The organism is Paenibacillus sp. 05T425, assembly GCF_056396205.1.
In genome coordinates, this window is record NZ_JBFTLA010000002.1 from 115,343 (window position 1) to 173,013 (window position 57,671).

General features: G+C 50.5%; 47 protein-coding genes (2 of these 47 running past the window's edge). 29 read left to right on the forward strand and 18 right to left on the reverse strand.

The features are described 5' to 3' along the window. From AC1DF0_RS04375 to AC1DF0_RS04400, 6 genes are all read right to left on the reverse strand, one after another. On the reverse strand, window positions 1–2,257 hold the 5' portion of the coding sequence (locus AC1DF0_RS04375; RefSeq protein WP_477573173.1) for a family 16 glycosylhydrolase. Its footprint begins 371 nt before the window's first position; the window shows 2,257 of its 2,628 coding nt (coding positions 1–2,257); it begins with the start codon at window positions 2,255–2,257; the stop codon falls past the left edge of the window. Window positions 2,258–2,907: 650 nt separating this feature from the next. Further along, window positions 2,908–4,479, reverse strand: coding sequence for a response regulator transcription factor (locus AC1DF0_RS04380; protein ID WP_477573174.1), 1,572 nt, complete (start codon window positions 4,477–4,479; stop codon window positions 2,908–2,910). Window positions 4,480–4,481: 2 nt separating this feature from the next. Beyond that, window positions 4,482–6,320 (reverse strand): sensor histidine kinase, encoded by a 1,839-nt coding sequence (locus AC1DF0_RS04385; protein ID WP_477573175.1) that lies wholly within the window; start codon window positions 6,318–6,320, stop codon window positions 4,482–4,484. A 113-nt stretch (window positions 6,321–6,433) separates the two neighbouring features. Continuing rightward, the gene (locus AC1DF0_RS04390) at window positions 6,434–8,095 is read right to left on the reverse strand and encodes an extracellular solute-binding protein (RefSeq protein WP_477573176.1); all 1,662 of its coding nucleotides are present in this window, start codon (window positions 8,093–8,095) and stop codon (window positions 6,434–6,436) included. Between the two features lie 37 nt (window positions 8,096–8,132). Continuing rightward, window positions 8,133–9,017, reverse strand: a complete 885-nt coding sequence (locus tag AC1DF0_RS04395) for a carbohydrate ABC transporter permease (protein WP_442048551.1) — start codon at window positions 9,015–9,017, stop codon at window positions 8,133–8,135. 18 nt (window positions 9,018–9,035) lie between these two features. Further along, complete coding sequence (locus AC1DF0_RS04400; RefSeq protein WP_442048552.1) at window positions 9,036–9,932, reverse strand: ABC transporter permease; 897 nt, start codon at window positions 9,930–9,932, stop codon at window positions 9,036–9,038. Between the two features lie 150 nt (window positions 9,933–10,082). Between AC1DF0_RS04400 and AC1DF0_RS04405 the strand changes: the two genes are divergently transcribed. From AC1DF0_RS04405 to AC1DF0_RS04470, 14 genes are all read left to right on the forward strand, one after another. Then, window positions 10,083–10,829, forward strand: coding sequence for a glycoside hydrolase family 16 protein (locus tag AC1DF0_RS04405; protein ID WP_477573177.1), 747 nt, complete (start codon window positions 10,083–10,085; stop codon window positions 10,827–10,829). 136 nt (window positions 10,830–10,965) lie between these two features. Next, window positions 10,966–12,522: a response regulator transcription factor gene (locus AC1DF0_RS04410; protein ID WP_477573178.1), complete on the forward strand. Its 1,557-nt coding sequence runs from the start codon at window positions 10,966–10,968 to the stop codon at window positions 12,520–12,522. Between the two features lie 7 nt (window positions 12,523–12,529). Then, window positions 12,530–14,272 carry a sensor histidine kinase gene (locus tag AC1DF0_RS04415; RefSeq protein WP_477573179.1) on the forward strand — a complete coding sequence of 581 codons (1,743 nt, stop codon included), beginning with the start codon at window positions 12,530–12,532 and terminating at the stop codon, window positions 14,270–14,272. A 113-nt stretch (window positions 14,273–14,385) separates the two neighbouring features. Next, window positions 14,386–15,732 (forward strand): ABC transporter substrate-binding protein, encoded by a 1,347-nt coding sequence (locus tag AC1DF0_RS04420; protein ID WP_477573180.1) that lies wholly within the window; start codon window positions 14,386–14,388, stop codon window positions 15,730–15,732. Window positions 15,733–15,756: 24 nt separating this feature from the next. Continuing rightward, window positions 15,757–16,707, forward strand: coding sequence for a carbohydrate ABC transporter permease (locus AC1DF0_RS04425; protein ID WP_442048557.1), 951 nt, complete (start codon window positions 15,757–15,759; stop codon window positions 16,705–16,707). Next, a complete protein-coding gene (locus AC1DF0_RS04430; protein WP_442048558.1) occupies window positions 16,704–17,507 on the forward strand; it encodes a carbohydrate ABC transporter permease in 804 nt (267 codons plus the stop codon). The genes AC1DF0_RS04425 and AC1DF0_RS04430 overlap by 4 nt, the downstream gene beginning before the upstream one ends. Window positions 17,508–17,684: 177 nt before the next feature. Further along, on the forward strand, window positions 17,685–18,866 hold the full coding sequence (locus AC1DF0_RS04435; protein ID WP_477573181.1) for a serine hydrolase domain-containing protein: 1,182 nt from the start codon (window positions 17,685–17,687) through the stop codon (window positions 18,864–18,866). 32 nt (window positions 18,867–18,898) lie between these two features. Then, the gene (locus AC1DF0_RS04440) at window positions 18,899–19,438 is read left to right on the forward strand and encodes a LytTR family DNA-binding domain-containing protein (RefSeq protein WP_442048560.1); all 540 of its coding nucleotides are present in this window, start codon (window positions 18,899–18,901) and stop codon (window positions 19,436–19,438) included. Window positions 19,439–19,448: 10 nt separating this feature from the next. Continuing rightward, window positions 19,449–19,880 (forward strand): hypothetical protein, encoded by a 432-nt coding sequence (locus tag AC1DF0_RS04445; RefSeq protein WP_442048561.1) that lies wholly within the window; start codon window positions 19,449–19,451, stop codon window positions 19,878–19,880. Window positions 19,881–20,009: 129 nt separating this feature from the next. Beyond that, on the forward strand, window positions 20,010–20,507 hold the full coding sequence (locus tag AC1DF0_RS04450) for a DinB family protein (protein ID WP_477573182.1): 498 nt from the start codon (window positions 20,010–20,012) through the stop codon (window positions 20,505–20,507). A gap of 77 nt (window positions 20,508–20,584) precedes the next feature. Further along, the gene (locus AC1DF0_RS04455; protein WP_477573183.1) at window positions 20,585–21,580 is read left to right on the forward strand and encodes a helix-turn-helix transcriptional regulator; all 996 of its coding nucleotides are present in this window, start codon (window positions 20,585–20,587) and stop codon (window positions 21,578–21,580) included. 9 nt (window positions 21,581–21,589) lie between these two features. Next, window positions 21,590–21,898 (forward strand): putative quinol monooxygenase, encoded by a 309-nt coding sequence (locus AC1DF0_RS04460; protein WP_442048564.1) that lies wholly within the window; start codon window positions 21,590–21,592, stop codon window positions 21,896–21,898. A 116-nt stretch (window positions 21,899–22,014) separates the two neighbouring features. Next, window positions 22,015–23,946, forward strand: a complete 1,932-nt coding sequence (locus tag AC1DF0_RS04465) for an AraC family transcriptional regulator (RefSeq protein ID WP_477573184.1) — start codon at window positions 22,015–22,017, stop codon at window positions 23,944–23,946. A 107-nt stretch (window positions 23,947–24,053) separates the two neighbouring features. Continuing rightward, window positions 24,054–25,184, forward strand: a complete 1,131-nt coding sequence (locus AC1DF0_RS04470; protein WP_477573185.1) for an SGNH/GDSL hydrolase family protein — start codon at window positions 24,054–24,056, stop codon at window positions 25,182–25,184. Window positions 25,185–25,191: 7 nt separating this feature from the next. Here AC1DF0_RS04470 and AC1DF0_RS04475 read toward each other — a convergent pair whose 3' ends face one another. After that, window positions 25,192–26,052, reverse strand: a complete 861-nt coding sequence (locus AC1DF0_RS04475) for a helix-turn-helix domain-containing protein (RefSeq protein WP_477573186.1) — start codon at window positions 26,050–26,052, stop codon at window positions 25,192–25,194. 117 nt (window positions 26,053–26,169) lie between these two features. On the opposite strand from AC1DF0_RS04475, the gene AC1DF0_RS04480 reads away from it, so the two are divergent. From AC1DF0_RS04480 to AC1DF0_RS04515, 8 genes are all read left to right on the forward strand, one after another. After that, window positions 26,170–27,486, forward strand: a complete 1,317-nt coding sequence (locus AC1DF0_RS04480) for an alpha-L-fucosidase (protein WP_477573187.1) — start codon at window positions 26,170–26,172, stop codon at window positions 27,484–27,486. Window positions 27,487–27,806: 320 nt separating this feature from the next. Next, the gene (locus tag AC1DF0_RS04485; protein ID WP_477573188.1) at window positions 27,807–29,003 is read left to right on the forward strand and encodes an Alp7A family actin-like protein; all 1,197 of its coding nucleotides are present in this window, start codon (window positions 27,807–27,809) and stop codon (window positions 29,001–29,003) included. Continuing rightward, window positions 29,000–29,374, forward strand: a complete 375-nt coding sequence (locus AC1DF0_RS04490; RefSeq protein WP_442048570.1) for a hypothetical protein — start codon at window positions 29,000–29,002, stop codon at window positions 29,372–29,374. The genes AC1DF0_RS04485 and AC1DF0_RS04490 overlap by 4 nt, the downstream gene beginning before the upstream one ends. A 155-nt stretch (window positions 29,375–29,529) precedes the next feature. Then, complete coding sequence (locus tag AC1DF0_RS04495; RefSeq protein ID WP_477573189.1) at window positions 29,530–30,309, forward strand: GNAT family N-acetyltransferase; 780 nt, start codon at window positions 29,530–29,532, stop codon at window positions 30,307–30,309. A gap of 113 nt (window positions 30,310–30,422) precedes the next feature. Continuing rightward, window positions 30,423–32,159, forward strand: a complete 1,737-nt coding sequence (locus AC1DF0_RS04500; RefSeq protein WP_477573190.1) for a sensor histidine kinase — start codon at window positions 30,423–30,425, stop codon at window positions 32,157–32,159. A gap of 153 nt (window positions 32,160–32,312) precedes the next feature. Then, window positions 32,313–33,233, forward strand: coding sequence for an ABC transporter permease (locus AC1DF0_RS04505; protein WP_477573191.1), 921 nt, complete (start codon window positions 32,313–32,315; stop codon window positions 33,231–33,233). Window positions 33,234–33,254: 21 nt separating this feature from the next. Beyond that, window positions 33,255–34,142: a carbohydrate ABC transporter permease gene (locus AC1DF0_RS04510; RefSeq protein ID WP_477573192.1), complete on the forward strand. Its 888-nt coding sequence runs from the start codon at window positions 33,255–33,257 to the stop codon at window positions 34,140–34,142. Between the two features lie 53 nt (window positions 34,143–34,195). Then, on the forward strand, window positions 34,196–35,779 hold the full coding sequence (locus AC1DF0_RS04515; protein ID WP_477573193.1) for an ABC transporter substrate-binding protein: 1,584 nt from the start codon (window positions 34,196–34,198) through the stop codon (window positions 35,777–35,779). Window positions 35,780–35,875: 96 nt separating this feature from the next. Here AC1DF0_RS04515 and AC1DF0_RS04520 read toward each other — a convergent pair whose 3' ends face one another. From AC1DF0_RS04520 to iolD, 8 genes are all read right to left on the reverse strand, one after another. Beyond that, window positions 35,876–36,406, reverse strand: coding sequence for an HAD family hydrolase (locus AC1DF0_RS04520; RefSeq protein ID WP_337100581.1), 531 nt, complete (start codon window positions 36,404–36,406; stop codon window positions 35,876–35,878). Between the two features lie 26 nt (window positions 36,407–36,432). Beyond that, entirely contained in the window at window positions 36,433–37,446 is a 1,014-nt protein-coding gene (locus AC1DF0_RS04525; protein ID WP_477573194.1) for a LacI family DNA-binding transcriptional regulator, read from the reverse strand. Window positions 37,447–37,525: 79 nt separating this feature from the next. Beyond that, window positions 37,526–38,338, reverse strand: a complete 813-nt coding sequence (iolB, locus tag AC1DF0_RS04530) for a 5-deoxy-glucuronate isomerase (RefSeq protein ID WP_477573195.1) — start codon at window positions 38,336–38,338, stop codon at window positions 37,526–37,528. Window positions 38,339–38,347: 9 nt separating this feature from the next. Continuing rightward, window positions 38,348–39,379, reverse strand: a complete 1,032-nt coding sequence (iolG, locus tag AC1DF0_RS04535) for an inositol 2-dehydrogenase (RefSeq protein WP_477573196.1) — start codon at window positions 39,377–39,379, stop codon at window positions 38,348–38,350. 39 nt (window positions 39,380–39,418) lie between these two features. After that, window positions 39,419–40,864, reverse strand: coding sequence for a CoA-acylating methylmalonate-semialdehyde dehydrogenase (locus tag AC1DF0_RS04540; RefSeq protein ID WP_442048580.1), 1,446 nt, complete (start codon window positions 40,862–40,864; stop codon window positions 39,419–39,421). A gap of 30 nt (window positions 40,865–40,894) precedes the next feature. Continuing rightward, window positions 40,895–41,905: a 5-dehydro-2-deoxygluconokinase gene (gene iolC, locus AC1DF0_RS04545; protein WP_442048581.1), complete on the reverse strand. Its 1,011-nt coding sequence runs from the start codon at window positions 41,903–41,905 to the stop codon at window positions 40,895–40,897. A gap of 1 nt (window position 41,906) precedes the next feature. Continuing rightward, window positions 41,907–42,818, reverse strand: a complete 912-nt coding sequence (iolE, locus tag AC1DF0_RS04550) for a myo-inosose-2 dehydratase (protein WP_477573197.1) — start codon at window positions 42,816–42,818, stop codon at window positions 41,907–41,909. A gap of 28 nt (window positions 42,819–42,846) precedes the next feature. Then, a complete protein-coding gene (iolD, locus tag AC1DF0_RS04555) occupies window positions 42,847–44,709 on the reverse strand; it encodes a 3D-(3,5/4)-trihydroxycyclohexane-1,2-dione acylhydrolase (decyclizing) (RefSeq protein ID WP_477573198.1) in 1,863 nt (620 codons plus the stop codon). 239 nt (window positions 44,710–44,948) lie between these two features. Here iolD and AC1DF0_RS04560 point away from each other — a divergent pair, with 239 nt between their 5' ends. Further along, on the forward strand, window positions 44,949–47,165 hold the full coding sequence (locus AC1DF0_RS04560; RefSeq protein ID WP_442048584.1) for a glycoside hydrolase family 88/105 protein: 2,217 nt from the start codon (window positions 44,949–44,951) through the stop codon (window positions 47,163–47,165). After that, window positions 47,165–48,841 (forward strand): hypothetical protein, encoded by a 1,677-nt coding sequence (locus AC1DF0_RS04565; RefSeq protein ID WP_477573199.1) that lies wholly within the window; start codon window positions 47,165–47,167, stop codon window positions 48,839–48,841. Before AC1DF0_RS04560 ends, AC1DF0_RS04565 begins: the two co-directional genes overlap by 1 nt. A 145-nt stretch (window positions 48,842–48,986) precedes the next feature. Here AC1DF0_RS04565 and AC1DF0_RS04570 read toward each other — a convergent pair whose 3' ends face one another. Genes AC1DF0_RS04570 through AC1DF0_RS04580 form a run of 3 tightly spaced genes read right to left on the reverse strand, consistent with a single transcriptional unit; the run spans window position 48,987 to window position 52,137 of the window. Then, window positions 48,987–49,973: a helix-turn-helix domain-containing protein gene (locus AC1DF0_RS04570; protein WP_477573200.1), complete on the reverse strand. Its 987-nt coding sequence runs from the start codon at window positions 49,971–49,973 to the stop codon at window positions 48,987–48,989. A gap of 41 nt (window positions 49,974–50,014) precedes the next feature. Further along, complete coding sequence (locus tag AC1DF0_RS04575; protein ID WP_477573201.1) at window positions 50,015–51,031, reverse strand: Gfo/Idh/MocA family protein; 1,017 nt, start codon at window positions 51,029–51,031, stop codon at window positions 50,015–50,017. A gap of 23 nt (window positions 51,032–51,054) precedes the next feature. After that, window positions 51,055–52,137: a Gfo/Idh/MocA family protein gene (locus AC1DF0_RS04580; protein WP_477573465.1), complete on the reverse strand. Its 1,083-nt coding sequence runs from the start codon at window positions 52,135–52,137 to the stop codon at window positions 51,055–51,057. A gap of 170 nt (window positions 52,138–52,307) precedes the next feature. Here AC1DF0_RS04580 and AC1DF0_RS04585 point away from each other — a divergent pair, with 170 nt between their 5' ends. The 5 genes from AC1DF0_RS04585 to AC1DF0_RS04605 form a co-directional block, all read left to right on the forward strand. After that, a complete protein-coding gene (locus AC1DF0_RS04585) occupies window positions 52,308–54,140 on the forward strand; it encodes a sensor histidine kinase (RefSeq protein ID WP_477573202.1) in 1,833 nt (610 codons plus the stop codon). 36 nt (window positions 54,141–54,176) lie between these two features. Continuing rightward, window positions 54,177–54,938, forward strand: coding sequence for a response regulator transcription factor (locus AC1DF0_RS04590; protein ID WP_477573203.1), 762 nt, complete (start codon window positions 54,177–54,179; stop codon window positions 54,936–54,938). Window positions 54,939–55,067: 129 nt separating this feature from the next. Continuing rightward, complete coding sequence (locus AC1DF0_RS04595) at window positions 55,068–55,982, forward strand: ABC transporter permease (protein WP_477573204.1); 915 nt, start codon at window positions 55,068–55,070, stop codon at window positions 55,980–55,982. Between the two features lie 12 nt (window positions 55,983–55,994). Continuing rightward, the gene (locus AC1DF0_RS04600; protein WP_477573205.1) at window positions 55,995–56,867 is read left to right on the forward strand and encodes a carbohydrate ABC transporter permease; all 873 of its coding nucleotides are present in this window, start codon (window positions 55,995–55,997) and stop codon (window positions 56,865–56,867) included. Between the two features lie 35 nt (window positions 56,868–56,902). Further along, on the forward strand, window positions 56,903–57,671 hold the 5' portion of the coding sequence (locus tag AC1DF0_RS04605; RefSeq protein WP_477573206.1) for a type 2 periplasmic-binding domain-containing protein. 923 nt of this gene lie beyond the right edge of the window; only the first 769 of its 1,692 coding nucleotides appear in the window; the start codon lies at window positions 56,903–56,905; its stop codon lies beyond the right edge, outside the window.

Below are 57,671 nucleotides of genomic sequence, written 5' to 3' on the forward strand. Positions count from 1 at the left end.
CCGGAGCGAGTCCAGTCACTAAGCCGCTCTGATTCACGGAAGCGACGCTGCTGTTAGAAGAGGACCAAGTAACCTGCGTATTTGTTGCGTTAGACGGTGCCACGCTGGCGCTTAGCTGGACGCTCTGTCCGACTTCCACCTGTGCAGCAGTCTGATTCAACGTTACGCCGGTAACCGATACGTTGCCAGGATTTTCGCCGCTGCCTTCTTTATAGACACGTACATAATCGACGAGCATCGTTGCAGGGATATCGGCTGGGTCCGGGGACAGGCCGCCGTCAAAGTGCCCGCCGATCGCTAGATTCATAATGAGGTAGAAAGGCTGATCGAACGGTGCGTTCGGATTGTTCGGCGCAGCTACGGAATACCATTGCTCCTTGCTTACTTTAAAGAAGAACTTGCCATCCACGTACCACTTCACATCATCCTCTTCCCAGATCATCGAATACACATGATAATCATTGGCGAAGGTTTGGCCTTGCGGGAAGTGATATTCGCCGGCGATATACCGATTCACTGGCCATTGTCCTCCAAAATGTACGGCGCCGCTCGTCGTGCCGGGCAAACGTCCTTTGGCTTCCATAATATCAATCTCGCCGGATGCTGCCCATGCACCGTACACGGAATCTTCCGGAAGCATCCACAGCGCAGGCCAGACGCCATTGCCTGTTGGCAGCTTGGCACGAATGTCCACTCTTCCGTACTGGAACGATAAATGATCCTTGGTGTTAATCTTGCCGGAGGAGTACTGTGCATACCGGCTTGGGTCCTGCGGGAATGATTTTGGATCGTTCAAAGCTTTAATATTCAGCTTGCCGTCCTGTACGAATACATTTTGCGTGCTGTTCGTATAGTGCTGCAGCTCCGCGTTGCCCCAACCCCAGCTATTGGGATCGTTACCGATGTAATAGCCTTGTTCATAATTCCATTTGTTCGTGTCGAGCGCTGTTCCGCTAAATTCATCCTGCCAAATGAGATTCATGCCGCTGACGGCAGGATCGCTTGGCGTTCCGATTGTAATATCCTCTTGATCGGTTACATCCGGACGCGGAGCATCGGGATTGCCGATAAAGGTATAGGTGACGTAGTTGTTGCCGACGCTTCCGCCTGCCTGCCCGTTCAACGGATAGCCGATCCGGATTTGGATATCCTCTTGGATGGGTTGGAACCAGAGCCCGTAGATGTAATCGGCCCAATATCCCCACTGATTGGCATCGGACATGTTGTTGTAGCCATTACCGGCGTAGACAAATCCGCTTTGACTGGAATTGTTCATCGCTACCCATTGGCCGGCCACGTTAATCTGGTAGACGAAGTTTCCAAGCTCGGTGCCTATTGGTGCGCCCCCATCGATCTTAGGCAGCGGTATGCCGATCACGCCGCTTGCGTCTGCTGTATAGGTCGTTCCATCATAAGGAGTAATGACATAGGAGTTTCTGACAGGTTGATTGAAGGTGATCGTATATACGACGTTAGCTGAGGAGGTTTTCGATTCTAACTTGACGTTGATGGACTCTGTTACGGTAAACCAGTAGCCGCCGCCGCCTTCGGTGAATTGGCCGAAGTTGCTGTCATAGATCCAGCCGCTGGCTGCATTGTTGTTAATATCAATCCATGTGCTGCTGTTGACCGGTTTGACGGACACCTTCAGATCAGCAGCCACGGCCGCATAAGGTATTGCCGGATTGTTATTAAAGGTCGGATAAGTAAAGCCTGCGCCGCCCGTAAAACCAGCTGTAAGCTGAGGCCCTTGCGTAGGCGTCATGGCTGTAATGGTTGTCGTGTTTATGTTCTGAAAGACAAGCGTGTAATTCAGCGTAACCCCGTTCGCCTTGGAATATAGCTGGATCTCGGTCGTTGCGGAGAGAGTAAACCAATAACCGTTCGCGCCGCCGTCGCTCCAGTGTCCCCAGTTTTGGTTGTAGACATAGCCGCTGACACTGTCGATATCGACCCAGCTGCCGCTTACCTTGACCTTGACGCCTACGTCACCCGACACGTCGTTCCAAGTAGCAGCGCCCCCGTTGAAGATCGGCATGACAAACCCGTAGCTGGCTTGCCCAACCCCTGATTTGGAAATGACAGGACCGTCTGCCGATGAGAAATAAGCCATGGAGGTAACGGTTGTTCCTGCTGCCTCGACCCTTTGGATCGTGGAAGTTGGCAATAGCCCGACACTAGCCATCATGGCCACCGCTAAGAACAAACTGAGTACCTTCTGCTTTAACCTCTTCTCCGTATGGTAAATTCGCTTCATAATTGTCCTCCTTTAATAGAATAATGGATTCTCCAAGTATTTCGGTCCAGTGTGCGCACAAAGGTAACCGCTTACATAGGAGAACACCTTTATTCTATCGAATTGAACAATCCTATGAATAGGTACATTTGTTTTTGTTATGACCCAATTTTTTGGCTTTTGCCTATGATCATGATACCGGCATGTGCCGAGACTGATCGCTTGCTCAATTTTGTAATATTCGCGCTTTAAAATTCGGTAAATAATGTAACTGCTATTTAGCTATTAGGCTGGGACTGAAGTAATCTGCGAAGGAACTTTGGCAGGGTTGAAGGGCGGACCATGGATGCAGGAGACGGCGAAGATAGGATAATGGATACGCATGCTTCTCGTGGTTCCGGATAACTTCAGCTTGTCTCAATGTAGGACTAAATACAGGAAACATTTTCTTTATCATTTTAACTATGGTTATTGTTGGTTGAAAAATAAACGAAGCATGACGAAGCGAAATGGTGGACAAAAGGAGAAAATCCGGGCAAAGCGGGAGTGTGGACGCTAATCGCATAATACAAGCAAAGCAAACTCCATCCCTAGTCGGGATGGAGTTTGCTAATCTTAGAAACCCAGCGTTCTTAACGCATGGGTTTCTTCTTATTTTCGGATTAAACGATTTAACGCGCCCAGTCCTGATAGCTTCTTTCTCTTTCCGCCTTCTGGCGCATCAGCTGCCGGTACTCCGTTGGCTGCATGTTCATCACTTCGCGAAATGCGCGCGTAAAGCTTTTGTAGTTCTCATACCCGACCATAGTAGCTACCTCGACGATTTTATGCTCGGTTTCGGCGAGGAGCCGTCGCGCTTTATCCAGGCGCACATCGCGCAGGTATTCGGCAAAGCCTTTACCGATATTTTTTTTGAACAGGTTCGAGAAATAAGCGTAATTCAGCGATACGTGGTTGGATACCATCGCGAGGTCCAACGGCTTATGATAACTTTCGTGTATATAGCGGATCGCTTCGTTTAAGTCCTGGGAGTTGCGGTAGCTGCACTTATATTCGTAATAAAACTGGTTCAATCGAAGCAGTTGCTGCTGCAGCGCCTGAATATAATCGCGAATGCCCGGGTAGTCGAACGGATTACGCAGGCATTCCATATCCAGCGCCTCCTCACCCATGTAGGGGCGAATTACCCGCTCGTATTCCTCCAGCATCTGAACGACGGCGCGACATAGCTGCTGCGTGTAGCGGATATGATAGCGTTGCAGCACATCTTTGTGAAAGAGCATGGAAACGCCTTGGGTGATCATGCCGCTATTTTTGTCGCCGATTAATTGGAACAGCGCATAAAGTTCTTCATAGGGAAGCTGCCACTGCTGCTCCAACCGTGCAATGTGAACTTTTTGAATGCAACGTTTGTCAGGAAACAGGTAACTGTGGCGATGTAGCTCCAGCACTTGCGTATAGCTGCCGGGAAGCTCCTTCAATCCATGCTGTGGTTCGGTAATAGCTGCGACGGCATCAATCTGTCCTGCCTTAAGCGCGGGAGACAAAGCTCCCGTATCTACGGCTGCATCAACCGCGAGGATGAGGTACGGGCGATGCTGCAGGCATATACATCCTAAGCCGCCATACACGCGATAGGCAATGGATTCCATGCTATGGGCACTGCTGGCCCCCGGTTGGTTAATCCACTTCTCCTCGCGAAGCAGGCATAGACGGTAGTTGTTCCAAAGCTCTCGATTTTGCTGTTCGGTTTGAAGCACCCATGCTTCATCGCTGGCCGCGCCTTGCATAAACATGACGAGCTCTTTGCGGTCCGTTTCCTGAGCGCGGCGGGAGATATGCTCCATATTCAACGAGAGCGTCTGCCGTGTTAGTATCTCCTGCCATACATGCTCGATCGAGGCTTGCAGATCCTCTCGTTTCACAGGCTTAAGCAGATAACCCTTGGCTCCGAGTCCAATAGCTTTCTGGGCATAGGCAAAATCGCTGTAACCGCTAATGATCAGGAAATCCGCCTTGATGTGTTCTTGTTTGGTCTGCGCCATGAGCGCCAGTCCATCCATATCCGGCATCATAATATCAGTAATGACCAGCTGAATGCTGTGTTGACGCAATAGTTCCAGCGCCTCGATTCCGTTCGCGGCACAGTAAAGGTTGTCAAGCGGCAGAGGAAATTGGCTTATCATGGCTTGCAGGCCGTCTCGTATATGCTTTTGATCATCCACAATCAAAATATTAATCATGCCTACCACCCTCCAAGATTCACATTTTCCCAAGGCAAACGTATCGTTACGCACGTATAGGCACCTTGTACGCTGTCAATCCAAAGACCGCAGCCCTTGCCATAATGAAGCTGCAGCCGCTTATGGACGTTTTCCAAGCCGAGTCCATTCTTGCTGGCAACGATCGGCGTATCCGAGTCGTCTTGCAGCGCAGCTTGCAGGCTGGCTAGAATGTCTGGCTCGACACCTGCGCCGTCATCTCGGATCTCGATCAGCAGCACGCTGTCGTCCTCCACCGAAACGGTAATTTGGATATTAAAAGAGCTTCCCGGAGGCGCGGCGTGACGAACGGCATTTTCGACGATTGGCTGCATGCACATTTTCGGAATGGCGTATCGAAGCACCTCCGGAGGCAGATCCGCCGTCAAAACAATGCTGCCGCCCTCCATAAAGTTGATAAATCCAATATAGCTTTGGATGTTGGCCAGCTCCTCGCTAAGTGCGACGGTATCGCTGCGCCACTGCATGCTGTAGCGCAATTGCGCCCCTAACGATACGAGTGCGTCGGCGATGGCGGGCTGCCGCTGAACCTCCGCGTGCATACGGATGGATTCCAGCGCGTTATACAAGAAGTGCGAATTAATTTGCGAATGCAGCGAGTGCAGCTGCGCGTTTTTGGCAATTAACTGCTTATCTACGACCTGCGTCATGAGCGTCTTGATCTCATCCAGCATGTTGTTATAGCTGACGGCTACTTCGTCGATCTCGTCGCCCGTTTCATTATCATCCAGACCAGTATGAATCTTCGCATCGAGTTGACCCTTGCGCACTTGGCGCATAGAGGTAATTACGCTGTCCAATCGGCGTAACATGCGCCTTGTCGTATGCGATACGAGCAGCATAATGAGCAGCAGCACGCACAAGGTAATCGCAACAACAAGCGCATACCAGCTGCGCGGGCCTTTCATTAGCTCCTCATGGGAGGCGATATCCACCACGTAAGCGTTGAGCGGTGCAATGTACCGGTACAGCGCGTAGTAGGTATGGTCCCCGAAAGTAACTTTGACGGGAATTTCCTGCTGCAGCACATCGAGCTGCCGATGGATATGGTCAATGATTTGGCCTAAGTCCTCGCCGGCGTTAAGAGCAAATTCATGCTCGGGATTGTATACGTACTTGGAAGGGTTGGTTCCGTCAACGACGACGGAAAAGAAGTCTCCTCCGCTCTCGTCCAGCATATCCCCAAAAACCTCGTTATGCTGAGCGCGAACTTCCATAATGGTCGGAAATTGCTGCTGTTGACCTTGAAGGCGCACCAGCCGATAGTAGGACAACGTATGATCGCCATCCTTAAAAGCAAATAAGCGGTATGCCGCTCCGCCTTCTTCCCGGAGGGTCACCCAGTAGTCCTGAGGCCAAAACTTGTCATAATGATAAATTTCGGGCCATATTTCATGCACGTTCGGATTATCGACATAAAAGCTGAGCTCGCTGATCATCTCATAGCTTTGGATAATGTTATGCATCTGTTCGTATTCATTTTGCCTGAACTTCACAAGACGAAGGCCATCCCCGCGCATATTGGAGTGAATAAAATCGACGAATGCTTTTTGCGTCAGCGCAGTCGAGGAAGCGTTTTCAAGCATCTCCATTCTGCTGCGCAACTGATCGTTTAACCGTGAAACATGGCTGCTTCCGGCGGTCATTGCGTCTTTGTACAGCTGGATTTCCTGCGTTCGTATAAATAAAAAAGATACCAAAATGGCAGGGATGGCAAACATCACGCTAAAGGCTAAAAACAGCTTTTGAGAGATGCGGGAATTGCGGTAAAGCTTTCTCATCTTGTTCAGCAGATCCTTCATTGAAAATGCCCTCCCCACCACTGTAATATACCATATATTACAAGGCGGCTGGTAGAAAACCAGGAATACCAGCCACCATGGGGGTGGCTGGCATAATCCAGAAACGAGTATTATTATTCGGCCATTTTGGCTTTGCGAGCATCCAGCTCGGTCTGACGGTGTTCCACTACTTGGTCAAAACCGTAGCTTGTGCGGCGCTCAAGGAAGCTGTTGAAGACTTTGTCGAAGGCTGCTTCGTCTTTGGCGGTAATGAGCTCAGGCAGCGTTTCCTCCCAATTCTGAGAGATGCGCGCCCAAGCTACCGCGACATCGGAATCGCCCAGCGGATCCAAGCCTTTGTAGATGCCGCTGTCGATATCGGCCTGCGCGTTGGCGAAGTCCTCCATTTGCTTGATGACGGGAGCTTTCTCCGGTCTCCATTGGTTGACGATAACAGGGTTACGCATCATCCAGTACGTATCCAGAATGCCATAATCCTTCTCCATCTTCGCAATGTCGGTTTCAAGCAATTGCACCATTTCCGGCTTCAGCTTCGGATTGCCGCTTGCCGAGTCCCATGTCTCGCCTTCTTTGCCGAGGAATAGATCCTTTTGGCCTTCTTCGCTAGCTAGATAGCTCAAGAAACGGATGGCGCGTTCAGGGTTTTTCGTCGATTTGCTGATCATCGTAACCATCCAGCCGTCCATGTTGCCCGGGAACAGCTTGGCGCTGTCGCCATTGGCGTTCTGCGGTCCATCCACTGCGATGTAATAAGAATCCGGGTTTGCGCTCGCCGCCAGCATAGGGTTGACGGCCGTCATGCCGGTCCACTCGCGAACCATCATGAAATAACGTGCGTTGTTCGTTTTTTCCTCCACCTGCGTATCGGAATCGACTAGGAAATCGACATTAATGAGTCCGCGCTCGTAAGCGGTACGGAACGTTTTCAACCAAGCGATATAATCGGGATCGGTTAAGCGGTCGTATACTTTGCCGTCTTTCTCATGCGGAACGGCGAGCAGGTTTTGCAAATACTCGGTCATGCCATAAGGGACATTCCCCTGCGCGAAGAAGGGACTAATCGGCTGGCCTTTATACTCAGAATACTTATCCTTTATGAGTTGCAGTGCATTCAGGAAGCCATCCGGCGTGCTCAAGTCTGGCTTACCCATTTCCTCGTACAGATCTTTCCGTACCAAAAAGGTTTGGTTGGCAGCCGTCATACCGGTTTCGTGCATCAGATTAGGACTGTAAGAATCGTTCGGCACGCCATACGTATTTCCGTTTGGTTGACGATACCACTTCAGCGTGCCGTCGCCCGCTACCTTGAAGAAGTAAGGATCGTACTGCTCGGCCAATTCATTCAAGGCGTATACGTGATCGCCTTCCCATAGCTTCTTGACAGCGCTTTCCCATGAGCCCATCGAGATCAGGTCCGGCAACTGACCGGAGGTCATCATCAGTGTAATTTGCTCGTTCGCTTCGCCGGAAGGCACTTCGATTTTCACGTTCACGCCTGTTTTCTCCGTTACATACTTGGAGGTCAAGCTTTCTCCCCAAGTGTGGCCATACCAGTTGGCGCCTACGAACCAAGTCAAATCGACAGGGCTGGTATCCAGCTGCCATGCGGGTACATTGGGATCCAGCGCGGCTTCGTCGGTCGCCGGTTGATTGGTGCTCGTGTTGTCCGCAGGCTGCGATGTCGGCGTATTTTCGTTATTCCCCCCGGAATTGGTACATGCGGCCATGATCAATGCCAAAATGATTGCCAGTGTTACGACCATCCCTTTTTTCATACGTAATCAACCCTTTCTTTTCGATAGCTGTATTTTTTCATCCTTTAATCGCGCCGATCATTACGCCTTTGACGAGATAGCGCTGAATAAAGGGGTAGAACACTAGAATAGGGAGCGTCGCCACCATCATGGATGCGAACTTGATGGAGTTGCCGGGCAGCCTTGCGCCGAATTGGGCCATCGCTTGCTGCTGCATGAAAGACATGGAGTTTTCTGCAACAATCTTGTACAGAAGCGTTTGCAACGGCAACTGGTCCTGCGAGCGGATATAAATGACCCCTTGGTAATAATCGTTCCAATGATAGACGGCTGAGAAAAGCGCTATGGTCGCAATAACGGCCATGCTGTTAGGCAATACGATACGGAACAGAACGCCGTAATCCGAAGCGCCGTCCACCTTCGCGGATTCCTCCAGGCTGTCGGGAATGGTGCGGAAGAAGCTCATAAATATAACCATATTGAAAAAAGAATACATGGCAGGAATGATGAATACCCAAAAGCTATCATATAGGCCCAGCTTCGTCATGAGAAGAAACGTGGGAATCAGACCGCCGGAGAAGAGCATTGTAATTAAGGCAATCTTCATATACACCTTGCGGCCGATCAGATTGGACTTGCTCAATCCATAAGCCACTATAGCGGTAAACAATACATGAACCGCTGTTCCAATGACTGTGCGCAGCGTCGTAATGTAGAAACCGTTCATCATGCTTTTATCATTAAACACGACACTGTAACTGGCCAGCGACATTTCCTTAGGGAACCAATTGACCGTGCCGAGCGTGGCCTGCTCCGGCGCATTAAGCGAGTTGATGAATACAAACCACATCGGATACAGCGTCGTAAAGCAAATCGCCAGCATCAGCAACGTATTGATGACCTCGAACAGTCCGATTTGTCGCAACCTTCTTCGTCTATCCATGTATTTGTCCCCCTCCCTTTAGAAAATGCTGTCGCCGGTTAGTTTTTTGGATGTGTAATTGGCTAGCAACAATAGCCCCAGCGCAACGATAGAGCGGACAAACAGGACGGCTGTCGAGAAGGAATGACGTCCGGATACTAAACCCATGTTATAAATGTACAAGTCCAGGCTCTCTGCCATCTTCATGTTCATGTTGTTCTTAAGCATAAAGATTTGCTCGAAGTTGCTGCCGAGTATGCCGCTGACAGCGAGAATGAACAATATGGCGATGGTAGGGCGTATGCTCTGTACGGTAATATGCCACATCCGCTGCCAGCGGTTTGCGCCGTCCAGCTCCGCCGCTTCGTACAGTCCCGGGTCAATGCCGGCTATGGCAGCAATGTAGATGATAGCACTCCAGCCGGTTTCCTTCAGCGTGTCGGAGAAATAGGTAATCCACCAGAAGTACTTCGGATCGCTATTGAACAGGATTTCGCGATCCTGCAATCCCAGTGCCAGCATAAGCTGGTTGATAACGCCGCCCTCGCCCAGCCAATTGAGCATGATGCCGCCAAATATCGTCCAGGCAATAAAGTGCGGCAGGTACGATATGGTTTGTACGGTACGCTTAAACCGAATATTGCGTATCTCATTAAGCATTAGAGCAAATAGAATCGGGATGGGAAAGCCGAGCAGCAGCTTGATGGCGCTCATCCCGAGCGTATTGCGGATCGAGCGCCAAAAACGATCGTCCGTCATGAAATCCTCAAAATGCTTCAGCCCGACAAAGGGTGATTGAAGCATAGGCTTCGCGATGCTGAAGTCCATAAAGGCGATAATGAGCCAAAACATCGGGATATAACAAAAGATTACCATCCAGACAATGCCTGGAATGACCATGCTTTGCAATTGCCACTGCCGAAAAAACGTTTTCATTTCTCTTTAGCCTCCTTTCCTTTTCATCGTAAGAAATTGGGCATAGGAAAAAAAGGCCACCATTTTTGACCCTATCCCATTATTTTAGATTTGTTTGACCGGGAGCTAAAATTCAGTATGCTGTGGTTAAATGGGAGGAGTGTGCAAGGGATGAACAAGTTAATATGGCACCAAGATTTTGCGAACGGCAATGCCGATTTAAGCGCATGGAATATTCGCCTTGGCAACGATTTGCTCGATAATGATGGCAATCCGATCATGCCGGGGTGGGGGAACGGGGAACAGCAGTTTTATACGGATCATGCTAGTAACCTATATATCGATGAATACGGCTTAAACCTGTGCGCGTGCCGAGAAGACATTGAGTCGGACGGGCGGTCATTTGCGTATACCTCGGCCCGATTGGACACGAAGGATCATCTTTCCTATTGTTACGGTAAGCTGGTCGTGCGGGCGAAGCTGCCTGTCGGTCAAGGGCTATGGCCAGCTATTTGGCTGCTTCCGCAGCACCAGGCTTACGGCCCATGGCCTGCATCCGGGGAGATCGATATCATGGAGGCCAAAGGCCGTCTGCCCGGCCAAGTATCCGGAACGCTGCATTACGGGAAGGATTGGGACCATAAAGTTGTCGAGGAGTTCTCCTATCAGCTCCAAAACGGAACAATCAACGAATTCCGAGATTACGCGCTGGAATGGAATGCCGTTTCAATCCGGTGGCTGGTCGACGGACATTGCTACGCGGAGCGACGACAGGAGCCGGGCGTTATGCCTTTCGACGAGCCGTTTTATGTGTTGCTCAATCTTGCCGTGGGCGGCTGGTATGACCAGGTGGCGGTGGATGAAGAAGCGCTGCCGGCGGTCATGACGATAGCGGGGATTTGGTTGTACGAAAGCTAATGAATTAAGTTATTGATTACGGTGGAGAACCAAATAAAAAATTGAATCCAGGACGCTTGTCACGAAGCGTTGTGGATTTTTTGCTTTGTTTGTGATAGGGTGCTGCAATATGAGGAAAGAGGGGGCAAAGATACGAATGAATCCGGTAAAAGTGATGCTTGTGGACGATGAGGTGCTCGCGATCGAGCATATGCGCAAGCTGATCTCTTGGCAGAGTCTCGGCTATGAGATCATTTGCGAGACGAGCAAGCCTTCTCAGGTCATTCGATTGGCGCGGGAATACCGTCCCGACTTAGTCATCATGGATATTGTCATGCCCGGAATGGACGGGCTCGCGCTTAGCAGGGAGCTGCTCGCTGAGGGGATCGTCCTGAAGATCGTGCTGCTCACGTCTTATAAGGAATTCGAGTACGCGAAAGAAGCTTTAAAGCTGGGCGTATCAAATTATTGGGTCAAGCATGAGATGAATGCGGACGTGGTCAGACGCGAGCTCGGGGGACTAAGAGAAGAAATCGAGGCCGCTAGGCGACTTAGAAAAAACGACCGGGGTAAGCTGCTCATCGACTGGCTGGGCGGTCGCCCCATGTCGGACGAGCAGTGGAAGACGGCAACGGCCGGCCTCGGCGAGCAGTTCGATCGGCTGCATTTGCTAGTGCTGGAGATCGATCGGAACATTCCGCTGTTGCCAGACATAATGCCGGACGCCCCCGGATTCCCGGCTGAATGGCCGGACGAGGGAAATGCGGACCTATTGGTGTCCGTGCGGTTTCTCGAGAGCAACTTTGTTTTGATATACGGGGATCATAGAAGCAGGGGAGAAAATAAGATGCGGGAGCTGCTGGAGGAGAAGGCAGTGGAAGCTAGACGGACGATGGAGCAATTGACCGGTCATCCCGTGTCAATGGCGACAGCGTACGGCCTACTGAACCGGGCGGACGTGCCGGAGAAGCTGTCTGAAGCGTTGCAGTGGCTGACGCAGGCGATCTTCTACGGCCCGCGTCATCTATTCCGATTAAACGATCTTCGGCGTGAAGAAGCGAAGGTGCGCTCGCAATGGGATTGGAGCGACAGCTTAGCGAAGGTGAGAGAGCTGTTGGGGGACAAAAGATACGAGGACACGGCCAAGGAGGTGTCGGCTATGTTCGCGGAAGCTTCAGAAGCTAAGGATGCAAGCGGCTTAGCCGATCTATGCAAGCAATTGGCAGCAGTATTGAATCGCAGTCGACTAGCAAGCGGACTGCCGTCCCTAGCGGAGGCTTGGATAGTCGGTGCTCACGAGGCGGTTGATTGGAGTTCGCTGACGGGCATTCAAGCTTGGATCCTGTCGGAGGTTAACGCGATTGCAGCCGCGGAATCCGGGCAACCCGCAGTATCCCGCAAAGTCCGCCAGGCGCTGGAGCATATGGAGAAGCATTACGGCGATCCCGATCTTGACGCGGATGCGATCGCGCGCCAGCTTGGGATCAGTCGGGATCACTTCCGCCATTTATTCAAGGATGAGACCGGGAAGACGATACTCGACCGGCTCACGGATATTCGGATGGACAAAGCCAAGCAGCTGCTGGACGAAGGCAGTCTCAAGGTATATGAGATCGCCGACCGGGTTGGTTTCCGCAATGGACAATATTTCAGCCAAGTGTTTCGCAAGGCGACGGGCATGACCCCGCTCGAATACATGGAGAAGCGCAGGTGATCGAATAATGCGCATGAAGATACGCACCAAGATTATAGCAAGCACTGTGCTCGTCGTTTCTTTCTCGCTTATCCTTAGCGGTTTCTTCATCTATGATTACGCCAAGGATATTATCCGCGAGCAATCGATCAAGGATAGTCGGACGAAGCTGGCGCAGGCTTCGTTCCAGCTTAAGAAAATCCAAGAACAGGTCATGAAGACGGCGGAGTACATCGTATCCGACGAAGAGCTGACCAAGTTGATCTACGCACCGGCGAGCGAGGATATCGAGGAAAATTATTTCCGCAAGCAAGCGGTGCAGGAGAAGCTCGGACGGTTCGTGGCGCTCAGCAATTTCATCTTGAACGTCGTGATCGCGCCGCCGAATCGTGACACCTACTCGAATTTCAGTGGATACGAAGAATATTTCTCCGAGTATCTGAAGAAAGACTGGTTCGTGAAAATAAAAGAATCGCGTGCCGGGTACAGTGAGCCGCATCCTTTCTTCTTCATCAGCGGTAACAGGCAGGTGTTCAGCTATGTGCTCAAGTACCGTCCGATTGGACAAGACGAGGTCGAGGATAGCTATCTTGTCATCGACATCGCCTACTCCGAGCTGGCGAACGTCTTTTTGCAAAGCTCCCGTGACTTCGAGCAGATCGAGCTGTACAGCGGATCGGATGCGTTGCTGCTTGCCGCAAATGATACGCTATCGGACTCGGACTGGTCGTTTATGGCCGAAGCGCTGCATTCCGGCGGATCGTTCGCGGAAGATGACCGGAGAATCGTGTTGACCGATGATGCGATGAGCCAAGGGTGGAAACAAGCGGCCTTGCTGTCCAAGAATAAGCTATTCGAGAAAATCAACCGCGTATTCTTTTTCTATATCATCATTATTATTACCGGTATTATCGTGACGCTTATTGTCATGCTTCCTATTATCGTCAGCCTGACGAAGCCGCTGATCCGGCTGACGAACGCTATGAAGCGGGTGGCTGTCGGGGATCTAGGGACCAGTGTTCAAATCCGCAGCGGTGATGAACTGGAAATTCTGGGTACAGGCTTTAATCGAATGGTCGAAGACCTGAAGAGCCTGATGGAAACCTCTGTGCGCAACGAGGCCATGAAACGGCAAATGCAGATTGACCTTCTGATGGCTCAGATCAATCCGCATTTCCTGTATAACTCCTTGAACACGGTCATTTACTTGTCCCATGCCAATCGGGGGGCAGAGGCGGCGGAAGTGACGCAGGCGCTGATCTCGCTCTTGCAGAATACGATCAAGACAGGGGAAGGAACCATGCGCGGGCCTCTGTCGGAAGAAAAGCGGATCGTCGACCAATACGCAATCATTCAGCATACCCGGTATCCGGGACGATTCCGTCTCGTCTKGGAGGTAGATGAAGCATTGCTCGACCGATCGGTTCCCCGGATGGCGCTGCAGCCGCTCGTCGAGAACGCAATCGTTCACGGTATCATCCCTTCGGATCGAGAGGAAGGCATGATCGTCATTCGAGCTTACCGAGCGGGCGAACAGCTCTGCCTGGAGGTTGAAGACGACGGCCAAGGGATGATCGTGCCTGAGGATGGGTGGAAAATGCGTGCCGAAGGGCCGGGGCATACGAGAGGAATAGGCTTGTCCAATATACAAGAGCGTCTGAACTCGCATTTCGGTGCTTCCGCACGCCTTGAAGTGTTCAGCGAACAGGGACGGGGTACGCTTGTACGGATACGGCTGCCCATGGACAATCGGGATGGGAAATCGAAATGATCGCCGGATTTTATACAAAATCGCCGTTTTGACCGATTACCGTCTGGCAGGGGCTTGGGGTACGATAACGGTGAAAGCACTTACAACATTTTTTATTGGGGGGACTCACCAGCGTGAACAACAATAAGCTAGCCAAATGGGTGTGCGGTTTCGTATCGCTGCTTATGCTGACCGGAATGCTCGCAGCCTGCGGCGGCAACAACAATAAGGGCAACGAAGCATCTCCGCCGGCTACGGAGAATACGGATCCGACGCAGCTTAGCGGAACCGTTAAAGTGTGGGATTGGGACGAAGCGTTCCAGAAGGGCATGATCGCCGAATTCAACAAAAAATATCCGAATATCAAAGTCGAAGTAACTGTCGTTAATCCTAACGATTACCTGCAGAAGCTTCAGAGCGGTATCGCTTCGGGTGCCGACGTACCGGACGTTATTCTTGGCGAGTCGGCCTACCGCGGCAAGCTGTTCGACCTTGGCGTTCTCGATAACCTAGAGGCGGCGCCGTACAACTTCGATAAGAGCTCGATTATCGATTATGTCGTGCCATACGTCTCCAATGCGAAGGGCGAAGTCATCGCCGTGGATCAATCGCTTACGCCTGCGGGGTTCGCTTACCGGAGGGATCTGGCAAAACAATATTGGGGTACGGACGATCCGGCCGAAATCGAGAAATTGATCTCTACATGGGATGACTTCATCGCTAAAGGCAAAGAACTGAAGGACAAGAGCGCCGGCAAGGTGCTGATGTTCCCAGGTCTGGGAGATGCCTATATTGCCTTGAAAGGTCAGAACTTCGTTTCCTACGTTAACGGCAACGAGATTGATCTGACGAGCAAGCTGCAAGGACCGTTGAATAAGCTGTTCGAGATGCGCGACGCCGGCATTCTCGGCAAGAACGAATTGTGGACGCCGGCTTGGTCTGCTTCCATGGCGAAGGGCGAGTTCATGTTCTATCCGATGGCGCCATGGGGAGCGAAATGGCATATCTCTGCTAACGATCCGGACGGTTCCGGCCGTTGGGGTCTCGTGAAAGCGCCGGAAGGCGGATTCACGCGCGGCGGAACGGCAATCGGCATCTACAAAGACAGCAAAGCCAAGGAAGCCGCGTGGGCGTTCATTCAGTTCGCATACTTGTCCGACGAAGGCTCTGCTTATAACTTCAAGACGTTCGGCAACATGACCAGCACGAAGTCGTTTTACGAAACCCAAAAAGCGCTTATCGATGCGCCGGGACCTTACGACGAGTTCTTCGGCGGACAGAACCTCGCGAAATATTTCGTCGAGAACATCGTTCCGGATATGAAAGGCGAGGCGCAGTCCAAGTACGATTCCGTCGTGGATTCCGTGTTCAACGCTCTGTACCCGCTGTGGATGAAGGACGGATCGGTTACCGCCGATTCCGCGCTGGAGAAGTTCATTCAGGAAACGAAAAACAAAGCGTCTGACGCGAGCGTCAAGTAAAAATCGGGAAAACGAGGGATGATCGTGAAAGCGGAACGTATGAACACAGCTTCCGCCGCATCCAGCAAACGCAGATGGGGGCCACGTATGTGGCCCTATATTTTCGCTCTGCCGTTCGTGCTGACCTATGCGGCGTTTCAATTGTATCCAGTTATCTACTCTTTCGTGCTCAGTCTGCATGACTGGAACGGCATAGGCGACAAAACGTTTATCGGCTTCAAAAACTATGTACAGCTTTGGACGAACGATCCGTTGTTCATTAAGTCCTTGTGGAACACGCTGCTCATGATGCTTATGTTCATACCGCTGACCTTGATTGTGGGGCTCACGCTGGCTTATTGGACATTCCATCTGACGCGCGGCAAGAGGTTCTTCCAGACGATCAACGTGCTGCCTTATATCACGACACCGGTAGCGATTGGCTTTATTTTCTCATACCTGTTCGATTGGCAGACGGGTCTCGTAAATCTGCTTCTGACGAAGTTCAACCTATTGGAAGAAGGTTTCTACTGGCTTCAGGATCCGTGGGGATCCAGGGCGATTATCGCTCTTATGGTAATATGGCGCAATCTCGGCTATTTCATGATTATTTTCATGGCCGGTATGACGGTCATACCGCAAGACGTATACGAAGCGGCCAAGGTCGATGGTTCTACGGGGCTGCATACGTTCCGTAAAATTACGATGCCTTTGCTGCGCAATATTATCGTGTTTCTCGTCGTCACGTCCGTCATCGGCGGATTGCAATTGTTCGACGAACCGAAGCTGCTATACGGCGGATGGTCGGGCTCCGCACAAGTGGGCGGTCCTGATAATACGGCTCTTACAATGATTTGGAAATTCGTGGATGAATCATTCATTTCTAATACGCGTTTCGGCTACGCTTCTGCGATTGCCTACTCGCTGTTCATGTTGATTGTTCTTTTCTCTATACTAAGCTATCGATTGACGGCACCGAAGGAGGATAAACGATGAAAGCGGTCATGTGGTTCTTCCTGGTCGTTATTTCTCTGCTCTCGCTATTCCCGTTCTATATCATGATCGTCATGGGGACGCATTACAACGAGGATCTGTTCAAGGGGATTCCTATTCTTCCGGGCAATCATTTGGGAGAGAACCTGAAGACCGTACTCCAGGCGGACTTCCTTCACGTCTACGGGAATAGCTTAATCGTATCCGTTGCTTCCGTCGTTCTGGCAACGCTGACCAGCACGTTGATCGGCTACGCGGTAGCGAAGTTCGAATTCCGCGGTCGTAAATGGCTTCAGACGTTCGTTATTATTACGATGATGGTGCCGACCCAAGTCGGATTGATCGGCTATATCATTGAGATGAGACATCTCGGCGTCGGAAATACGCTTTGGCCCGTCATTCTCGTCTGGGCGGCGTTCCCGTTCGGGGCGTTCTTCATGATCCAGTTCATGCGCGACTCGATCCCAAACGATTTGCTGGAATGCGCGCGCATTGACGGCTGCTCAGAGCCGGGCATCTTCTTCCGGGTCGTGATGCCGATCATGAAGCCGGGGCTCGCAACGCTCGCCATCTTGGTGTTCCTGTGGTCATGGAATAACTATTTGCTGCCTCTCGTCACGATCAATAAGTCCGAGTGGTATACGCTTCCGATCTTTATCTCGAACTTGGGCATCGTGCACCGTACCGACTATGCTGCGCGGATGACCGCTTTGACGATGACGACGGTTCCCGTGTTGATTCTGTTCATTCTCGGATCAAAGACGTTCATGAAAGGGCTGACGGCTGGCGCGGTCAAAGGCTAATGAAAGTGGGGTGGCGAAAGCCGCCCCTATTTTTTGTTTCTGGAACCTTGCATCGTTAGACCGTCAAAAAGCCGTCTTACCCTTGAATTATGACCGCTTAGAGGCAAAGCGTTTCTAAATTTGAACCTACCGATTAGATTAATGTATGAAAAGTACATGAAGCGAAAGGTGGTCCATATGAAGATAGCCATCAGAGTATTGGTTGGTGTAATCCTCTTGGTTGCGATTGGATTTGGTGTATTAACTATAATGAATAGGCCGATATCCAAAGAGGCCGTTAATGAAAAAATCGAGAAACACTTGACCAAAGTGCTGGAGAAAAACGCTTCGTTATCCAGCGTGCTTTTGACCATTTCCTCCGGTAAAACAGGCTACTCGGAACAATTTGCCGTGGGTACTAAAAATCACAGCTCGGATCAGCCCGTTCAAGCTGATAGTCCATATCATTCAGCGAGCGTCGGCAAAACGATGTTAGCTGCTGTCTATGGCACGCTAGTTGACGACGGGAAAATCAACTATGACGACAAAATCAATACTTGGCTGGGTGATGATATCCTTAAAGGATTATTCGTGATAGACGGCATAGAATACAGCGATCAGGTAACATTGAGACACTTGCTGAGTCATACATCAGGCGTAGGCGATTATTTCGAAGGTCCGGTCAGAAGCGGGAAACCTATCTTGGAAATGATAAGATCTAATCCTGATCTTTCATTTACTCCAATAGATTTGATTGCGTTCACTAGAGAAAACCAGGAGCCTGTCGGACAACCGGGACAACAATTTTATTATTCGGATACGGGCTATATTCTGCTTGGACTTATTTTGGAGGCAATCGAGGGTAAACCTTATTCGGCCATTTTAGAAGAAACCATATTTGAGCCTTTGGGCATGAATGATAGCTATTTAATGTTTTATCAGGACGAACCGGCGGATATACTTGGAATTTATTTAGATGATATTGATTTAAGCGAGAAGAACGCATTGTCGGTTGACTGGGCAGGCGGCGGTGTCGTAACCACTATGGATGATCTGTTAGTGTTCATGAAGGCTTTAGAAAATGGTTCTTTACTGTCTGATGAAGCGTACGGACAGATGACTGACTTCAATCATCGTTATGAAAAGGGTATTTATTACGGTATGGGCATGATGTATTTCGACTTTAGCGAGTTATCATTTCTGCTAGGCACCATGACAGATGTGTATGGAGGTGTCGGAGCTACAGGAACGTATGTATTATACGACAAAGAAAAGGACACCTTTTTTATTGCTAATTTTGGCTCGCTTGATTTTGCGCAAAAAGGTATAGAAGAATTGGTAAAAATAAGAATGATTTATGATAGGATGATAGTTGAGTAAACAATTCAAAAGCTGTCATTAGGAGACACAGGATGGTTCAACTATTGTGTTCAAATAAAGTGTATGAAAAGTTGAAACAAGAATTATCCAAATACCAAATCGACATTATCCATGACAGTGATTTGGTACTCGTTGAACAAGGCTATGATATACCAAGCGGAAAGACTAGTGTTGTTTTCGATGCCATTGATTATATGGATGTTGTTAAGCTTTTGGTCTCCGGCGTACGAGAAGATATCCATTTGACGAATACTCTTACAGGCTTTAGCGAAAATAAATATGCGGTTATAGAACCAAGGGATGTTTTATATGTAGAAGCGGGTGCTGATGGTCTGATGGCCTATACAAGGTCTAATCGTTACAGTATCAAGGAAACGTTGCAGTATTATGAGAACATGTGGGCAGTGAAAGGATTTATACGAATCAACAAATCTCAGCTCATTAATTTGCTGCACGTCAAAGAAATTATCCCTTGGTTTAACTCCAGATACGTTCTTCGAATGGATAATAACGCTGAGCTGGAAGTATCAAAAATGTTCTCAAAAAAGCTTAGAAACACACTCAAAATATAGGAGAACCAAGATGGAGAAAATTAATTTAGAAAATATTATAAAGTCCTTTTTTCTTGGTCTCTTCATCGGCGGTATACTGCTGTTTTATGACCGCGCGGATATGCTATTTTCTTATAAAGTTTTGGCGGTATTGGCTAGCGGAAGCATAGGTTTTATTATTGGTTTTATAACAGAGTGGGTGACCTCCATACTCCCCATCAGCATGGCGAAAGTTCGAACCTACTTCTTTATTAACAACTTGATTGCATTAATCGTTACGACATTCATTATGGGATCTTTAATCATGATCACAAGTGATGAAGTAGAGAATAAGGCGCAATTCATGCCCATATTGTTGACCGTTCTTGGCATTATATGTATAGCAAACCTATTTGACTATATGATGTATCGACGCGCTCAAGCTAAATTGAAAACCTATAAGGCGTTGATTAAAGATAAATAAGCGATGTCTCTGAACCGAAAAGCGCTTCAACATTTGTTTTGCCAAGGAAAAAACTACTGACCGTAGCTGTCAGTGGTTTTTTTGTATGCTTATGGTGCTCAAGCCAATAATGGAATGGAGGAATGAAAAATGTTTGTAAGAGTAGAAGATTTTGCGACGGAGTGGACTAGCGAGGCCGAATTAACCGCTAGCGTGCTGGATGTACTTACAGATGATTCGCTAGGACAGGAGGTTATTGAAGGTCGACGCACGCTTGGACAAATTGCCTGGCATCTGGTTCGTTCGCTGCACTTCATGACAACGTTGGGGCTGAAGTTCGATGCTCCCTCCGGAGGCGAAGAGGCTCCGACTACCGCTGCGATTATAGCCTCGGAGTACCGGCGGATTAGCAACGATCTGCTGCATGCGGTTCGAACGCAGTGGAATGACGAAACGTTGCGCGAATCGGTTATGATTTACGAGGAAGCTTGGCCTAACGGAAGCTCCCTTCGTTATACGATCATGCACCAATCGCATCATCGCGGACAAATGACCGTTCTCATGCGCCAGGCCGGTCTTCAATTGCCTGATGTCTACGGCCCGACTTACGATTCTTGGATCGAGAAAGGGATAGCTCCCTTAATCTAAATTCATTACAATGAAACTATTGGAAGTGACAGGTTATATCGTTCTATTAAAAAATGTCTTAGGGAGTGAAGAACGGCATGTCCAAAGCGGATAATATGCTGTCCATTCTATGGCTGCTTCGCTCAGGAAAGCGAGTGACGGCGCAACAGCTGGCGGACAATTTGGAGATTCATGTTCGCACCGTATATCGATGCATTGATTCATTGTGCGCGAGCGGAGCCCCGATTATTGCCGACTCCGGCCCGAACGGAGGTTACCGGCTGCTGGGCGAATTCGTCGATTCCCCGCTGCTCTTCGATAACGAAGAGCAGAAGGCGCTCGTGCACGCGTCCATATTCGCCCGGGAAGCGGGTTATCCGTTCACGGACGCGCTAACCCGAGCGGTCGATAAGCTGAAGCGATACACCAATGAGGAGCAGCTCGAATGGATTAACAGGCATAGTGATGGGCTTGCCGTCATCCAGACACCTACAGACTCGAGAGAGCTTGAGTTGCTTCAACGGTTAGAGGAGGCTGCAGCCCGAGGAAAGTCCCTGAATATGGACTATGCCAAAGGACCTGAGCTTAGTCCCGGCAATCGAGTCATCGATCCCTATGGCATCGTGCATTGGAAAGGGATATGGTATGTTGTTGGATTTTGCCGTCTACGGCAAGAGATCCGCAGCTTCCGCGTGGATCGGATCGTTCGTCTGGAAGCGACGGATACCCGCTTTGAACGTCCGGCCGCTTTTTCCGCAAGGGATTTCCTCTTGCGATCTTTGCTCCCGGATTCGCTCGACGCCGAGACGCTAGTCCGTGTAAGACTCCAGGGACACGAACACGCTATTAACGAGCTATGCAAGCATTGGCTATTCGGGCATGCGCTAATCGAACGAAGGCAGCCCGGTGAAGCCCTCTTTAAGCTAGGGGAGCTGTCGCTGAAGACATACGTGCCGTATTTCCTTCTTCCGTACGGGAGGTCTCTAGAAATACTTGAACCGCAAATGCTAATCGACAGAATGGCCGAGGTCAGTCTCGAAATGTACAAGCACTACGAAGCGATGCAAATAAAAATAGAGGATAAGAAAGGATGAAGAAATGAGATGAACAAGTTTACTTTGCTCGGAAAATTAACGGCTCACCCTGGGAAACGGGACGAACTCGTAGCATTATTGTTGGAAGCTTCGAGTAGCCTCGATCATATGGAGGGCTGCGAGCTTTATATTATCAATGAATCCGTAGATGATCCCGATGCGATCTGGGTCACTGAGCTGTGGCGCGATGCCGAGGCTCATGCCGACTCTCTCAAGAACGAAGAAGTACTGGCTGTTATTCAGCGAGCACGGCCTTTAATTGCAGGCGTCGAGCCGGTTCGACTCCGTCCCGTTGGCGGTAAGGGATTGGGCATATAACGGCCTGACGAATAGGTCTTGCTAAATGGATAGCCTGGCCTTTAACTGTTATAGTGATACAGAGAACCTTACCGTGTAAGTAAGGCGAAATGCTAAGGGCAGAGCGGGGGCGTGGCATGAACATCGATGATTTGATTGCTCTATGGAATCATGTGAACTGCAAAGTCATAGATATTCGTCGTATCACGGTTAAAGCAGGCGAATCTATACGCTCTTATCATGTACCCTCAAGTTTGTTTCTTATGTCGATTCGAGGGAATGCCACCGTTAATCTGGGAACGGAATTTCATCGCATGCAGCGCTTTACAGTGCTTCATGCAGGTAAAGGCGCTGTTCTCGACCTGGTCGCGGGCAGCGAGGGCCTGGATTACTATAGCGTTTATTATAAAGGCAGTATACATCCCCCAGTACCAACAGAGCTCACCGCGCTATTCGAGCAGGGTCGCCTCTTTGATCATTCATACAGTATGATGCCGGACAATCCAATTGAACTGCACCGTACAATGAGCCAAATGCTTAAGGAATGGAACAAACAGCAGCCGCTTGTTCGTTTGCGCGTTCGAACTTTACTCTATCAGTTTGTACATGAGCTGCTACATCAAATGAAGGCTCAGGGTTTAGGCTCGGTTAAGCGTGATCTGGCCGCCCAGATCGCCGCCATCATCCATAAACATTATGCGGATCCCATATCGCTGGATTCACTATCTGAAAGTCTGAACTACAGCGTTGCCCATTTATCTTCCTACTTCAAAGTCCGTACAGGGCTTAGTCCGATTGATTATTTGATCAAGGTGCGCATCGATAAAGCTGCTTCACTGCTGCTTGAAACGGATGCTACGCTGAAGGAGATAGCAGTTGGCGTCGGCTATCAAGACCCGAGCTATTTGAGCAGACTGTTCAAAAAGCACAAAGGCGTGTCCCCCATACGCTATAGAGACGTGTATGCCGAGAAGAAGAAACTAGAAGATTGTCCTTCCATAACCATGGAATCCTCCATTGTCCTCCAAGAACCAGTTAACTATACTGATATTATTGATAATCATTATCAGTATAATGGTAACGGAGAGGAAGATTTATTCATGTTTAAACATTCACGGGCTGCGCTGGCATCGGCACTGTTAAGCCTCATTTTGTTGCTAAGCGCATGCGGCACGAATGGCAATTCGGAGACAGCGACATCGCAGCCGCCAAGTCCAAGCGATACGCCGGCCGCATCAGTGCAGCCGCAGACCAAAGTCGTTAAAACGGTTAACGGTGATGTAGAAGTGCCCACTCAGCCCAAACGAATTGTGGCAGGAGAATATCTGGGCAGCTTGATTACGCTTGGCATTACGCCTATCGGAACATCCGATCATCATATTAAAAATCCTTATTTCAATCAATATTTGAAAGACGTTGAGAATATAGGGGAAGGCAATGGCAACGTAGAGAAAATCTTGTCGCTTGAACCGGATTTGATTATTATGGATGATTTCTATCCGGAGCTGAATGAACAGATGGCGAAAATTGCCCCTACTGTCGTCATTCCGTACGCTTCTCTAAAAACGGTACACGAGGAGGTCGCTTATTTCGGCGAGCTGCTTGGCCAAGAAGACAAGGCGAAAGACTGGCTCGCCGAGTACGACAGCCGTATCGCTACTGCCAAGGAGAACGTATTAAAGGTTGTTCCAGCAGAAAGTACGTTTTCGGTTATTGAAACAAGCGATAAAGACATCATGGCCGTTGGAACGGACTTCGGCAAGGGCGGTCAGCCGATATATAATGGATTCGGATTCAAGCCTCCCGCCGAAATCGCTGCCGAGATGGCCGACCCGGGTTGGGCTTCCATCTCTGCGGAAGTATTGCCGAAGTATGCGGGTGATTATATTATTCTGACCTCCGATTCCAAAACGTTGGATCAATTCAAGGCCGACCCGATCTGGGGCACGCTTCCTGCAGTCAAAAACGATCGTGTTTTTTTATGGACAAGCGATCGTTCCAACTACTGGGATCCGATTGCTATTCTGAGTCAGACGGAAGAGTTGGCTGCCTGGCTGACAAACCTCTAACAAGATAAAGACACCCGATCGGGTGTCTTTTCTTTTACATCGGCACTATTTACTCCGTGGTAAATCCTGTTAAACTAAGCTGAGAGAACAAATAGAAGGGAAAATCAATGATGGAAAATACACAATTAAAGATACACGCTCTATCGGATATCAATCATTTAAAGGTTCACGGCCGAACAACGGGTAATGTCGCTCCCTTAACGTTGTTCTGGACGGGAAGCGGGATTGAGCTAAATGCAACAGGCTCTGAGCTATGGATTGAATTCGAGGTTGCCTATAATCATTACGAGCCTTGGATAAGCATCTTAATTAACGGTGTTCCCGTAAGCAGACAAATGTTAACCACCGGAAGGTACTGGGTTTGCTTATTCAGGGGCATGAATGAAAGCGCTTCAAAAAATGTGCGTGTCGTTAAAGATGTGCAGGCGATGGGCGCAGATCCAGGCTGCTCGATGCAGATTCATGCCGTGAAGGGCAACGGTGAATTTATGCCTGTCCCGAACAGGCCCTATAAGCTTGAGTTCATTGGAGACAGCATTACTTCGGGTGAAGGAGCTATTGGGGCGAAAGCGGAAAGCGACTGGATTCCGATGTGGTTCAGCGCAATCAACAATTACAGCACGATTACCGCAGAAGCTTTAAATGCCGAATATCGAATCCTTTCCCAAAGCGGATGGGGCGTGCTGTCAAGCTGGGATAACAATCCGCGAGCGAATATCCCCGATTATTATGAACAGGTTTGCGGACTTCTTACCGGAGCGAAAAATGAAGCGCTAGGCGCATTTGAGAAAAATGATTTTGATGCTTGGCAGCCGGATGTCGTGGTCGTCAATCTAGGAACAAATGATGGCGGKGCTTTTCGTTCGCCGGAATGGCGAGACGAGTCTACGGGGGAAACGTTCAAACAGCGGCTAAATGAAGACGGCAGTTACATGGAAGAGGACATTAGGGCCTTTGAACGGGCTGCTGAGCACTTCCTCGTTAAAGTTAGAAAATATAATAATCACGCACATATCGTTTGGGCATACGGGATGTTAGGCATACCAATGATGCCCGCAATCTGCCGCGCTGTGGATACTTACGTCAAGGAAACGGGAGATCGAAAGGTGTCGGTGTTCCAGCTTCCGATTATGACGGATGAAACCGTAGGCGCAAGAAACCACCCAGGCTTATTAGCCCATCAACATGCGGCAAAGGCGTTGACGGAGTATATCAAGACAATTTTGTCGGAAAGTTAGACGGTGGTCAGGTTGGTCTCTGGCTCTGCTCGGTCAACCGCAAGCGATACTCGGTTGGCGAGCAGCTCACTTCCTTGCGGAAAGCTTTGGCGAAATGATTCGTATCCGGAAAACCCACCTGCTCGGCAACCTCCTTGATACTTAAGCGGGTTGTGCCGAGCAGTGTTCTGGCGTGCTGCATCCGTTTGCGGTTCAAATATTTCAGCGGCGATACGGCAAAATGTTTATTGAAATAACGTACAAGATAATTCGGATGCAAATGGACATGCTTCGAGATTTGATCCAGCGTCAAAGCTTCGGATAGGTTGGCCTCGATGAACGCCTCAATTTGCCGGAGCCGTTCGATTTCATCACGGCGTCCCGGCACGATGCGGAGCTGCGGATTTGACTCCAACAAGAAGAAGGCGATAACCTCCAGCAGCACCGCCTTCTCGCGAACGCGCGCCAGCCATCCGCTATCGCCGTGGAGCGCTGCCAGTTCCCCGAACAAGGCAGACAGCTCGTCCCTCCGGTCCGGAGGCACCGTCAATAAATGAGGCACGTCGACCCATTGGAACAGATCGAGTCCGCCCATCGTCGCCGTGAAATGGCACCAATATTTTTTGTACGGCCGATCGCTCACCGCGGAATAAGACTGCAGGACATGTGCAGGCATATGACATAATTGGCCGGCAACCGGGCTATACGCTTGACCATCGATCTGGAGCCGGCCTTCTCCGTCACAGATGAAATAAAACTTGTTGTAGGACGGCACATAATCCAGCTCGCGCCATTGCGGCGTGCATTCCGTATAATACGCCTCGACCAGACTGACTTGCAGCTGCTGGAGCATCTCGCTGAGCAGCGCGAAATTGGATTGATGCGGCATTCCGACACCTCGAAGTAGTTAATTTAATCCCCATACAGGCTAATCTATTGTCTATAGCTTATCACAAATCGTTGATAGACTAAGCATATATTCGATGTATGGAGGCGTTAAACGACAATGAGCCAATCTTTTATTCAGCAACGAACTGAACGCACGGAATGGTTTCTTCAAGATCGCTTCGGCATGTTCATCCACTGGGGATTGTACGCCATTCCCGCTCGCGGGGAGTGGGTTCGCAACGCCGAGCGCATGACCAATGAAGAGTACCAGAAATATTTTGACGAATTCAATCCCGAACGTTACGATCCGAAGGCTTGGGCCAAAGCAGCGAAGGCGGCGGGCATGAAATATGCGGTTCTGACGGCTAAACATCATGACGGCTTCTGTCTGTTCGACAGCAAGCTCACCGATTACAAGTCGACCAATACGACCTGCGGCCGTGACCTAGTGAGGGAGTTCCTTGATGCTTTCCGCGAGGAAGGGCTGAAGGTCGGGTTGTACTATTCGCTGCTGGACTGGTATCATCCCGATTACCCGGCTTACGGCGATCGCATTCACCCGATGCGCGACAATGAAGCGTACAAACGCGATCCTGAGCGTTTCGGCGTTTATCTCGACTTTATGCATGGGCAAGTACGCGAGCTGCTGACCGATTACGGCAAGCTTGATATCATGTGGTTCGATTTCTCTTATGACGATATGAGGGGCGAGAAGTGGCGGGCGACCGATCTGATGGAAACGATTCGTTCCATCCAGCCGCACATCATTATCGATAACCGTCTGGATGCCAGCGGCGAAGAAGGCGGTTCGATCTATACGAACAAGCCGAGCGTTTACTCGGGCGATTTCGCTTCGCCGGAGCAGATTATTCCTCCGCAAGGCATTACGGACAATGAAGGAAACTCGATTCCTTGGGAAGCATGCATTACGCTGAACAACAACTGGGGCTACAGCGCGACCGATCACACTTATAAGAGCGCCAAGACGGTGATTCGCAAGCTGGTCGAATGCGTCAGCAAGAACGGCAATCTGCTGCTGAACGTTGGACCGGACGCGAAGGGCGAAATTCCGCGGCAGTCGTTGGACGTGCTGGAGGAGGTCGGCGAATGGCTCCGTAAAAACGGTGACAGCATATACGGCTGCGGTGAAGCTGGCCTGTCGAAGCCGGATTGGGGACGGTATACGCGCAAAGGCAATAAGCTGTATGCGCATTTGCTTGAGGAGAGCGTGGGCCCCGTTAACCTGGCCGGTCTAGGAGACCGCGTGAAGAGCGCGAGGCTGCTGGCGGATGGCGCGGAGCTGTTCGTCACGCGCCCATGGAACGCCAGTCTTTATACGAATGACGCGTTCTTCAATTTCGCGCAGCCCGAGCATTACACGTATCCGCTCCCGGACGAGCGCAATACCGTAGTTGAGATTACGCTGAACGACTAATGCAATAAGCAGCAACATGGAGGCATCACAGCATTTTGGGAAAGGGTTAAAGCTATATTATAAGCCGCAAGCAGGACGCCTTAAATCAGGAGTTCCGCTTGCGGCTTTTTTGCATAAATCTTAAAGGTTAAATCTCAAAGTCCAAACGTTAAAGTTTAAAGGTTAAAAGGTAAAGTTTAAAGTTTACTGTTTAAAGCCTAAATTTTTTTCACGTCCGCGATTTGAAACCCTCTAAATGAAGATTTTCTAATATTACCCATAAAATCCACCTCGCCTACGAACCTATTATATATATCAAAAGGTTGGGGGAGATCGATAGAATGGCGAAACCGGATAGTCTTACCACCACCATCGTATTAGCAATCGATAACGGAAGCAGTCACATAAAGGGCATTTACGACGACTTGAGCAATCAGTTCATTTTTCCCAATGTTGTAGCACAGCCTTTCGGCGAACGATATTTATTAATGGATCAAGGAGATCCGCTTGATTTTCTAGACGTGCAGATCGTCTCTCCGGCAGTCCAGACAGACCAGTACCGCCATGTCTATGTCGGCAATTTGGCCATCGGCGATGGAGGGATTGTACATGAGATCATCGGGGATAAGGCGGTGCAAAAGAAAGCACAGCGTCAAGAAACGATGGTTACGTTGTTGACAGCTGCGGCCTACGCAGTTGCGAGTAAGCATGAGGATGACATTAAGCGGGGCAAAAATCGGATCAAGGCCAAGGTCAACCTGGGTACAGGGTTGCCCATTCAAGAAATCGCGAAGTTTCGCGAGGAATATGCGGATAAAATTACGGCAGGCGTGCATAGTGTTACATTCATCACCACACCGGTATTCAAGGGGGTGACGGTTGAGATGGAGATGCTGCTGCCGAGCGACATTAGCATTGATGACGTATCCGGGGTTTATGATATGGAAGCTTCCTCCAAGGCCCATCTATCGATGAAAGGGTTCGGCATAGCCGACGTCGGAGGAGTGGATATGGATATCGCTTTTTTCCGGCCGGGACTCGATCTCGACCAGCGCTATTCGACGGGTGCCAAGATTTATCTGAACAACGCGCTGGAAAATATCCGCAATGAGGTCAACGCGCAAGGGGAAGAACTGATTTCGAGTACGGCCGAGCTGACGTTAATGTTGGTGAATAAAGAATATGCGATCTACGCGGAAGGCAAAGTGGCCTTTGATATGACGGAGCTTGTTAACCGACATATGCGTATTTTGGCGGAAAAGGTGCTAAAGTATGCTCGCAACGCTTGGAAGCATGCCAGGTACGCGAATGAATTTTGGTTTATTGGAGGGGGATCTGTCGTTCTGCAGCCATGGATCGAGAAGCTTAATGCAGAGTTGGGATTGCCGATTCGATTCGATCAATCGGAAGTGAGCCAGCTCCGCAACGTGCGAGGAACCTTCTTCTTGTTGTCTCATGCCCTTGGAGCGGGGGAGAGTGCTGCGGCTGCGCGGGACGAAGCGGCTGCTGAAGATCAAAGCGGGAGCGAGAAGGATTGAAAAAAAGACGTTCGATGGTCATGGTCGCGCCCGGGAAGGATGTAACGTTATACATACCGACGGATACGCCGCCGGAGGTCATACGCTATTTGAACCGCTTAAAGGCGGAAGGCATCTTCAGTCAGGGGATTATGGACATTCTAATCGGGCATATTCTCGGGCAACAAGAGGCAGTGGCAACGTCTGCAATCGAGGAAGCAGCTATACAAGGGGATGATCTTCCGAACGAATCCATTGAGGAATCCAATGAAATTCCGGATACTGTTCATCGCGGCGACGTTGCGCAGGTCGTGCAGAAACCGTTTAGCCCGCAGGACATTCTTAGACAGGCAGCGCGAAATGCCGGTAAGCTGCTGCATGATCGGCAGTGAAACGGATGAGACAAGATAGATTAAGAGGCACTCGCCCAGGGTGCCTCTTATTTTTTGCATGAACTCGCTAAGCGGGTCGATATGGCTATAAAGTGAGGAGGAATTATTATAGAATCAAGTTAATGAAAAGGAACGATACAGGGGGAAGAGAAAATATGATCGTTAAAGCATGCACGATGGAGGACGTTAACCATCTCGTGAAAGAATATTTGGAGGGGCTGTCTTCGCCATTCGATTCTTTTTTGGAGGAGCATATTGCTTCATCCGATTTTTACCTGATTCAAGACGACGATTCGCGAGAAGCGGGTTATTTTGCAATCCATAACAACGAGCGGCTGACACAGTTTTATATCCGCCGCCCGTATCAAATGCACGCCCAGAAGCTGTTCCTTCAAGCGATAGAAAACCATTCAATTACGTTTCTATTCGTTCCGACCTGCGACGAGTTATTCATTAGCTTGGCGTTGGATCAAGACTTTACAATACAGAAGCAGGCCTACTTTTTCCAAGATAGCGGGGTTAGCATGCCAATCGATCTCGGAGATGGCGAAGTGTTCCGACTTGCTTCTGAAGGCGATCTTGAGATGGTTGAGCAGGTTTGCGGGGATTTTCTCGACCAGTATGATCAGTGGATTGTCAAAGGCGAGTTATTCGTCTATTACAGAAACGCTGATTTGCTTGGAATTGGGCTAATCGAAAGGTCCAACATGTTCGATGGAGTAGCCAGTATAGGGATGTTTACCAATGATGCCTTCAGAAAACAAGGGGTAGGAAAAACAATGATCATACAATTGCGCAAGTGGTGTCATGCTCATGGTATTAAGCCGATATGCGGTTGCTGGTATTATAACGAGGCCTCCAAACGAACGTTGGAAAGCGGAGGCATGGTTACAAAAACAAGACTACTAAACATCGAAGTAAAAGCTATCGGTTAGTGTGGTCATTAGAGCTCGGAGAATGGAAATAATTAAGGTAAGGCTAGTAGCCCTTTTCTTTTCCATGTAGAATGGATTCAAAATCATTGACGCAGATACAAGGGAGCATGATTATGGAAAGGCTGTTGTCCAGTAAAAAGTATATCCCGTTCACCTATAAGATGATGATTCCTTATCTTATTCTTGTATTGCTGACCGATTTGCTGATTGGTTATATCGCATATACGATGCTCATTGATTCCAGGACGGAAATGGCGGAAACGAATGTCCGGACGTCTTTGAAGCAGACAAGGAACAATCTCGAATACCAGACGGATGAAATCGTGCGAATGGCCAGTTCCCTGTATAACAGCACGACCTTTCAGAACGCTCTTCAGTTCAGGGGAGAGCCTCTGGAGAACATGCTCGAAATGCGTGATAATATCGTTCCTTACATGAAAGCCCCGTTGCAATTGTATGGGAACAAGCTGAGATTAGTGCTCTATACCGTCAATGAGACGATGCTTGAAATTGACGGCGACGACATGTCGACGCCGATCGGCAGAAGCGATTATTACGTCCTTTCTCATCATGCGATCGAAAATACGGATTGGTTTAAATCGATCGTTACGAATAACCAAGACAGCGTCTGGCTGCAAGTGGATACCGACAGTCAGCTGGGCAACATTTCGTATTTCCGGAAACTCGTTTCTTCGAACGCAGCTACCGCTGTTATCGGCTATATTCGCGTCACGGCGAGGATCGACGAGCTGTTCGGTGATTTCAGCTCTTTTCCGATTGAACAGGGCATGGATCTTCGTTTGATTGAAAGCTCAACCGGATTGGCCATCTATGAACAAGGCGTTATGAACGAAAAGGCGAAGCAAGGTTCTTACTTGAACATTAGCGAGGACATTTCGTTAACGGGCTATGTCATCAAGGCGCGGGTGCCGAACAGTTATTTAAACAAAGACGCGAGCCGAATGCAGCAGGTGATCGGCACCGTTTGTATGATCAGCTTCTTAGTTATGGCTTTTATCGGCTTCCTGGTTGCCCGTATTTCCGGCAAAAAAATCAAGCGTATCATTTCCTTGGTACGATCGTTTCAGGAAGGCAACTTTTACAAAAGGATCGGATTTGCGGGGAACGATGAGTTCGTCTATATTGCCAATGCCTTTAACCAAATGGCTGCCAGCCTTCAAGAGCTGATCCGAAACGTCTACGAGCAGGGCATTCAGAAGAAGCAAGCGGAGCTCGATGTGCTTCAAGCCCAGATTAATCCGCATTTTCTGTACAATACGCTGTCGACGATCGGCAGCTTGGCTAATTTGGGGGAAGTCGAGAAGGTTACGAATATGGTGCAAGGCCTCTCCAAGTTTTATCGACTGACGTTAAACCAAGGAAATGTGTATATTTCGCTTGAAAATGAGTTAGAGCAAGTGAAGCAGTATCTTGAAATCCAAAGAGTGAAGTATGCGGATGCCTTTAAGATTTATATCGATGTGGATCCTGACATTTTGCATGTCCCTATCATTAAGTTGATTTTGCAGCCGTTCGTGGAAAACATATTCAAGCATGCCTGGTTCGGAAGCACCATTGCGATCCGTATTACAGGAAAGCGGCTTGGCGACCGCATTGAACTAAAGGTCATTGATAACGGGATCGGCATGCGGGCTGACACATTAAGAAACATGCGGTCAAGCTCCTTGCATTCCGACAGCTACGGCCTGAAGAACGTGGAAGAACGAATTAAGCTTCGGTACGGCAATGATTTCGGCATTCATATCGGCAGCTATTTCGGAGCGGGGACGACCGTTCAAATTATTCTACCGGTTGATAATGCGGAAATTCGAGAAGATAACGAAACGTAACATAGTGGATAGGCTCATGTTCCTAAATGGAACATGAGTTTATTTTTTTTGTGCGAATCGTTGAATTAGTATTATGTTTAGTTGTTTGGCTGAATTATTTCGACTAACCCATCGTTTTATAATGAGCCATATAGAGAAGAGAGGAGAGCAACTATGAATAAGCATACTTTTTGGAGCGATTTGAAAAAATATAAAATACTGTTATTGATGCTGGCGCCAGCCACTTTATTTTTCTTTCTGTTTGCTTACATCCCAATGGCGGGTATCATTATTGCTTTCAAGAATTACGATTACGCTGGGGGCATATTTGGAAGCGCATGGAACGGATTTGACAACTTCCGCTATTTCTTTGAATCGGGAGACGCTTGGCGGGTAACGCGAAATACGGCGTTGTACAATATTGCGTTTATCGTCGTGAACAACGCTCTGCAAATATTTGCAGCGATCATGTTGTTTGAAGTCGGCGGCAAATGGTTCCGGAAGCTTACGCAATCGGCGTTGTTCCTGCCTTACTTTATTTCATGGGTCGTTGTAGGTGCGATAGCTTATAACTTGTTGAACTATGATATCGGCACTGTGAATGCTGTGCTTAGAGGCATTGGTATGGAGCCTATTGATATTTATAATACCCCTGCTTACTGGCCGTATATTTTGGTTCTCGTTTCCGCATGGAAAGGTCTCGGATACGGAACGGTTATGTACTTGGCCGCAATTACGAGCATTGATACCGAAATGTATGAAGCAGCCGAGATCGACGGCGCTAACATTTTCCAACGAATCATGAAGGTGACGATTCCTAATCTGTTCCCGACGGTTATCATTTTGGTGCTTCTGGCGGTCGGCAACATCTTCCGCGGTGATTTCGGAATGTTCTACAACATGGTCGGCAATAACGGCCTGTTATTCTCTTCAACAGACGTTATCGATACGTTCGTCTATAGAGCGTTTATTACATCGAGAGATATAAGCATGTCGGCTGCAGCGGGCGTCTTCCAATCCGTGCTTGGTTTCGCGACGATTATGACAGTGAACTATGCAGTACGCAGATATGACAAAGACCGGGCCCTATTCTAACGGCATGAAGGAGGTAACAATATGAAGGTAAAGCAGCTCGATCGTAAAATATTTTCGGCAATCGGTTATGTATCTCTAATCTTTCTCGCCATCTTATGTATTTTTCCCTTTATACTTGTCGTTTCGTCCTCGCTGACGGAAGAAACTAAAATAGTGACAGATGGTTATCAATTTATTCCGACCGTATTCTCTACAGAAGCCTACAGCATTTTGTTTAAGTATCCCCAGGAGATGATAAACGCCTACCTGGTGACTATAGCTGTTACAGCAATCGGTACGTTCTGCGGCTTGCTTCTCACTTCTATGACCGCTTATGCGCTTTCCAGAAGAGATTTCAAGTGGCGCAATAAATTTTCATTCTTCTTCTTCTTTACAACATTGTTTAATGGCGGGTTAGTTCCGTGGTATCTGCTTATTACGAATTACCTCAAAATGCAAGATACGATGATGGCTCTAGTCATCCCGATGATGCTCAACGTCTTCTACATCATTGTAATGAAGTCGTTTATGAGCGGCATTCCGGAAGCGATTGTAGAATCGGCCAAAATTGATGGAGCAAACGACTTCGTTATCTATGCTCGTCTCATCCTGCCGCTCTCCAAGCCGGCTCTCGCTACGATCGGATTGTTTCTTGCGCTTGCCTATTGGAACGACTGGTACAATGCCCTGTTGTTTGTTTCTAACGAGGACTTGATGCCGCTCCAATATTATTTATACAAAATGTTAGGCAATATGGATGGCATGCGGAAAGCGATGATGGGTGCGGGGGCGGTCGTAACGACAGCTATTCCAACCGAGAGTTTGAAGATGGCGATGACGGTTGTGGCAACGGGTCCGATCTTGCTAGCTTATCCATACGTACAAAAGTACTTTGTCCAAGGCTTGACGATTGGCGCTGTGAAAGGATGAGCCCGGGGAAACCCGGTTTATCAATATATGAACACCATAGGGGGAAGGCTTGAATGTTGAAGAAAAATAGACTAATGATGACGGCACTCTTTTTAACCTTCGTAATGATTTTGAGCGCATGCGGTGGCGGCAACAACAACAATACGAATACGCCTGCTGAAGCTACACAAGCTCCGGATGCAGGGAACGCTACGAACGCTCCAGACAATGGGGCCGCTGATGGCGCCATTGACACTTCCAAAGAAGTAAAGCTGAAAATGATCTTTGTTGGTCCTAAACCTGTAGACTACGACGTCGTTTTTGCTGAAATTAACAAAAAGTTGAAAGAAAAAATCAATGCAACCGTTGAAGGCGAGTTCTTGGACTGGTCTGACTGGGCTCAAAAGTACCCGTTAAAGCTGGCGGCGAATGAAGATTTTGACTTGATCTATTCGGCTAACTGGGCAGGCTACAATGACCAAGCGCTGAAAGGCGGATTCTTGGAATTGACGGAAGAGATGCTTACGAAATATATGCCGCAAACGTGGGCAGCTATGCCGAAAGTAAGCTGGGATCAAACGAAAGTAAACGGCAAAGTGTATATGGTTCCGCAAAACAGAGGCGAATCCGTAGAAAAGCTGATTTTGTATCGTGAAGATTTGCGCAAAAAATACGATCTTCCTGAAATCAACAGCCCTGAAACGTATGCGACTTATTTGAAAGCAATTGCTCAAAACGAGAAAGGCGTTGCGCCGTTCACTCCGGAAACGGGAGACTGGAAATACCACAACTTGGACCGCGTATTGCTGAAGCAGCAACAAGAATGGAATATGTTCGATCTTGATCTTCCGTTTGCTTTCAAATTGGCGGATGACAAAGGCCAAGTATTCAACGTGTATGAAACACAAGAGTTCAAGGATCTGCTCGTGTATTACAAGGATCTTGCCGATAACAACGCATGGTCGAAAAACGTTCTAAACAGCAAAAACGACCACCAAGCAGACTTTAAAGCAGGCAAAACGGCATCGATCACGCACAACAACGGAACGCTTGGAGCGCTTATGGCTTTGATGCGCCAAGAGAATTCTCCTTATGAAGTAGCGCTTGCGGACATCAACCAAGGCAAGAAGAAGTCGATCGCTATTTCTACGCAAAACGGTACGTCGATCCATGCAACTTCGAAAAATGTAGAACGCTCGTTGATGTTTATCGATCTGATGCAAAACGATAAAGAATTCCATGACCTGATGATGTACGGCGTTAGCGGCGTACACTATGAGCCGGTTGGCGACGACAAATATAAAGCTACCGACAAAAACCCTAACTACACGGGCTTCTCTAACTGGAACTTCAACTCGCCGCTTAACCGCGACAATGAAGCATTCCCGCAAGAAGCATCCGATCTGGTTAAAGGCTGGGAATCCAACGTTTACCACTATGCGCTTGAAACGTTCGTATTCGACAACAGCAAAGTGAAAACGGAAATCGCCAACGTTGGCAACGTCATGCTTCGTTATGCAATTCCGCTCGAATACGGTGTTATCAAAGATATCGACAAAGCTCTTGCCGATCTGAACAAGCAACTGGATTCAGCGGGAATTGATAAAATTCAAGCCGAGATGCAAGCTCAAATCGATGCTTTCCTGGCGAAACAGTAATAAACAATTCTAATCAGAAAGACAACCTCCGCCCATAAGGGTGGAGGTTGTCTTTTGTTTGAATATATATAGGATAATGATTATGCCTATGCCTAGTTATTGGAGCTCGGAATTCAGCTTATCGATCAGTGGAATGAGCTGGAGCGGCTCGCTGACTGTGTAATCAGGCTGCTCCGACTCGTCTGCCGGAGTATGCGGGTAACGGGGCGTCCAGCTTATGAAAATGCTTGTAATGCCGAGCGCATTCGCTCCCTTTACGTCACGGCTTAAGTTATTGCCGATCATAACCGTGCGGGAGAAGTCCTTCTCTGACAAATCAAGCGCGCCGATCGCCGCTTTGAACATCTTCGGGCTAGGCTTGCGATCTTTAATATTTTCGGAAATAATCATCGTGGTGAAGCAGTCGTACAGGCCGTGCTGAATGAACATGTTTTTGAACGATTGGGCTTCGCCGTCTGCGACGAGCGCCAGCGTGTAGCCTTTCTCGTGGAGCGTTCGAACCATTTCGGCTGCGCCTGGGATCAGCTCCGCATGCTGGACAATGCCTTCTGCATCTCTAACTTCCGTCGATTCGTCGACAATGGTGTCTCCGCTATCTAGAAATACGATTAACTTTTTGTTCTCCATTCATCCCATCTCCGCTCTCTGAATGATTATATGGAGGCGAGGGCTCCGGTAGATTCCCGAATAATCAGCTCCGGCTGCATGACAATACGCTGTTTTATGCTGCTCTCGTCCTCGGTGCCGCCGATGAGCAAACCGAATGCCAGCTTGACCATCTGTTCAACCGGCTGAGCAATCGTCGTCAGCGTAGGATTCGTTACCGTGGATAGAATCGTATCGTCGAAGCCGACGATCGACAGCTGCTCGGGCACGCGAATGCCGGCGTCCTTGGCCGCTTGCAGTGCGCCGATCGCGAGCAGATCATTGCAGCAGAACAGCGCGGTGGGCCGCTCCTCGCCGCTGAGCAACGCGGCTGCTGCGCGTTTGCCGTCCTTCATGCTGGACTCGCACATGACGATGTCGTCGTCGCTAACCGAAAGACCGGCTTCGAATAATCCGAACCGAAAGCCCCGCACCCTCTCCAGGCTGCTCGTTACTTTGAAGTTTTCCGCCAGCACGGCCATATGGCCGTGGCCGAGGCTGGTCAAATGCTCGGCAGCGAGCGCACCGCCCTTGAAATCGTCGGTCACGACGCTATGAGCCGTCATAGCGGCCGCTTCCCTCGCGATCATGACGATCGGGAATGATTTCTCGGATAGATGCTCTAATATTTCACTGTTCTCCGCACCGGTACCAATTAAGATGCCGTCTACGTTTTTTTGCTCCAGCAACCGTATATACTTCTCTACGCGTTCGTCACGATTGTCCGTGCTGCAGACGATAACGCTATAGCCTTCACTATGCGCCAAGTCTTCAACCGATCTTGCGATATCGGAGAAGAACGGGTTAGATACATCCGGTATAAGCAGACCGATCGTATACGTTTTTTTGCCCATTAGAGCAGAAGCAATGATGCTTGGCTTGTAGTTAAGCCGCTCCATCACTTTAAAGATTTCTTCTTGTTTCTTCTTGCTCACTTTTCCTTTGCCGTTAATGGCATTGGAAATGGTCGCGATGGAGACGCCTGCCTCCTTCGCGACATCATATATGGTGGTCGCTTTCATGGCCAACCTCATTACTATCGAATTAGGGCGAAACTCCCTTATTCGGTAATTATCCGTGTATTCGGATCATATTGCAACATTAACGAGGATTCACAATCCAATCATGATCGGGATCGTTGCGGAACTTCCATACTCTCGAGGGCCCTGCCATCACGTTCAGGTAGTATACCTCATAGCCCGGAGGCGCCGAGACGGGATGATAGCCCTTTGGCACGAGCACGGCCTCGCCGTCCTTGACCGCCAACGTTTCATCGAGAGAACGGTCGTCCGTATAGACGCGCTGAATCGCAAAGCCTTGTTCCGGCTGCACGTGATAATAATAGGTTTCCTCGAGAAGAGACTCGTTCGGCAGCGCATCCTCGTCGTGCTTGTGGGGCGGATAGCTGGACCAATGTCCTTGCGGCGTAAGAACCTCTACAACAAGCAGGCTGTCAGCCGGCTGTTGCTCGGGCAATATGTTATGAATATGCCGCAGCGTCGTTCCTTGTCCGCGAAGCTCTACGCCGACGTCGTTAGGCGCAATCAGTCTGGCGCGGTGACTGCCGTGGCCGGGAGCCTTGCAAACCGCCAATTCAAGCGCCGTAAGAGCTGTAACCTCAAAGCGGTCATCGTTCGATACATAGACGGAATACGGCGGAATGTGTTCGAAKACGCTCATCCGTTGTCCAATATCGGTCCATGATTCGTTTGCGGTGGATACATCCGCCTTGCCGCTAAGCAGGACTAGGCATACTTCGTCATTCCCGGTCGGTCTGCTGAAGGAATCTCCGGCATTTAGGCGGTACACTTCAAAACCAACATGATGCCAACCGGCGGATTGCGGCGTGATCGACAACAAGGGAATATCGCTTGATTGTCCGCTGTAATGCGGTTTGACGATTAATTTGCTCATGCTCTATTCTCACAGCCCTTCTATTGTACTCTCGAGCTCGGACAGCTTGATCGGCCGGCCTTCGCAGAGCGACAGCTTAGCTGCTCGGGCAATTCGCTCGGCTTGCCAGCCATCCTGTCCATTGACCGGCACCTTCTCCCCGTGCAGCAGGCAGTTAATAAATTGCTCGGTTTCTTCTATATAAGCGGCGCTGTAGCGCTCTAAGAAGAAATGAAGCGGCTTGTCGGATTGCACGCCGCCAGCCGTAGTGAGGACAGCCGTATTCGGATAATCATTTTCGGCCTTCGATGAGCCGAGCGAGCCGAAGGCTTCGACGCGTTGGTCGTAACCGTAGGCCGCCTTACGGCTGCAGTCGATGACGCCGAGCGCTCCGCTGGCGAAACGCAGCGTGACGATAGCCGTGTCGATATCCTCGTAAGCCGCGAATACCGGATCAATGAGGACGCTGCCTTGCGCGTACACCTCTTCGACCTCGCTGCCCGACAGGAAGCGAGCCATGTCGAAATCGTGGATCATCATATCCATGAAGATGCCTCCGGATACTTTGATGTATGCCTCGGGAGGAGGCTCCGGATCGCGGGAAGTGATCTTGATCAAGTGCGTATCGCCGATCGCGCCTGAACGGACATGCTCGCGCACCCGCTTGAAGTTGTGGTCGAACCGGCGGTTGAAACCTACCTGCAGCTGAACGCCTGCCCGGCGAACCGCCTCGATGGCTTCCTCCGTTTGCTGCAAATCCATGCTGACCGGCTTCTCGCAAAAAATATGTTTGCCGCGCTCTGCGGCACTCTTGATGAGCGGAACATGCGTATCCGTCGAGGAGCATATGAATACGGCATCAATGTCCGGATTGTCGAGAATGTCCAAGCTATTGTTCGTGACAGCCGGAATCCCGCGTTTGGCTGCCCATTCGTTCAGCTCTGGACCCGCGAACAGGTCGCTGATTGCGACGACTCGTGCCTGCGGGTGCCGGATTAGGTTCTCCGCATGGATTTTGCCAATCCGTCCGGCACCGATAATTCCTATGTTAAGCTGCTTCATTTAATTGTCCGACCTCCTCTGTTTGTCATAAAAACGGAGCTACCATCGTGCGGTGACCATTTTTTTGCGCGTGTAGAACTCTACGCCGTCTCCGCCGTTGGCATGAAGATCGCCGTAAAACGATTTTTTCCAGCCCGAGAACGGGAAGAAAGCCATTGGAGCGGGCACGCCAAGGTTAATGCCGAGCATGCCGGCGTCGATGGTTTCGCGGAATTGCCGCACGCTCGAGCCGTTGCTGGTGAATAGGCAAGCGCCGTTCGCGAATTCGGAACGATTGGCAATCGCAATCGCTTCATCGAGCGTATCGGCTCTCATAACCGACAGGACAGGAGCGAATATTTCATCCTTCCATATTTTCATCTCGCTGCTCACCTGATCGAAGATGGTCGGTCCGACAAAATAGCCGGTGCCGCTCACGGCCTCATCCTTCCTGCCGTCGCGGATCAGCAAGCCGCCTTCGGTTTCACCTGACTCAATATAGCCGAGCGTTCTGTCTTTATGAGCGCCTCGAATGACCGGCCCGAGGAAGATGCCTTCGTCCAATCCGTTGCCGATCGTAATCCGATCAGCGGCTTCGGCAAGTCTAGCGACAAGCTCGTCGCCAACGCTGCCGACCGCTACGACGACCGCGCAAGCCATACATCTCTCGCCGGCCGAGCCGAAGGCTGCATTAACGATCTCTTTGACCGTTAGATCAAGATCGGCGTCAGGCATGACGATGGAATGGTTTTTGGCGCCGGCCAGCGCTTGGACGCGTTTGCCATGGCTTGTTCCTTTGGTGTACACATACTCCGCCACGGGCTGCGAGCCCACGAAGGATATCGCTTTAATGCGCGGATGCTCAAGCAGTCCATTAACGACGTCATGCGCGCCATGTACGAGATTAAGGACGCCCGCAGGGAGCCCGGCTTCATGGAAGAGCTCAGCTAAGCGGTTCGCAAGAAGCGGCGTCCGCTCGGACGGTTTGAGCACGAACGTATTGCCGCAAGCGATGGCAAGCGGGAACATCCAGCACGGCACCATCATCGGGAAGTTGAACGGCGTAATTCCGCCGATGATTCCGATCGGGTAACGATACATGCCCGATTCGAGATTCGATGCGATATCCGGCAGCTGCTTGCCCATCATGAGCGATGGCGCGCCAGCGGCGAACTCTACGCATTCAATTCCGCGCAGCACCTCGCCATGCGCTTCTGCGAAGCTTTTGCCGTTCTCCTTCGTAATGAGGCGGGCAAGCTCTTCCCAATGGTCGACCAACAGCTGCTGGTATTTGAACAGAATCCGGGCACGACGCGGAACAGGCGTTTTGCTCCAGCTTTCGAAGGCAGTACCGGCAGCTTGGACGGCCGACTCGATATCATCAGCTGTGGATAGCGGAACCTCGGCCAGCACCTCCTCCGTTGCCGGATTGTATACATGGTCGTAGCGGTCCGAGCTCGCTTGCACCCATTGCCCGCCGATCCAGTTTTTTAATTGTATTGTCATATAGCTCCCTCTTTTCTCATGGATTGCAGACTAACCTGCTACGATTTCCCCGCGATTGCAGCGTTCGATATAATCTTCGACCTGCTCCTTCGTCGGCATCGCATCCGAGCAGCTATGGCTGGAGATGACGATGCAGGCCGCGGCACTGCCGAATGTCATGCTTTGCTTGACCGTCTGTCCGGCCATTAGGCTGCTGATGAAGCCGGCGGCGTAAGAATCTCCCGCCCCGAACGTCTTAATGACCTTGGCCGGGAACGATTCCGCGCGATGCTCCGCTCCGTCCGCCGTGTAGGCAATCGAGCCGTCCTTGCCGTGCTTAATAATAACGATTTTGGCTTGATAGCCAAACCATTTGGAGGCGGTGTAGCGATCGTTATGTTCAGGATTGGCCTCGAATCGTTCCATGCTGTCGAATTCTTCGCGCGTTCCGATGATGATGTCGCATTTCTCGGCTGCCATATTGTAATAGACGGCCGTTTCCTCCTCAGATTTCCATGTATAAGGGCGGAAGTCGATATCGAAGATTACGGTAGTGCCGTGCTTGCGTGCATAATCGATGGCGAGCATGACGGCCTCGCGGGAAGGGCTTGAGGAAAGCGCCGTTCCAGATACAAGCAGAGCTTTGCTGTCTGCGATCAGCGTCTCGTCAACCTCGAGCGGAGATAGCAGCAGATCGGCTGCGTTGTCGCGATACATGAGAATGCTGCATTCGCTTGGGCTTTTGATTTCCGTAAAAGCAAGTCCGGTCATCGCTCCCGTACCGTCCGTTATGATGTTACCGGTATGGATGCCTTCCTTCTCCAGATAACTGCGGATGAATCGGCCCATTTGATCGTCAGCTACTTTGCCGATAAAAGCTGTTTTGCTGCCTAGGCGGTTCATGCCGATCGCAATGTTGGCTGGAGAGCCGCCGACATATTTCGTAAAGGTCATCGTCTGCTCCATCGGACGGTTAATTTCATTCGCATTCAAGTCGATACAGAGCCGTCCGATTGCCGTGAAATCAAACCCTCTGCCGGATGGAAAAGTCATATTCGCCATGCTAAGCTTCCTCCTTCGCCTCAGCGATACGGTATAAATAGCGGAGAGCCTTCTCCGCATATTCGCGAGCGGGATGCGCCGCCGGGTCTTGCTCGCCTTCAAGAAGCGCCCAACCCTCATAGTTTCTATCGATCAGTACGCCGATAATGGGAGCAAAGTCGATGCAGCCATCCCCAGGGACGGTAAATACGCCGCCCCGGATGCAGGTTACGAAGTCGGACCCGCTTGCTCTCGCTTGATCGAGACGATCGGGACGGACATCCTTCAGATGCACATAAGCGACTCGGTCATAATGCTTCTGCAGCAGCGAGAGCGGATTGGCTCCCCCGTACAGCGCATGGCCGGAGTCGAACAGCAGGAACACGGCGTCCGGATCGGTGATCGCCATTAGACGATCAATTTCCTCGGGACTTTCGATGACCGTTCCGCCATGATGGTGGTACGTCAGCTTCAGCCCGTATTCGAGCGCTATGCGCCCTGCCGCGTTAAGTCCTTCCGCCAAGCTGGCCCAGCCTTCCTCATTAAGACGAATGACTTCGCGTTCATGAGGAGTTCGACGAGGATCGAAGTGCAGTGAGCCGCCGACCTCGCATGTACTTATGACCTTGCTGCCCATTTGCTGCAAGAACGCGGCATGGTTTCGGAATGCTTCCAGCTCTTGCTCGCGGTAGGCCGGATCCGAGAACAACACGGACTTCCATTGCGAGACGAGCCGTATGTCGCGTTTGCTTAATTCTTCTTTTAACAGCAGGGTGTCGGTCGGGAATTTTCTGCCCATTTCCGTGCCATGCAGCCCTAGTGATTGGATATCGTCCAAAATCTGCTCATAGGTCGTATGCTCCCCATGCTCCTTCACATCTTCGCCGACCCAGTTAATCGGGTGGACACCTAGTCGAAACGGAAATGGTTTCATCCGATTGCTCCTCCTCCTAACATAGAAATCAGTAAGGTCTTGCTTCCGTCAGCTTTTTGCTCATCGCTTGATGCGCGGAGGTTACTTTCGCGCTCACCGATACCTCCGGCACGCCTACGTTCCACCAGGAATCGTAGCCGTCCGTGTTCGTTCCGGCAAGAGCATCGATGACGACGACCGTTGTGCGTGTTTCGCTCGCGGCTGCCTTCAAGGCAAGACGCAGCTCTTTACTGTTAGAAGCTCTATAGGAAGCAGCTCCAAGGCTTCGAGCATGCGCGGCGAAATCGATCGGCAGCGTATCGCCGGAGTAATGGCCGGTCGCAGCATCCCGATAGCGGAATTCGTTGCCGAACCCGTCGCTGCCGTTGCTGCGCTGCAAGTTATGAATACATTGGTAACCATGGTTATCGAACAACAGAACGGTTATTTTGCGTCTTTCTTGGAGGCTGGTGATCAGCTCCGAATGGAGCATGAGATAGCTCCCATCGCCCGTAACGGCATAGACGGGACGGTCAGGTTCTGCTAAAGCGACTCCGAAAGCTCCGCTTACCTCATATCCCATACAGGAGAAGCCGTATTCCATGTGATAGCCATGCGGCTGCTCCGTTCTCCAAAGGCGATGAAGATCGCCCGGAAGGCTTCCTGCGGCACATACGATGACCGCTTCTGGAGGAAGGAACTCATTAATAATCCCTAGCGCTCTCGTCTGCGCGAAGCCGTCTTCGCGCTCAAGGCTGTATAAGCGATCGACTTCGGCATTCCATTCGCTAGTTAGCCCCGTAATCTCGGATGGTCCGTATGAGGCTGCGTATTCTAGATTCGCTAAACCGCCGGACAGCAGCTCGAGCGTCGTTTTCGCATCGCCGTCAAGCGCCGCGCCGCCGAGCTTGGAGCTGTCCATGCGGTTCACATTCAGGTTCAGAAAGGCTGCATCCGGATGGAAGGCCCATTTGGACGAGGTCGTAAAGTCGGAATAACGCGTGCCGATGCCGATAATGAGATCGGCTTCTTTGGCTAGCCTATTCGCGGCTAATGCTCCGGTAACCCCTATGGCGCCTATATAAAGCGGATGCTGCCAATGGAGCGAGCCTTTGCCGGCTTGCGTCTCGGCTACCGGAATGCCGAATTTCTCGGCAAAGTCGGCCAGTACAGCCGTAGCTTCAGCATATTTGACGCCTCCCCCGGCGATAATAAGCGGTCGCCGTTTGGAGGCGATTAAGTCTATAGCCCGCTGAAGAGCGGATACGGAAGGCTGCTTCCGTTCAATGTAATGGACTTGCTTCTCGAAGAAGGCGGCCGGATAGTCGTATGCTTCCGCTTGCACATCCTGCGGCAGCGCCAGCGTGACAGTCCCCGTCTCCGCAGGGTCAGTCAGCACGCGCATCGCATTCGTGACCGAACTCATTAGCTGCTCGGGCCTTACGATGCGGTCCCAGAACTTGCTGACCGGCTTGAAGCAATCGGTCGCCGATACGGTGTAATCATGTCCGGCTTCCAGTTGCTGAAGAACCGGGTCCGGCTGACGGGAAGCGAAGTTGTCTCCCGGCAGCAACAGAAGCGGGATACGATTGACGGTTGCCGTCCCGGCGGCCGTTACCATGTTCAGAGCACCGGGGCCGATTGAGGTCGTGCAGGCATAGATTTTGCGGCGATTATTTTGCTTGGCGTAAGCGGTTGCAGCATGAGCCATGCCTTGCTCATTCTTTCCTTGGATGAAGGAAAGGCTTCCTGCGCTTCTCTCCAGCGCCTCGCCAATGCCGGTTACGTTTCCATGTCCGAATATCCCCATCACGCCGGTAACTAACTTCGTTTCCTCGCCATCAAAAGAGACGTACTGCTGATCAAGAAACTTCAGTAAGGCTTGAGCCATCGTTAAACGAATTGTTCCCATCGTTAATCGTTATCCCCCTCGCTTCAAAGTTAAGCGCTTTTCCTTCAGTTACTTACAATTAATATTTGCTATATAAAATAAATATGTCCCCAAAAAGGTAAAGCGCTTAATCCGATATTACCTACAACGGGGATTAAAATCAATCCCTATTTTTGTGAATCGTCAATACGGATATTGAAAACAAGCCGGCAATCGAATAGAATATGGGTAAAGCGCTTAACTTGAAAGGGGGAGTCAGAATGGGAATCTATGTAGAGCAACGCGATAGCTCGCGCTATTGGTTCGGCAATGACGATCATCGTATATTGGAATTGCTTGCAGGACGATATATAGGGGCGAACCCGCCGTTGCCATTTGCATGGCGTGCATTCTCCAAAGCAGGTATATTGCAAAATGCCGAAGGATTATATGAACTTGATTTTTCCGATAGATTAACGAGTGCCGAGGAAGGCGATTACGCTTACGCCTATGGTCTGGTATGGAGCGATGATGAGCGTTCCATTGACAGTGTGATGCAGGCGCTTGGCCCGGTGAAGTTATATGTAAATGAAACGCTGCAATATCGGTCTACCGTCGTGGACGAGTTGAACCCTAATTCGCGTGCAATTATTCCGCTTAGCTTCGAGAAAGGCTGGAACAGCTTGCTGATCGAGGCAAGGAAGACCGCTTCGGGCTTTGGCTGCCGTTTCGGCGCAGACGAAGCGAAGGTACGCATTTTGCAAGTTTTGACACCGTTTACAAACCGGGAGGGCAGTGCGGGCTGGGTTTATTCGGAGCCTGCGACTACGTCACTATTCGGGGATCGTACAGGTCAATTTCCAGAATGGCGGAAGGATGAGACGGCGAGCGGACTGGAGTGGTTTCCACGGACGAAGTGGAATGAGGAGGAGCGTCAGTTTTCGCCGCTGGAGAGGCTGTTCGGGAAACAGGAGCGGCAAGCGGCCGGTTATGGATGGAGTTCTGTATCGGTGCCGTTATCCGCACGTCTGCTTGAGCTGGCTGGTAGAGCCTCTGGTCCGACGCAAATTTGGGTGGATGACGTGGTTGCCGGCGTGCTCGATGAGGCAGGCTCCTATCAATTCCATGTATCGGTCATGCCCGGCACGAAGCAAATCGTCGTTAAGACCGTTAATTCCAGTGTAGGATGGGGGTTCGAGCTCCATGCATCGGCTAACGGTGCAAGCCTTACGCTCCAGCAGCCCGTTCAAGTCCACGGAAATCCGGGAGCATGGCTGCTCGCAGGGCCGCTGTCAGCTGAACTCGGCTTAGAGCCGGCGCAGGTGCGGTCGTTAGCAACAACGCTGGAAGGCATCGACGGACAAGTATACTGGTCGATTGACGCTCCGGAGACGCGCGTTCGTCCTTATTATGAGAATGCGATGCTCAGCAACAAATGGACGACCGGCACGGCGACTAACTTCGGAAGATGGGATTATCCGCTTGGCGTTACGATGTACGGTCTGCTTCAGACCGCACGCGAATTGCAGCGCGCCGATATATCCGCTTATGCGATTCGTCATATTGAAGCTTGCACCGATATGTACGACTATTCCATGTGGGATTTTGCAGAGTACGGTTTTCCGGCAATCAACCATCAGCTTGTGCTTATGAAAATGTTGGACAATTGCGGCTCGTTCGGCTCTGCTATGCTCGAGGCTGATCTGTACCAAGACCGCGCTTCCGTTCGCAAAATCGCCGATCGGATTGCAGATTTCATGTTGGCGAAGCTGGAACGCCGCGAGGACGGCGCCTTCTATCGGCTGTGCGAGGGGGAATACTCCGCCGATACGATGTGGGCAGACGATCTGTATATGAGCGGACCGTTTCTGACGAGATATGCTTTGGCCTCTGGCGATGCTTCGGCGCTGAACGAATCGGCTAAACAGTTTTTGCTGTATAAACGTTACTTGTTTATGGAGGATGCAGGCGTCATGTCGCATGTATTCGACTTCAAATACGGCAAGCCTACCCGCGTGCCGTGGGGCCGGGGCAACGGATGGGTATTGTTCTCTCTAACCGAGCTGCTGGAGCGGTTGCCGGGGGATCATCCGGATCGGGAAGCGCTGCTTGCCATGTTCCGCGGGCATTGCGCCGGCATAGCCAAGCTGCAAGCCGCTTCAGGATTATGGCGTCAGGTTCTCAATCAGCCCGATGCCTATGAGGAGGCGTCATGTACGGCGATGTTCGTTTACGCTTTCGCCCGCGGTCTTCGGTTCGGCTGGCTTGACGCGGACGGTCCATATGCCGAGGCGGCTTTGAAGGGATGGCAGGGACTAACGGAGCATGCGATCGACCGCAAGGGCAACGTACACGGCGTATGCAGCGGCTCGCGTTACGCCTTCTCACCTCTATATTACATGGAGGATTTGCGAACGGTCCTGAATGATAATCATGGCATTGGCATTATGATGCTTGCAGGCGTGGAGATGATGCGGCTGAAGAAAGGGCTAGCCTAATGAAGCCGATGTCGGAGGAGCAACAGTTTTTGTTGGCGCAGTCTATGTCGATGATGGATGCCATTTATGATGAACGGGCTGCGATGCTTTGGAACGAGGAGGATGGCGATAGAGAAAGCCACTCTACCCGTGCAAGCGCCCATTATGCAGTCGGGTTGCTGATGCGAGGCGGTCCCGGCGATAGGGAGCGGGCTTGCGAGGTGCTGCATAGAGTCATGGATATGCAATTCGACGATCCGGAAGAGATTTATTACGGTACATTCCGTACATCTCCAGAGGCGAAAGTGCCGCCCAAAGGACATTTTCCATGGAAATCGTTTGGTCCAGGCTTCTCGTATTATTTGACCAGCACTCTTGAGCGTATCGCCGACAAGCTGTCGGGAGAACTGGCTGCGGTTGCGGGACGGGATAAGGTGCAATCAGCCTTCGAATCAGCAGCAGCCAGCATTCTGCCGCCTGTGTGGGCAAGCTACGATCCGAACTGGCGAGAGTTCATTGCTTGTGCCTTCGCCATCATTCTAGAGCATTTCGAGAGTTATCTTCCGGAAGCTGTCGTGTCCCGAATGGATCTTGCTATGGAGCGCGCGGTTATTGGCTCGGTTGAGAGACGGCTGTCCGATGCCATTCCGATGAACACGAATATTGAGCTGATGCATCTGTTTATATGCGATTATTTCGGGCACCGTCTTCACCGTGCAGAGTGGATCGCCCATGCGGATAGCTTCGCTGAGCAATTCCGCAAGTCCTTCTCCGAGTTTGGCACGTTCGCCGAATTTAACTCCAGTACGTATTACGGGGTCGACCTTACCGTGCTTGGATTTATACGGAATTATGGCCAATCCAGCGAAGTGCGCCGAATGGGCAGCGAAGTGGAGAGCGGATTATGGGACAATATCGGATTGTTCTACCATGCCGGGCTTGAGAACCTTTGCGGACCTTACTCAAGAGGCTACGAAATGGAGATGACGGCACATAGCTCGCTCGGCGTATTTCTCTATCTGGCTTTAGGAGAGAGCTGCAAGCATTTAACCGGGGTGAATTGCGAGACAAGCCATGATCCGTTAATTGCGCTGGCCGGCGTTAACGTGCCTTCGCATATTGTGCCGGCTCTGCGGAGCTTTGGCGGAGAGAGGCTGGTGCGCAAGCAATACCGTGAGCTGTGCGAACGGGATGATCCGCAAGCGAACAGTCATTTATGCACCGCAACCGCTTGGCTTGGCGAGCATCTCATGATTGGAGCGATGTCGGGAAGCCGGAATACGAGCGGACAGCTTCATCCTGCGACGATGCATTGGGAATCGGAAGACGGTGAGCGGTATTCCATGCGTATGGTTCGCAGGGAGACCGGGGGCCACTGGAGCAAGCATATGCGGGGTATTGTAACGAATGCGGAAGCGGAGAATGACAAGTTGTCCATTCAAGTCGAATTTACAACGGATAAGCTGATTGAATTGGTGTATGAAATTAGCGGATCGGCACCAATCGCAGCGGAGATTACGGAGGACCGTTGGCGGCTTCCGGGACTGACTTTGCACGTCACAGCCGAGGCTCCGCAGCCTATTGTCGACACTGCCGGGAAGCGGCTGGAAATCATTTATACGTACCGTCCGGCTTCTGAGAATGAACAGATGCGGTTTGTGCTTGAGCGAGTTCTAGCTCCTGATTCCGCTCCGTAAGAGCATAGCTCTTACAGCCGCAGACACAAATCCAGCCGTCCCCTGTAAGCTCAAATATGCTCGTACACGCGGTCTCAAGCGAGCAGCGAACAATAAAAAAGAGGCTTAGCGCTCCAATGGGAATGCGCTTGAGCCTCTTATGCGTCTATTCGTTCGCTTGCCGATGGGCATCCCGATACTGTTTTGGTGTCATGCCAAGCTTGCGCTTGAAGACACGATGCAAATAATTGGAGCTGCCGAAGCCATTGCGATCAGCCAGCGTCTCTATCTGCTCATTGCCGTTCTTCAGGTCGCTGCACAAATGCGATAGTCGAATGTGTTCGACATATTCGCTGAACGTTGTATCCGAGACGGTGCTGAAGATGCGCTGCAGCTGCCTCGGGCTAATATGGATTCGCTCGGCGACGGTTTCTAAGGACAGCGGCTCCTGATAATTGTCCTTAATGAACTGTTCGGCCAGCTTGTAGCGGAACCGATTCACATTCCGGGCAGGCAGCTGCTGCGGCTGCGCTTCGGGAAAATAAGCGCGGGTCGCGCGCAGCAGAATGAGAATAATAGACTGCTTGATCAGGGTCATCAGGCCGGGCTGGCTTTCGAACCAAGCGCGATAAGCGGTCAAGAAGCATTCCATCGCCCGGAAGCGGTCGGGGATCGGCCGAAGCGGGATGCGTCTCAGCTGCTGCACGCAGTTCTCGGCTTCGCGCCATTCTGCTTCCGCGCCCCAGTCGCCAGGCTTTCGCGTTTCCCCTTCGAGCGGTACTATCTGGACGCGCAGGCATAGCTCGTTCATACCGTCTTGGCCGTCGGCTTCTTGATAGTGCATCACCTGAGGACCGGTTACATACATCATCCCCTCCGAAAGCGCAAAAGGCTGGTCACCCATGATGACCATACCTTTGCCGCGGGGAATGAAATGAAATTCGTACTCATCCGAATGTTTATGGAAGGGAACGATTTTGCCTGCCGGAAATGATACGTGGTGGAACCGAACGACTCGGATGCCATACGGTCCCCATCGGAAATCGGCCTGCAAATGCTCCAGGACATGCTGCTGCTCGTTCATTAATTCATAAGGATACGTCTTTTGGCTGGCAGTCTGCAGGCCGGATGGGGGCGATAAGGAATCAGACATGATCGGTGCCTCCAGTTCAGAAATGTGTGTATATATAATGTCTATAAAGCAATGACGGCTCCCGCTTTGGCGGCCTTTGAAGCGGCTTCCATTAACACGGTCAGCTGGGTCGCAAGCTGAATATGGTTGTCGTCTCTGGTGCTGTTCCGAATGTGGCTAACCCACTGCTCGAACGCAGATGGCAGGGCGGACGGCAGCGGATATTCATGCCATAGCTTAGCGTCACTGCCTTCTAGTGTCAAGCTCTTGTATCGCAGCTTGGCATCTTGCGCGCTGTAGATGGCGCTGCCCTCGGTGCCGTGAAGCTCCAGCGTGAACGGTGATGCGCGATTGACGAAGCCGGCTTCGACGATACCTATAGCCCCAGAGTCATAATGGAGAACGGCCAAKGCGTTATCTTCGACTTGCTTGTCCGTAACGTGTCCGAATCTGGCGCTCACCCGCTCTGGCATCCCGAGGAACAGTCTGACCAAGTACATCGGATGACAGCCGAGGTCGACCATCGCTCCGCCGCCCGCTTGCCCCGGATCAAAAAAGGGTGAAGGCAAATAGCCGAGCGGACTTTCTTCGCAAGGCAAGGCGCCGCTATGGGACAAACGCGCCCGGACGGACGTCAGTTTGCCGAGAAGGCCGCTTTGTTGAATGGCCAAAGCGCCTTGTGTGAATGGCGCGTAGAGACGGGGCAGCGAAACGGTGAACGCAACGCCGCTCTTGGCAACAGTATTCATGATTGTCTCGCAATCCTGGGTGGTCAAGGCGATAACTTTCTCGGTGAAGATCGCCTTGCCAGCTCTTGCCGCAGCGGTTATGACGGCAAGATGATCCACGGTTGGCGAAGTGACGATAACGCCGTCGATCGTTGGATCGGCAAGCAGCGTATCCAAGTCAGCCTCGAATCGGACGCCTCGCGCTTCGGCCTCGAGACGGCCTGTTGCTGGGTCTTCGTCCCATACCGCTGCAAGCTCGGTATCAGGCAACTCCATGGCTTGCTTGGCATAATCCTTGGCATGTACATGCCAGAAGCTAAGCACGGCCACGCGAATTTTGTCTTTATGCATAGAAGAAGCCAACTCCTTTCTACTTAGTCGAAATATACCGCTTGGCCGGTACGCGACGATTCATAAATAGCTTCCAATATCTCCGAGACGACAAGTGCCTGTTCGGGAGAAACCACGGGTTCGGTATCGTTCACAATAGCGTCGATCCACATCCGCATCTCGACATCCTGCATCGTCTCTCGCTTGCCTTCATAGAAGTCGACGCCCTTGGGATCGAGCTTAATATGCTTCTCGTAAAGCTTGCCATACGTTTCGCCGTTGATCCGCAGTCCATCCGTCATGTCGGCTCCGGCTTCCGTACCGCACAGCGTGCTGCGAGCTTCCTTCGTATCGAGTATATTGAGCGCCCAGCTTGCTTCCATCATAATGACAGCGCCGTTCTTCATCGTAATCATGCCGAACGCGGAATCCTCTACTTTGAATTTGTCGGGATCCCAAGGTCCCCATGAATTGGCGGCGTCACGTCGCTTGGACAACTGGTGGAAGGCGGTGCCGAGCACGGCTTTTGGTCCATAGTTGTTCATCAGCCATAAAGTCAGATCCAGTGCATGCGTGCCGATATCGATCAGCGGGCCGCCGCCTTGCTTGTCCTCATCGAGGAAAACGCCCCAAGTCGGCACGCCGCGGCGACGGACCGCATGGGCCTTCGCGAAGTAGATGTCCCCGAGCTCGCCTTGCTCGCACATTTTTTTGAGCAGCAGGCTGTCGGAGCGGAAACGGTTATTGTAGCCGATAGTTAGCTTCTTTCCCGATTGACGAGCAGCCACAACCATGCGTCTAGCGTCGGCTGCCGTCTTGGCCATCGGCTTCTCGCACATGACATGTTTGCCGGCCTCTAAGGCGGCGATCGTAATGTCGGCATGGGTGTCGTTGGCCGTGCACACATGCACAACGTCGATGGACTCGTCCTTCAGAAGGACGGTATAATCGGAGTAAATTTTTGCATCAGGAGTTCCGAATTGCTCGGCAGCTTTCTGTGCTTGCTCGATATAAACATCGCAAAATGCGACAAGCTCTACCTGTTCAATCTTCTTGAGGCTAGGCAAATGTTTGCCTGTAGCAATGCCTCCACATCCGATAATAGCTAGCTTTAACCGTCTTTTCATCATATTTTCCTCCAATCATATCGTAACTCGGGCTCAGTTTAGCATGTGGGCAAGAAGTTTGATATTGAAAGATTGCGACAGCAAAAAGTGTACTTTCGCGACAATAATAAATTTAGTAAACTTTTAACAACTACATTTTAAAAAGGATGCTAAAATGATAAAAACCCCATATGAAGGAGTTGAAGCAGGCCGGCATGCGGATTTGGAAATGGTTATGGGGCAGCATTACGAATAGTTTCAAATTCAAGCTGATCGGCAGTTTGTCCCTCATTATCGTGTTTGCATTTGCTGCAGTTGGCTTCTACACCTACCACAGCAACGAGAAGCTGTTCCGAGAGGAGCTGAGCAAGCAAGCATGGATCGCAAATCAGGAAGCGCTTTCAAAGCTGGAGCTTAAAGTACAGGAGATGAAACGGATCTCGCAAACGATCGTGTTTAACCGGCAAATCGAAGAGATGATATCGCGATACAACATCTATCTCGACTCGGATAAGTTTCAGCTTTATGTGGAGAAGCAGAAGATCGACGAACTAGTCAACCAGCTTAAATCCGACGCTCCTTACATTACGGGGCTGTATATCTTCAATCTTCGCGGCAATTCGGTCTATTACAGCTATAATACGCAAGCGATCAACAATCTCGATGCCAAGACGCTGCGGCCGATCCGGATGAATACGAGAGACACATCGGGGGAATTGGTGTGGAAAAGCTATTCGCTGCCCAGTCAGCTTGAAACGCAGGGCTTCCGGGAAACCATTGTCGCTTCAAGGCTGATGAAGAACAATGAACTTAAGGCTTACGGTATTCTTGTCATTATGATTGACGAATCCTTCCTGGCAAGCGGATTGACGGAACTGACGAAGGACGGAGCGGACAAGGTGTATTTATTTAATCGGTCGTCCGACCTGCTATATACGAATGACAAAGGTTATACAGATCAGCAGTTTGCCGGGATCGAGAAGGATCTGGATATGTGGGAGAAGGAGGGTCAGCTGTATTCGCGCAGTGAAACCAAAAATCCGCTGACCGATTCCTTCCTGCTCATCAGCTCCAAATCGCTTGACCCGATTCAGCACAAAAATCGTACTTTGGCCATTAATACGATGCTCGCCGGTCTCATTATTGCCGCGGCAGCCAGCCTGTTCATTATGCTGGCGCTCGAGCGTCTCTTGCGTCCGCTTGCCGATTTGCTCAAAGGACTGCAGCGAATGCGTGCCGGCAATTTGGAGACGCGCGTAACGGTACGGTCAAAGGACGAGTTGGCTTTCATCGGGGACAGCTTCAACGCGATGGCCGAGCATGTCGAGCAGCTTATTAAGAAGGTGTATCTCACCCAGCTCAGCGAACGGGAAGCAGAATTGAAAGCGCTGCAGGCCCAGATCAATCCGCATTTCTTGCACAACTTTTTCAACGAGGTGTACTGGAAGCTGTATATGAGAGGCGAGCAGGATACAGCCGAGCTGATCGGCGCCGTATCGGAGATGCTGAAGCATTCGCTCATGCCGGTGCAAGTTCCGTCTACAGTGCAGGAAGAGGTCAGGCAAATACAGAACTACGTCAAAATTCAAGCCGAGCTGTTCGAAGCGAACTTGGAGTTCGACATTGAGACGGAGGAGACTGTGCTCCATTATCAGGTCATGAGGTCCTTGCTGCAGCCGCTTGTCGAGAATGTGTTCATGCATGCATTCAGAGGCCAATTGGCAAACAAGCGGCTTCATATTCGCATCTGGGAGGAGCTTGAAKGCGGGACAAATTTCCTGCGAATCGATATTAGAGATAGCGGCTGCGGCATGAAGCCGGAGCTTATCCATAAGCTGCTTCACGAAAAGTCAGCTGATCACGGAGACCGGCAGCGGGAAAGCATTGGCGTACGCAATGTGGCAAGAAGGATTGAGCTGCTGCATGGCGATCCTTATCGGCTTGAGATAGATAGCAGGATAGGTACGGGGACGCGGATGAGCTTGGTATTGCCGGCAGCGTCAAGCCAGCGGATGGCAGGTTAATCCTAATAATCCTAAGCGGTAGAAGGGGTGGAATGGATGCAATATGGCAATGCGATGGTTGTTGAAGATCAGTTTTATTTTCGCAAAGGGCTGGTCAAGATGATTGAGGATAGCGAGCATAACTGGAATGTCGTCGGAGAAGCAAGCAACGGCCTCGATGCATTGAAGCTGGCTGAACGGCATAAGCCTGATCTAGTCTTTACCGATATTCGCATGCCGGCGATGGATGGACTCGAGTTCGTCACCCATCTGCGCCGCGATTTTCCGGATACCATTGTCGTCATTCTGACGGGGTTCAAAAATTTCGACTATGCACAAGCCGCGATTAAGCTAGGCGTCATGGATTATATGCTCAAGCCATGCACGGAAGCCGATGTGCGCTCCATGCTCATGAGAGCGAGCGAGCGTTACAACGGGAGCCGGGGCTTAAGGGGAGCTGCTGCCAATCCGGACGTCGTTCGCACCTCGGATAAGCCGGACGGTCTGATTGAGAAGGCGATCGCCTTTGTCGAGGCGCACTACGCGGAGGAATGCCGGATGACCGAGGCGGCCGCGCATATTCATCTGAACCCCAGCTACTTCAGCGTCTTATTCAAAAAATCGACGGGAGAGAGCTTTACCTCCTTCGTTACCCGCTATCGGATGGAGAAAGCGATGCATTTGCTATGCAATACGGATATGAAAATATTCGAAATCGCTTGCGCCATCGGCTTCGACGAACCGAATTATTTCACGAGCGTGTTCAAGCAGCATTTTAACCGGTCACCGAAAGAGTATCGCAGAAAAGCGACCCTATAGAGCTATGGTTTGTTCCTCCAAGAGCCAAAAAAGTTATAGATTTTATCTATAATTTTTTAAGGGTTCTTTTTTTTGCCCCCTTTATACTTGAGGTATTATACGAATGGACGACAGAACAGGAGGAGCCATATGAATTTCAGAGCAAGAGCAACGAGCTTGAAGCTGCGGCAAAATCTGTACTTATACGCGATGCTTCTGCCCGTTCTAGCCTTCTATTTGATTTTCAAATATCTGCCGATGGGCGGATTGGTCATTGCTTTCAAAAACTACAATTTTACGGACGGTATACTCCATAGCCCGTGGGTAGGGTGGAAAAACTTCGAGCTGCTCTTCACGACTTCGAACACGGTGCAAATTATTTGGAATACGTTCTGGCTTAGCTTTCTGAGTCTGGCGGTCGGCTTTCCGATACCCATCGTTCTGGCTCTCATGATTAACGAAATACAGAGAAGCTGGTTCAAAAAATGGATTCAAACGATCGTTTACTTGCCGCATTTTTTCTCGTGGGTTATCGTATCCGGCATTGTGCTCACCCTGTTCGCGACGGACAGCGGGTCGATCAACAAGGTGTTGGAGCTGCTGTCTATCGAACCTAAATCATTTCTGTATGAGGCGGTCTCATGGACATCGATCTTTGTAGGTTCGGGCGTATGGAAGGAAATGGGCTTCAACACGATTATTTATTTGGCGGCGCTAACGATGATTGATCCGTCGCTTTATGAATCGTCCAGCATCGACGGCGCTTCGAAATGGCGGCAAATATGGCATATTACGCTGCCCGGCATACGGCCGACCATCATATTGCTGCTGATCTTGGCCATGGGGCGGGTAATGGAGGTTGGCTTCGACCAAGTATACAACCTGCAGAATGATGCCGTTTCCTCTGTATCTGAGGTCATAAGCACCTACATTTATAAGATGGGTCTGCAATCCGCGCAGTTCAGCGTTACGACCGCAATGGGGCTGTTCGAATCGGTAATCGCCTTTGTGCTTGTCATTACGGTGAATTGGATTGCCCGCAAATATGATCAAGGATTGTTCTAAGGAGGATTAGGCATGAGAAAATCAACGGGAGAACGAATTTTTTACATCACTAACAACATTCTGCTCGTACTGCTCGGGCTGTCCTGCCTGCTTCCTTTCATTCACATTATCGCCGTATCGCTAAGCGATCGTTCGGCTGTGGAGTCTGGTCATGTCTTCTTCTGGCCTGTGAAGATTCAATTCACTGCCTATACCTTCTTTTTCGAAGGGACTCCTGCTTTGCGAGCCTTGAAGAACAGCGCCATTATTACAATCGGAGGCATTGTTCTTAGTATGGCTGCTACCGTGCTTGCGGCTTATCCGCTGTCGCGTCCTTATATGTTCGGTCGTCGCTTCCTAACGCTGGCTATGGTGTTCACGATGCTGTTCTCCGGGGGGATCATTCCAACTTACATCGTTGTGAAAAGTCTGGATTTAATTAACTCCTACTGGTCTTTGTGGCTCATTGGATTAGTGAGTACGTACAATATGCTGCTTATGCGCAGTTACTTCGAGAACATTCCGAAAGAAATCGACGAATCGGCTCGGATAGACGGCGCCGGGGAGCTTATGCTGTTGTTCCGGATCATCTTGCCGCTATCGATGCCTATTATGGCAACGCTTGCATTGTTCTATGGCGTCGGCTATTGGAATTCGTTCATGAACGTGCTGATGTATATCAACAAGACCGATATGCAGAATTTGACGGTCGTTGTGCAGTCGATGCTGAAGACAGGGGATATGCTGCTTGATGCGGCAGGCAAAATGCAGGACCAGCAAAAGCTTACGAATGAAATGATCCGCGCCGTCGGCGTTGTGTTCATGGTCGTTCCGATGCTTCTCATATATCCGTTTTTGCAGAAGTATTTCGTTAAAGGAGTTATGCTGGGATCAATAAAAGGTTAAGTGGCAAGGACAAATCCAATCATGGGGGGAAGAACATGTTTGCGAAAAGAAAGCAATGGGTCATGATGCTGCTTACTGCCGTTTCGGTGCTGCTAGTTGCAGCAGGCTGCAGCGGTAGCGGGGGAGAGAAGGAAGAGCCGAAGTCTACGAATGCAGGCGGAGAACCGGTCGCTGCCGCAACGGATAAGCCGAAGGAGAGAGGCAAGGCGTCCGTCGTTATTCAGGACCGCGGCGGCGTTGCCGCGACAGAAGGCACTTACGAGGATAATCGCTGGACCAAATGGATTCTGGAGAATGGTCCGGTTGATATGACTTTCGTGCCCGTGCTCCGCAGCGAGTCGAAAAAGTTGCTGAACGTGATGTTCGCATCCGGCTCGGCGCCGGATATTGTGAATGAAACGAACGCACCGTTCCGCAACAATCTGTATGAGCAGAAACAGCTGCTGCCGCTGGACGATTTGCTGCAATACATGCCTAACTACCAGAAGCTGATCGACGAATATCCGCAATTAAAGCAAGTAGGCACGAAATCAGATGGCAAGCTGTATGAGATCGGCCGCATTAACGAAGCGAATCCGCTCCATGTCTTCTTTATCCGTACCGACTGGTTGGAGAAGCTGAAGCTTGAAGTGCCGAAGACCACGGATGAACTGCTTGCAGTAGCGAAAGCTTTTGCCGAGCAGGATCCGGATGGCAACAGCCAACGCGATACGTACGGCATCAATATCAGCTACTATTCCGAAGGACTCATTAACGAGATGTTCGGCATTCAACAAGAGCACAGCTGGAATGTTGAGGATGGCA

Coding starts and splice junctions, on each gene's coding strand:
- AC1DF0_RS04380 (WP_477573174.1), bottom strand. CDS start 4,479: ATGATTAATATTTTGATTGTGGATGATCAAAAGCATATACGAGACGGC.
- AC1DF0_RS04385 (WP_477573175.1), bottom strand. CDS start 6,320: ATGAAGGATCTGCTGAACAAGATGAGAAAGCTTTACCGCAATTCCCGC.
- AC1DF0_RS04390 (WP_477573176.1), bottom strand. CDS start 8,095: ATGAAAAAAGGGATGGTCGTAACACTGGCAATCATTTTGGCATTGATC.
- AC1DF0_RS04395 (WP_442048551.1), bottom strand. CDS start 9,017: ATGGATAGACGAAGAAGGTTGCGACAAATCGGACTGTTCGAGGTCATC.
- AC1DF0_RS04400 (WP_442048552.1), bottom strand. CDS start 9,932: ATGAAAACGTTTTTTCGGCAGTGGCAATTGCAAAGCATGGTCATTCCA.
- AC1DF0_RS04405 (WP_477573177.1), top strand. CDS start 10,083: ATGAACAAGTTAATATGGCACCAAGATTTTGCGAACGGCAATGCCGAT.
- AC1DF0_RS04410 (WP_477573178.1), top strand. CDS start 10,966: ATGAATCCGGTAAAAGTGATGCTTGTGGACGATGAGGTGCTCGCGATC.
- AC1DF0_RS04430 (WP_442048558.1), top strand. CDS start 16,704: ATGAAAGCGGTCATGTGGTTCTTCCTGGTCGTTATTTCTCTGCTCTCG.
- AC1DF0_RS04435 (WP_477573181.1), top strand. CDS start 17,685: ATGAAGATAGCCATCAGAGTATTGGTTGGTGTAATCCTCTTGGTTGCG.
- AC1DF0_RS04440 (WP_442048560.1), top strand. CDS start 18,899: ATGGTTCAACTATTGTGTTCAAATAAAGTGTATGAAAAGTTGAAACAA.
- AC1DF0_RS04445 (WP_442048561.1), top strand. CDS start 19,449: ATGGAGAAAATTAATTTAGAAAATATTATAAAGTCCTTTTTTCTTGGT.
- AC1DF0_RS04450 (WP_477573182.1), top strand. CDS start 20,010: ATGTTTGTAAGAGTAGAAGATTTTGCGACGGAGTGGACTAGCGAGGCC.
- AC1DF0_RS04455 (WP_477573183.1), top strand. CDS start 20,585: ATGTCCAAAGCGGATAATATGCTGTCCATTCTATGGCTGCTTCGCTCA.
- AC1DF0_RS04460 (WP_442048564.1), top strand. CDS start 21,590: ATGAACAAGTTTACTTTGCTCGGAAAATTAACGGCTCACCCTGGGAAA.
- AC1DF0_RS04465 (WP_477573184.1), top strand. CDS start 22,015: ATGAACATCGATGATTTGATTGCTCTATGGAATCATGTGAACTGCAAA.
- AC1DF0_RS04475 (WP_477573186.1), bottom strand. CDS start 26,052: ATGCCGCATCAATCCAATTTCGCGCTGCTCAGCGAGATGCTCCAGCAG.
- AC1DF0_RS04480 (WP_477573187.1), top strand. CDS start 26,170: ATGAGCCAATCTTTTATTCAGCAACGAACTGAACGCACGGAATGGTTT.
- AC1DF0_RS04485 (WP_477573188.1), top strand. CDS start 27,807: ATGGCGAAACCGGATAGTCTTACCACCACCATCGTATTAGCAATCGAT.
- AC1DF0_RS04495 (WP_477573189.1), top strand. CDS start 29,530: ATGATCGTTAAAGCATGCACGATGGAGGACGTTAACCATCTCGTGAAA.
- AC1DF0_RS04500 (WP_477573190.1), top strand. CDS start 30,423: ATGGAAAGGCTGTTGTCCAGTAAAAAGTATATCCCGTTCACCTATAAG.
- AC1DF0_RS04505 (WP_477573191.1), top strand. CDS start 32,313: ATGAATAAGCATACTTTTTGGAGCGATTTGAAAAAATATAAAATACTG.
- AC1DF0_RS04510 (WP_477573192.1), top strand. CDS start 33,255: ATGAAGGTAAAGCAGCTCGATCGTAAAATATTTTCGGCAATCGGTTAT.
- AC1DF0_RS04515 (WP_477573193.1), top strand. CDS start 34,196: ATGTTGAAGAAAAATAGACTAATGATGACGGCACTCTTTTTAACCTTC.
- AC1DF0_RS04520 (WP_337100581.1), bottom strand. CDS start 36,406: ATGGAGAACAAAAAGTTAATCGTATTTCTAGATAGCGGAGACACCATT.
- AC1DF0_RS04525 (WP_477573194.1), bottom strand. CDS start 37,446: ATGAAAGCGACCACCATATATGATGTCGCGAAGGAGGCAGGCGTCTCC.
- iolG (WP_477573196.1), bottom strand. CDS start 39,379: ATGAAGCAGCTTAACATAGGAATTATCGGTGCCGGACGGATTGGCAAA.
- AC1DF0_RS04540 (WP_442048580.1), bottom strand. CDS start 40,864: ATGACAATACAATTAAAAAACTGGATCGGCGGGCAATGGGTGCAAGCG.
- iolC (WP_442048581.1), bottom strand. CDS start 41,905: ATGGCGAATATGACTTTTCCATCCGGCAGAGGGTTTGATTTCACGGCA.
- iolE (WP_477573197.1), bottom strand. CDS start 42,818: ATGAAACCATTTCCGTTTCGACTAGGTGTCCACCCGATTAACTGGGTC.
- iolD (WP_477573198.1), bottom strand. CDS start 44,709: ATGGGAACAATTCGTTTAACGATGGCTCAAGCCTTACTGAAGTTTCTT.
- AC1DF0_RS04560 (WP_442048584.1), top strand. CDS start 44,949: ATGGGAATCTATGTAGAGCAACGCGATAGCTCGCGCTATTGGTTCGGC.
- AC1DF0_RS04565 (WP_477573199.1), top strand. CDS start 47,165: ATGAAGCCGATGTCGGAGGAGCAACAGTTTTTGTTGGCGCAGTCTATG.
- AC1DF0_RS04570 (WP_477573200.1), bottom strand. CDS start 49,973: ATGTCTGATTCCTTATCGCCCCCATCCGGCCTGCAGACTGCCAGCCAA.
- AC1DF0_RS04580 (WP_477573465.1), bottom strand. CDS start 52,137: ATGAAAAGACGGTTAAAGCTAGCTATTATCGGATGTGGAGGCATTGCT.
- AC1DF0_RS04590 (WP_477573203.1), top strand. CDS start 54,177: ATGCAATATGGCAATGCGATGGTTGTTGAAGATCAGTTTTATTTTCGC.
- AC1DF0_RS04595 (WP_477573204.1), top strand. CDS start 55,068: ATGAATTTCAGAGCAAGAGCAACGAGCTTGAAGCTGCGGCAAAATCTG.
- AC1DF0_RS04600 (WP_477573205.1), top strand. CDS start 55,995: ATGAGAAAATCAACGGGAGAACGAATTTTTTACATCACTAACAACATT.